This is a genomic window from Oceanobacillus halophilus, assembly GCF_003628505.1.
GTDB classification, from domain to species: domain Bacteria; phylum Bacillota; class Bacilli; order Bacillales; family Amphibacillaceae; genus Oceanobacillus; species Oceanobacillus halophilus.
This window is the reverse complement of the sequence record NZ_RBZP01000001.1, coordinates 461,371-519,041: the sequence shown is the minus strand read 5'-3', so window position 1 is coordinate 519,041 and position 57,671 is coordinate 461,371. Positions and strand designations below refer to the sequence as shown.

At 34.5% G+C, this 57,671-nt stretch carries 62 protein-coding genes and 1 pseudogene (1 of these 63 running past the window's edge); 60 read left to right on the top strand and 3 right to left on the bottom strand.

Annotation, left to right across the window (positions count from 1 at the left end; all coding sequences use genetic code 11):
- The 13 genes and pseudogenes from deoB to D8M06_RS02575 all read left to right on the top strand — a co-directional run.
- On the top strand, positions 1 to 1,036 hold the 3' portion of the coding sequence (gene deoB, locus D8M06_RS02640) for a phosphopentomutase (RefSeq protein WP_121202794.1). Its footprint begins 143 nt before the window's first position; only the last 1,036 of its 1,179 coding nucleotides appear in the window; the start codon falls outside the window, past its left edge; the stop codon is at positions 1,034 to 1,036.
- Between the two features lie 184 nt (positions 1,037 to 1,220).
- Positions 1,221 to 2,518 (top strand): annotated as a pseudogene (locus D8M06_RS02630) (pyrimidine-nucleoside phosphorylase).
- A gap of 323 nt (positions 2,519 to 2,841) precedes the next feature.
- Positions 2,842 to 4,017 (top strand): D-alanyl-D-alanine carboxypeptidase family protein, encoded by a 1,176-nt coding sequence (locus tag D8M06_RS02625; protein WP_121202793.1) that lies wholly within the window; start codon positions 2,842 to 2,844, stop codon positions 4,015 to 4,017.
- 108 nt (positions 4,018 to 4,125) lie between these two features.
- Positions 4,126 to 4,479, top strand: coding sequence for an anti-sigma F factor antagonist (spoIIAA, locus tag D8M06_RS02620; RefSeq protein ID WP_121202792.1), 354 nt, complete (start codon positions 4,126 to 4,128; stop codon positions 4,477 to 4,479).
- Complete coding sequence (gene spoIIAB / locus D8M06_RS02615; RefSeq protein WP_121202791.1) at positions 4,476 to 4,916, top strand: anti-sigma F factor; 441 nt, start codon at positions 4,476 to 4,478, stop codon at positions 4,914 to 4,916. The genes spoIIAA and spoIIAB overlap by 4 nt, the downstream gene beginning before the upstream one ends.
- Positions 4,917 to 4,927: 11 nt before the next feature.
- The gene (gene sigF, locus D8M06_RS02610) at positions 4,928 to 5,683 is read left to right on the top strand and encodes an RNA polymerase sporulation sigma factor SigF (RefSeq protein WP_121202790.1); all 756 of its coding nucleotides are present in this window, start codon (positions 4,928 to 4,930) and stop codon (positions 5,681 to 5,683) included.
- An 856-nt stretch (positions 5,684 to 6,539) separates the two neighbouring features.
- A complete protein-coding gene (locus tag D8M06_RS02605) occupies positions 6,540 to 7,163 on the top strand; it encodes a stage V sporulation protein AA (protein ID WP_121202789.1) in 624 nt (207 codons plus the stop codon).
- A complete protein-coding gene (locus tag D8M06_RS02600) occupies positions 7,141 to 7,572 on the top strand; it encodes a stage V sporulation protein AB (RefSeq protein WP_121202788.1) in 432 nt (143 codons plus the stop codon). Before D8M06_RS02605 ends, D8M06_RS02600 begins: the two co-directional genes overlap by 23 nt.
- An 81-nt stretch (positions 7,573 to 7,653) precedes the next feature.
- On the top strand, positions 7,654 to 9,078 hold the full coding sequence (locus D8M06_RS02595) for a spore germination protein (RefSeq protein WP_121203084.1): 1,425 nt from the start codon (positions 7,654 to 7,656) through the stop codon (positions 9,076 to 9,078).
- Positions 9,079 to 9,163: 85 nt separating this feature from the next.
- Entirely contained in the window at positions 9,164 to 10,471 is a 1,308-nt protein-coding gene (gene lysA, locus D8M06_RS02590) for a diaminopimelate decarboxylase (protein WP_121202787.1), read from the top strand.
- Between the two features lie 83 nt (positions 10,472 to 10,554).
- On the top strand, positions 10,555 to 10,992 hold the full coding sequence (locus D8M06_RS02585) for a peptidylprolyl isomerase (protein WP_121202786.1): 438 nt from the start codon (positions 10,555 to 10,557) through the stop codon (positions 10,990 to 10,992).
- Between the two features lie 9 nt (positions 10,993 to 11,001).
- Positions 11,002 to 11,454 (top strand): site-2 protease family protein, encoded by a 453-nt coding sequence (locus D8M06_RS02580; protein WP_121202785.1) that lies wholly within the window; start codon positions 11,002 to 11,004, stop codon positions 11,452 to 11,454.
- A 182-nt stretch (positions 11,455 to 11,636) separates the two neighbouring features.
- Positions 11,637 to 12,005, top strand: a complete 369-nt coding sequence (locus tag D8M06_RS02575) for a GNAT family N-acetyltransferase (protein ID WP_121202784.1) — start codon at positions 11,637 to 11,639, stop codon at positions 12,003 to 12,005.
- 76 nt (positions 12,006 to 12,081) lie between these two features.
- Here the strand turns inward: D8M06_RS02575 and D8M06_RS02570 are convergent, their stop codons facing one another.
- Positions 12,082 to 12,165, bottom strand: a complete 84-nt coding sequence (locus D8M06_RS02570; RefSeq protein ID WP_060668722.1) for a YjcZ family sporulation protein — start codon at positions 12,163 to 12,165, stop codon at positions 12,082 to 12,084.
- 146 nt (positions 12,166 to 12,311) lie between these two features.
- Between D8M06_RS02570 and D8M06_RS02565 the strand changes: the two genes are divergently transcribed.
- The 15 genes from D8M06_RS02565 (at position 12,312) to D8M06_RS02495 (ending at position 26,566) form a co-directional block, all read left to right on the top strand.
- Entirely contained in the window at positions 12,312 to 13,049 is a 738-nt protein-coding gene (locus tag D8M06_RS02565) for a segregation/condensation protein A (protein WP_121202783.1), read from the top strand.
- A 3-nt stretch (positions 13,050 to 13,052) separates the two neighbouring features.
- On the top strand, positions 13,053 to 13,646 hold the full coding sequence (gene scpB, locus D8M06_RS02560; protein WP_121202782.1) for an SMC-Scp complex subunit ScpB: 594 nt from the start codon (positions 13,053 to 13,055) through the stop codon (positions 13,644 to 13,646).
- A 135-nt stretch (positions 13,647 to 13,781) separates the two neighbouring features.
- The gene (locus D8M06_RS02555; protein WP_121202781.1) at positions 13,782 to 14,636 is read left to right on the top strand and encodes a superoxide dismutase; all 855 of its coding nucleotides are present in this window, start codon (positions 13,782 to 13,784) and stop codon (positions 14,634 to 14,636) included.
- A gap of 124 nt (positions 14,637 to 14,760) precedes the next feature.
- Positions 14,761 to 15,873 carry a D-alanyl-D-alanine carboxypeptidase family protein gene (locus D8M06_RS02550; RefSeq protein WP_121202780.1) on the top strand — a complete coding sequence of 371 codons (1,113 nt, stop codon included), beginning with the start codon at positions 14,761 to 14,763 and terminating at the stop codon, positions 15,871 to 15,873.
- A gap of 4 nt (positions 15,874 to 15,877) precedes the next feature.
- Positions 15,878 to 16,465, top strand: a complete 588-nt coding sequence (locus tag D8M06_RS02545) for a nucleoside recognition domain-containing protein (protein ID WP_121202779.1) — start codon at positions 15,878 to 15,880, stop codon at positions 16,463 to 16,465.
- The gene (locus D8M06_RS02540) at positions 16,466 to 16,996 is read left to right on the top strand and encodes a spore maturation protein (protein ID WP_121202778.1); all 531 of its coding nucleotides are present in this window, start codon (positions 16,466 to 16,468) and stop codon (positions 16,994 to 16,996) included.
- A gap of 166 nt (positions 16,997 to 17,162) precedes the next feature.
- A complete protein-coding gene (locus tag D8M06_RS02535; protein ID WP_194074611.1) occupies positions 17,163 to 17,894 on the top strand; it encodes a pseudouridine synthase in 732 nt (243 codons plus the stop codon).
- Positions 17,895 to 17,948: 54 nt separating this feature from the next.
- Positions 17,949 to 18,521: a thiol-disulfide oxidoreductase ResA gene (resA, locus tag D8M06_RS02530; protein ID WP_121202777.1), complete on the top strand. Its 573-nt coding sequence runs from the start codon at positions 17,949 to 17,951 to the stop codon at positions 18,519 to 18,521.
- Between the two features lie 34 nt (positions 18,522 to 18,555).
- Positions 18,556 to 20,199 (top strand): cytochrome c biogenesis protein ResB, encoded by a 1,644-nt coding sequence (gene resB, locus D8M06_RS02525; RefSeq protein ID WP_121202776.1) that lies wholly within the window; start codon positions 18,556 to 18,558, stop codon positions 20,197 to 20,199.
- 38 nt (positions 20,200 to 20,237) lie between these two features.
- Complete coding sequence (ccsB, locus tag D8M06_RS02520; RefSeq protein WP_121202775.1) at positions 20,238 to 21,425, top strand: c-type cytochrome biogenesis protein CcsB; 1,188 nt, start codon at positions 20,238 to 20,240, stop codon at positions 21,423 to 21,425.
- A 147-nt stretch (positions 21,426 to 21,572) separates the two neighbouring features.
- Positions 21,573 to 22,289, top strand: coding sequence for a response regulator transcription factor (locus D8M06_RS02515; RefSeq protein WP_121202774.1), 717 nt, complete (start codon positions 21,573 to 21,575; stop codon positions 22,287 to 22,289).
- Entirely contained in the window at positions 22,289 to 24,046 is a 1,758-nt protein-coding gene (locus tag D8M06_RS02510; RefSeq protein WP_121202773.1) for an ATP-binding protein, read from the top strand. The genes D8M06_RS02515 and D8M06_RS02510 overlap by 1 nt, the downstream gene beginning before the upstream one ends.
- Positions 24,047 to 24,206: 160 nt before the next feature.
- Positions 24,207 to 24,632 (top strand): DUF4430 domain-containing protein, encoded by a 426-nt coding sequence (locus D8M06_RS02505; RefSeq protein ID WP_121202772.1) that lies wholly within the window; start codon positions 24,207 to 24,209, stop codon positions 24,630 to 24,632.
- A 203-nt stretch (positions 24,633 to 24,835) separates the two neighbouring features.
- Positions 24,836 to 25,366 (top strand): RNA polymerase sigma factor SigX, encoded by a 531-nt coding sequence (gene sigX / locus D8M06_RS02500; protein ID WP_121202771.1) that lies wholly within the window; start codon positions 24,836 to 24,838, stop codon positions 25,364 to 25,366.
- A complete protein-coding gene (locus D8M06_RS02495) occupies positions 25,367 to 26,566 on the top strand; it encodes a hypothetical protein (RefSeq protein WP_121202770.1) in 1,200 nt (399 codons plus the stop codon).
- 108 nt (positions 26,567 to 26,674) lie between these two features.
- Here the strand turns inward: D8M06_RS02495 and D8M06_RS02490 are convergent, their stop codons facing one another.
- Positions 26,675 to 26,926, bottom strand: a complete 252-nt coding sequence (locus D8M06_RS02490) for a ferredoxin (protein ID WP_121202769.1) — start codon at positions 26,924 to 26,926, stop codon at positions 26,675 to 26,677.
- A 124-nt stretch (positions 26,927 to 27,050) separates the two neighbouring features.
- On the opposite strand from D8M06_RS02490, the gene D8M06_RS02485 reads away from it, so the two are divergent.
- The 9 genes from D8M06_RS02485 (at position 27,051) to D8M06_RS02445 (ending at position 35,892) form a co-directional block, all read left to right on the top strand.
- A complete protein-coding gene (locus tag D8M06_RS02485; RefSeq protein WP_121202768.1) occupies positions 27,051 to 28,115 on the top strand; it encodes a YpbB family protein in 1,065 nt (354 codons plus the stop codon).
- A gap of 1 nt (position 28,116) precedes the next feature.
- Complete coding sequence (locus D8M06_RS02480) at positions 28,117 to 29,664, top strand: RecQ family ATP-dependent DNA helicase (RefSeq protein WP_121202767.1); 1,548 nt, start codon at positions 28,117 to 28,119, stop codon at positions 29,662 to 29,664.
- Positions 29,651 to 30,217 (top strand): CPBP family intramembrane glutamic endopeptidase, encoded by a 567-nt coding sequence (locus tag D8M06_RS02475; protein WP_121202766.1) that lies wholly within the window; start codon positions 29,651 to 29,653, stop codon positions 30,215 to 30,217. The genes D8M06_RS02480 and D8M06_RS02475 overlap by 14 nt, the downstream gene beginning before the upstream one ends.
- A gap of 11 nt (positions 30,218 to 30,228) precedes the next feature.
- Positions 30,229 to 30,528: a hypothetical protein gene (locus D8M06_RS02470; protein WP_121202765.1), complete on the top strand. Its 300-nt coding sequence runs from the start codon at positions 30,229 to 30,231 to the stop codon at positions 30,526 to 30,528.
- Positions 30,529 to 30,583: 55 nt separating this feature from the next.
- Positions 30,584 to 31,360, top strand: a complete 777-nt coding sequence (locus tag D8M06_RS02465; RefSeq protein ID WP_121202764.1) for a metallophosphoesterase — start codon at positions 30,584 to 30,586, stop codon at positions 31,358 to 31,360.
- Positions 31,361 to 31,481: 121 nt separating this feature from the next.
- On the top strand, positions 31,482 to 32,066 hold the full coding sequence (locus D8M06_RS02460) for a genetic competence negative regulator (protein WP_121202763.1): 585 nt from the start codon (positions 31,482 to 31,484) through the stop codon (positions 32,064 to 32,066).
- A gap of 32 nt (positions 32,067 to 32,098) precedes the next feature.
- On the top strand, positions 32,099 to 33,028 hold the full coding sequence (locus D8M06_RS02455) for a D-alanine--D-alanine ligase (RefSeq protein ID WP_121202762.1): 930 nt from the start codon (positions 32,099 to 32,101) through the stop codon (positions 33,026 to 33,028).
- A gap of 479 nt (positions 33,029 to 33,507) precedes the next feature.
- Positions 33,508 to 34,788 carry a Glu/Leu/Phe/Val family dehydrogenase gene (locus D8M06_RS02450; protein WP_121202761.1) on the top strand — a complete coding sequence of 427 codons (1,281 nt, stop codon included), beginning with the start codon at positions 33,508 to 33,510 and terminating at the stop codon, positions 34,786 to 34,788.
- Between the two features lie 123 nt (positions 34,789 to 34,911).
- Positions 34,912 to 35,892, top strand: coding sequence for a YpdA family putative bacillithiol disulfide reductase (locus tag D8M06_RS02445; RefSeq protein WP_121202760.1), 981 nt, complete (start codon positions 34,912 to 34,914; stop codon positions 35,890 to 35,892).
- Positions 35,893 to 36,549: 657 nt separating this feature from the next.
- On the opposite strand, the gene D8M06_RS02440 is transcribed toward D8M06_RS02445, so the two are convergent.
- Positions 36,550 to 37,518 (bottom strand): asparaginase, encoded by a 969-nt coding sequence (locus D8M06_RS02440; RefSeq protein WP_121202759.1) that lies wholly within the window; start codon positions 37,516 to 37,518, stop codon positions 36,550 to 36,552.
- A gap of 93 nt (positions 37,519 to 37,611) precedes the next feature.
- Here D8M06_RS02440 and prsW point away from each other — a divergent pair, with 93 nt between their 5' ends.
- The 23 genes from prsW (at position 37,612) to D8M06_RS02325 (ending at position 57,602) form a co-directional block, all read left to right on the top strand.
- Complete coding sequence (prsW, locus tag D8M06_RS02435) at positions 37,612 to 38,262, top strand: glutamic-type intramembrane protease PrsW (RefSeq protein ID WP_121202758.1); 651 nt, start codon at positions 37,612 to 37,614, stop codon at positions 38,260 to 38,262.
- 409 nt (positions 38,263 to 38,671) lie between these two features.
- Positions 38,672 to 39,601, top strand: coding sequence for a spore cortex-lytic enzyme (gene sleB / locus D8M06_RS02430; protein WP_121203082.1), 930 nt, complete (start codon positions 38,672 to 38,674; stop codon positions 39,599 to 39,601).
- Positions 39,602 to 39,615: 14 nt separating this feature from the next.
- Positions 39,616 to 40,959, top strand: a complete 1,344-nt coding sequence (gene ypeB, locus D8M06_RS02425; protein ID WP_121202757.1) for a germination protein YpeB — start codon at positions 39,616 to 39,618, stop codon at positions 40,957 to 40,959.
- A gap of 143 nt (positions 40,960 to 41,102) precedes the next feature.
- A complete protein-coding gene (locus D8M06_RS02420) occupies positions 41,103 to 41,762 on the top strand; it encodes a flagellar brake protein (protein ID WP_147404941.1) in 660 nt (219 codons plus the stop codon).
- Between the two features lie 161 nt (positions 41,763 to 41,923).
- Complete coding sequence (gene cmk, locus D8M06_RS02415; RefSeq protein ID WP_170150257.1) at positions 41,924 to 42,619, top strand: (d)CMP kinase; 696 nt, start codon at positions 41,924 to 41,926, stop codon at positions 42,617 to 42,619.
- A 3-nt stretch (positions 42,620 to 42,622) separates the two neighbouring features.
- Positions 42,623 to 43,207, top strand: a complete 585-nt coding sequence (locus D8M06_RS02410; protein WP_121202754.1) for a lysophospholipid acyltransferase family protein — start codon at positions 42,623 to 42,625, stop codon at positions 43,205 to 43,207.
- Positions 43,208 to 43,327: 120 nt separating this feature from the next.
- Positions 43,328 to 44,461 (top strand): 30S ribosomal protein S1, encoded by a 1,134-nt coding sequence (rpsA, locus tag D8M06_RS02405; RefSeq protein WP_121202753.1) that lies wholly within the window; start codon positions 43,328 to 43,330, stop codon positions 44,459 to 44,461.
- A gap of 354 nt (positions 44,462 to 44,815) precedes the next feature.
- Positions 44,816 to 45,433, top strand: coding sequence for a YphA family membrane protein (locus D8M06_RS02400; RefSeq protein ID WP_421904063.1), 618 nt, complete (start codon positions 44,816 to 44,818; stop codon positions 45,431 to 45,433).
- The gene (locus tag D8M06_RS02395; protein ID WP_121202751.1) at positions 45,430 to 46,326 is read left to right on the top strand and encodes a YIEGIA family protein; all 897 of its coding nucleotides are present in this window, start codon (positions 45,430 to 45,432) and stop codon (positions 46,324 to 46,326) included. Before D8M06_RS02400 ends, D8M06_RS02395 begins: the two co-directional genes overlap by 4 nt.
- Entirely contained in the window at positions 46,323 to 46,508 is a 186-nt protein-coding gene (locus D8M06_RS02390; RefSeq protein WP_121202750.1) for a capping complex subunit for YIEGIA, read from the top strand. The genes D8M06_RS02395 and D8M06_RS02390 overlap by 4 nt, the downstream gene beginning before the upstream one ends.
- A 130-nt stretch (positions 46,509 to 46,638) precedes the next feature.
- Entirely contained in the window at positions 46,639 to 47,949 is a 1,311-nt protein-coding gene (gene der, locus D8M06_RS02385; protein ID WP_121202749.1) for a ribosome biogenesis GTPase Der, read from the top strand.
- A gap of 15 nt (positions 47,950 to 47,964) precedes the next feature.
- The gene (locus D8M06_RS02380; RefSeq protein ID WP_121202748.1) at positions 47,965 to 49,002 is read left to right on the top strand and encodes an NAD(P)H-dependent glycerol-3-phosphate dehydrogenase; all 1,038 of its coding nucleotides are present in this window, start codon (positions 47,965 to 47,967) and stop codon (positions 49,000 to 49,002) included.
- A 59-nt stretch (positions 49,003 to 49,061) separates the two neighbouring features.
- The gene (locus D8M06_RS02375) at positions 49,062 to 49,322 is read left to right on the top strand and encodes a stage VI sporulation protein F (protein WP_121202747.1); all 261 of its coding nucleotides are present in this window, start codon (positions 49,062 to 49,064) and stop codon (positions 49,320 to 49,322) included.
- A 279-nt stretch (positions 49,323 to 49,601) separates the two neighbouring features.
- The gene (locus D8M06_RS02370; protein ID WP_121202746.1) at positions 49,602 to 49,799 is read left to right on the top strand and encodes a DUF2768 domain-containing protein; all 198 of its coding nucleotides are present in this window, start codon (positions 49,602 to 49,604) and stop codon (positions 49,797 to 49,799) included.
- A gap of 21 nt (positions 49,800 to 49,820) precedes the next feature.
- Positions 49,821 to 50,540 carry a hypothetical protein gene (locus D8M06_RS02365; RefSeq protein ID WP_121202745.1) on the top strand — a complete coding sequence of 240 codons (720 nt, stop codon included), beginning with the start codon at positions 49,821 to 49,823 and terminating at the stop codon, positions 50,538 to 50,540.
- Positions 50,541 to 50,807: 267 nt separating this feature from the next.
- The gene (gene spoIVA / locus D8M06_RS02360; protein ID WP_121202744.1) at positions 50,808 to 52,286 is read left to right on the top strand and encodes a stage IV sporulation protein A; all 1,479 of its coding nucleotides are present in this window, start codon (positions 50,808 to 50,810) and stop codon (positions 52,284 to 52,286) included.
- Between the two features lie 536 nt (positions 52,287 to 52,822).
- The gene (locus D8M06_RS02355) at positions 52,823 to 53,095 is read left to right on the top strand and encodes an HU family DNA-binding protein (protein ID WP_085992027.1); all 273 of its coding nucleotides are present in this window, start codon (positions 52,823 to 52,825) and stop codon (positions 53,093 to 53,095) included.
- Positions 53,096 to 53,274: 179 nt separating this feature from the next.
- A complete protein-coding gene (mtrB, locus tag D8M06_RS02350) occupies positions 53,275 to 53,499 on the top strand; it encodes a trp RNA-binding attenuation protein MtrB (RefSeq protein ID WP_121202743.1) in 225 nt (74 codons plus the stop codon).
- Between the two features lie 103 nt (positions 53,500 to 53,602).
- Complete coding sequence (locus D8M06_RS02345; RefSeq protein WP_147404939.1) at positions 53,603 to 54,406, top strand: heptaprenyl diphosphate synthase component 1; 804 nt, start codon at positions 53,603 to 53,605, stop codon at positions 54,404 to 54,406.
- Positions 54,407 to 54,409: 3 nt separating this feature from the next.
- Complete coding sequence (locus D8M06_RS02340; protein WP_121202741.1) at positions 54,410 to 55,117, top strand: demethylmenaquinone methyltransferase; 708 nt, start codon at positions 54,410 to 54,412, stop codon at positions 55,115 to 55,117.
- A 65-nt stretch (positions 55,118 to 55,182) separates the two neighbouring features.
- The gene (gene hepT / locus D8M06_RS02335; RefSeq protein WP_121202740.1) at positions 55,183 to 56,154 is read left to right on the top strand and encodes a heptaprenyl diphosphate synthase component II; all 972 of its coding nucleotides are present in this window, start codon (positions 55,183 to 55,185) and stop codon (positions 56,152 to 56,154) included.
- A 171-nt stretch (positions 56,155 to 56,325) separates the two neighbouring features.
- Positions 56,326 to 56,772: a nucleoside-diphosphate kinase gene (gene ndk / locus D8M06_RS02330; RefSeq protein ID WP_121202739.1), complete on the top strand. Its 447-nt coding sequence runs from the start codon at positions 56,326 to 56,328 to the stop codon at positions 56,770 to 56,772.
- A gap of 56 nt (positions 56,773 to 56,828) precedes the next feature.
- A complete protein-coding gene (locus D8M06_RS02325) occupies positions 56,829 to 57,602 on the top strand; it encodes a CheR family methyltransferase (RefSeq protein WP_121202738.1) in 774 nt (257 codons plus the stop codon).
- The last annotated feature ends 69 nt before the right edge of the window (positions 57,603 to 57,671 follow it).

The window sequence follows — 57,671 nt, the reverse complement described above, 5'->3', positions numbered from 1 at the left end:
TATGGGAAACTTGGGTTTAAGTAATATCCGTGAAATTCAGGGTATTGATAAAGCAGAGAAACCAAAAGCGCATTATACCAAGATGCAAGAAGCTTCAAATGGGAAAGATACAATGACAGGACATTGGGAAATCATGGGTTTAAATATAGAGCAGCCGTTTCGAACATTTCCAGATGGCTTTCCTAAAGAGTTAATTGATAATCTAGAAGCAAAAACAGGGCGTAAAGTAATTGGAAATAAACCTGCTTCAGGTACAGCGATTATTGAAGAATTAGGTGAAGAACATATAAAAACTGGTGCTTTAATTGTATATACATCAGCAGATTCTGTATTACAAATTGCTGCTCATGAAGAGGTTATTCCAATAGAAGAACAATATGATATTTGTGAATACGCTCGTAAATTAACACTTGATGAAAAATATATGGTTGGTCGAGTTATTGCCCGTCCATTCATTGGGCAGGCTGGATCATTTGAGCGCACTTCTAATCGTCATGATTATGCTTTAAAACCTTTTGATAGAACAGTTATGAATGAATTGAAAGATAGTAATTTTGATGTAATTGCTTTAGGTAAAATATCGGATATTTATGATGGAGAGGGAGTTACAGAAGCAGTTAGAACTGTCAATAATGATGACGGAATGACCAAATTAATAGAATCAATGAAAAAGGAGTTCACAGGTCTTAGCTTCTTAAACTTAGTTGACTTTGATGCTAAATATGGACATCGTCGTGATCCAGTAGGTTATGGTAAAGCATTGGAAGAATATGATAGGCGATTACCAGAAGTTTTAGAGCTGCTTAAGGAAGATGATTTATTAATTATTACTGCAGATCACGGAAACGATCCTACACACCATGGTACCGATCATACAAGAGAATTTGTTCCACTCCTTGTATATCATAATCGTATAAAAGAAGGGAACCATCTACCGATTCGGAAAACTTTTGCAGATATAGGAGCAACAATAGCTGATAATTTTCAAACTAAAATGCCTGATTATGGCACAAGTTTCTTAAAGGACATTAAGTAGAGAGGTGGAGGAATATGGAAAAATCTTGGATTACAGAAGCAAGAAACTTTATAACGTATAAATAATCTCGTTCTTCAAAAATCGGTTTAAGATTAGGACCAGGCTTAGGCGTTCTTGCGGAAGAAATAGAAATCCCAATTATAATCCCATATGAACAGATTAAGAAATGAGGTGTGTGACAAGCATGAGAATGTATGACATTATTGAGAAAAAGCGAAACGGAGAAAACTTATCAGCAAAGGAAATAGAATTCTTTGTTAATGGATACACAAAAGGTGATATTCCGGATTATCAAGTCAGTGCATTATTAATGGCTATTTATTTTCAAGACATGACAGAAGAAGAACGTGCAAGTTTAACTCAAGCAATGGTTGAATCCGGAGATAAGATTGATCTCTCAGCAATCGAAGGTATTAAAGTGGATAAACATTCAACCGGTGGGGTGGGAGACACCACTACATTAATCCTTGCACCATTAGTAGCATCATGTGGAGTTCCAGTCGCCAAAATGAGTGGAAGAGGGCTAGGGCACACGGGTGGTACCATTGATAAGTTAGAATCAGTACCTGGATTTAAATTACAAGTGAAGAGTTTATTCGCCTAGTAAATAAAAATAAAGTTGCAGTGGTTGGTCAAACAGGAAATCTAACACCAGCTGATAAAAAACTTTATGGTCTTAGGGATGTTACTGCAACCGTAAATTCCATACCGTTGATTGCCAGTTCGATTATGAGTAAAAAAATTGCATCCGGAGCAGATGCAATTGTTCTAGATGTAAAAACAGGTTCAGGCGCGTTTATGAAAAAACAGGACGATTCTAGAGAGTTGGCAAAAGCTATGGTTGCTATTGGGGAACAAGTTGGGAGGAGAACGATAGCTATTATATCTGATATGAATCAACCACTGGGTTTTGCCATAGGGAATGCGCTAGAGGTGAAAGAAGCTATTGATACATTAAAAGGAGAAGGACCAGAAGATTTAACAGAACTATGCCTTACATTAGGTAGCCAAATGGTGGTGCTAGCAAATAAAGCCAAAAATGCTGCTGAGGCCAGATCATTATTAGAAGAAAATATTAGCAATGGTAGAGCACTGGAACAATTTAAAATATTTCTTGAGTCCCAAGGCGGGGATTCCAGTGTAGTGGACAATCCAAATATGCTTCCCACAACAACTCATGAAATAGAGTTACCTGCAAAATTTTCTGGGTTTATTTCGGAAATGGTAGCGGATGAAGTTGGTACAGCAGCGATGATGCTCGGTGCTGGAAGAGCTACGAAAGAATCTGAAATAGATTTAGCTGTAGGAATTGTTTTGAAAAAGAAAATTGGTGATCAAGTGCAAAAAGGTGAATCGCTTCTTACTGTATATTCAAACACTGAATCAATAAAAGATGTGGAAGAAAAACTATATAATAATATAATTATATCACCAGAAAAAGTAACCCAACCAACTCTAATTTATGACACTATCGGAGAATAATTGGTGGAAAGATACAGGAACATTTTTTGTCAAGATGATATCCGAACTGTTCGTACAACAGTTCGGATTATTTGCTGTACACCAAATAAATTTGTCTGAGCAGAAATTATAACTGTTCGCTTAATATATATTTTTAGAAGGCTCTTTTCTAATAGAGTGTTGCATTTCAACCTTAACCCTACATTTGTTCAAATATAATAACTCCAAGCTTTAGAAATGGTAAAAATATAGCTTTGTTTTAGCCTATTTTTGTTCTTTTCGAAAGTATATTTCAAACGTGATATGGGAAAACTAAAATTATATTGAGTGTTGGAGGTAAAACTATGAAAAAGTATATACTAATTGTTAGCATGATATTTTCACTATCAGTAGCTGCAGCTTTTCCTGTTTATGGTGAAGAGAATACAGAAGGGGAAGACTCTGTAAACTTAGCACCTGATGCTAAGTCAGCCATTTTAATTGAGCGGGATACAGGAAACATTCTCTATGATAAAAACGCAAATGAAAAACTTCCTCCTGCTAGCATGACTAAATTAATGACTTTGGTACTAATTATGGAGGCAATTGATCAAGGGGAGTTAAAAAAAGATGAAATGATCCGTATAAGTGAACGTGCTGCTTCTATGGGAGGTTCACAAATATTTCTGGAAGCAGGAGAAGAGATGTCTGTGGATGATTTACTGAAAGGTGTAGCAGTAGCTTCCGGTAATGATGCAAGTGTCGCTTTAGCAGAAAGAATTTCTGGCAGCGAAGAAGCCTTTGTAAAAAAAATGAATGATAAGGTTAAAGAACTTGGATTAAAAAATACGAAGTTTCAAAATACTACAGGTTTACCTGTAGATGATCATTACAGTACATCTTATGATATGGCAATGATTGCGAAAGAATTACTAAAGTATGAAGAGATAACAAATTATACATCTATATACGAAGATTATTTAAGAAAAGGTCAGGATAACGAATTCTGGTTAGTTAATACAAATAAATTAGTAAGGCATTATCCGGGAGTTGATGGCTTAAAAACTGGTTATACAAATGAAGCGAAATATTGTCTAACGGCAACTGCTGAAAAAAATGATATGCGCGTTGTAGCTGTAGTGATGGGAGCAGATACAACAAAAGAAAGAAATGCTACTATTTCCAATATGCTAGACTTTGCCTTTAATCAATACGAAACACACCAGCTGTTTGAAAAAGATGAGGTAGTGTCCAATTTAGAAATGATTAAAGCAGAAGATAAAAATATTGATGTCATTGTTCCAGAATCCGTAAGCACTTTACATAAAAAAGGGGAATCGACTGAAAATGTCTCAACTGAAATAAGTCTAAAAGAAGATTTAACACTCCCAATCAGTAAAGGGGAAGAAGTCGGTACACTTATCGTTAAGAATGACAAAGAAATTATTTCTAAAGTAGCTTTAACAGTAGAAAAGGATGTCAAGAATGCCAAGTATTTTACATTATTAAAGCGAACACTGCAAGAAATGGCGAAATATTAAGAACATCTTCTAATTTAGGCGAATAAGTACTTCTTTTGTCATAAAGCAGGAATTAGCCCTTTCTATAAAGAAAAAGAAATATACACAACAAAGTGAGGAGGAAATGAAATGGGGCTTCATTCAATGTTTGATGTAAAAGAAGATGTGTTAATTGTTAGACTTTCTGGTGAATTAGATCATCATGAAGCGGAGAGTTTACGAGATAAATGGAAGGATATGATATATACCAACCCAATTAAGCATGTTATTTTAAATCTAGAACATGTAACATTCATGGATAGTTCAGGTTTAGGAGTTATTTTGGGAAGGTATAAAGAAGTGCTGCAGTTAGGAGGAGAGATGGTTGTTTGCTCCATCTCCCCATCAATCAAACGTTTGTTTGAAATGTCTGGTCTGTTTAAAATCGTAAGACTAGCAGAAAGTGAAGCATTTGCATTAGAAACTTTGGGGGTGGCTTCATGAGAAATGAAATGGTAGTTGAATTTTCTAGTATTAGTGAGAATGAGGCATTTGCAAGGGTTACGGTAGGTGCTTTTATTACACAATTAGATCCTACTATGGATGAACTAACAGAGATTAAAACGGTAGTCTCAGAGGCAGTAACCAATGCGATTATCCATGGTTACAATAACGAGCCTGATCATAAGATTAAAATTAAATGTGTAATTGATAATGGTGAGATTGAACTAATCATTCAAGACACCGGAATAGGCATTGGTGATATCGAAAAAGCAAGACAACCACTTTATACATCCAAACCCGAATTGGAAAGATCTGGAATGGGTTTTACCATAATTGAAAACTTCATGGACTCTGTTAAGGTGACATCTTCGCCTACTGAAGGAACAAAGCTATGTATGAAAAAGCAACTTGTAAAATCAAAGACGGTATATAATTAGGAAGTATGCCGATGAATGTAAACGTAAAAAAGAGTAAAAGTGAAGAGACCTTAACAGATGAACAAGTAAAAGAATATATTTTTCAAAGTCAACAAGGTGATAAAGATGCGCGTGATATTTTAGTCGAGCGAAATATTCGACTTGTTTGGTCTGTTGTCCAACGTTTTATTAACAGAGGGTATGATCCAGATGATCTGTTTCAAATCGGGAGTATTGGGTTAATAAAATCCATTGATAAATTCGATCTCTCTTATGATGTAAGATTTTCTACCTATGCAGTTCCAATGATTATTGGAGAAATTCAACGTTTCATTAGAGATGATGGCAGTGTGAAGGTGAGTCGTTCATTAAAGGAAGTCGGAAATAAGATAAGGAAAAAGAAAGATGAATTAACGAAACAATTTGGTAGGTCTCCTACTGTAAATGAGATAGCTGAAGCGTTAGAAATTACACCCGAAGAAGTGGTTCATGCGCAAGAAGCATCGAAATCACCACATTCTATACACGAAACTGTATTTGAAAATGACGGAGATCCAATTACTTTGCTTGACCAGATTGCAGACCAAGATACGAAATGGTTTGAAAAACTAACTTTACAAGAGGCTATAAAAAATCTCAGCGAACGCGAGCGTTTAATTATATTCTTGAGGTATTATAAAGATCAAACTCAAACAGAAGTAGCTGAAAGGTTAGGTATTTCTCAAGTACAGGTATCCAGACTTGAGAAAAAGATATTAAAAGAGATGAAAATTAATATGGATCCATAAGACAATTTAATGAGTAAGTTAAATGACCACCTAACTCATACTAACAGTTAGGTGGTCATTTTATTTTTTGAGTAATAAGACTATATACTTAAGTATTGTTGCTATTAAATGTGTCGGAATTGATAGAAACTCCTGATTTATTTAATTCAGAATAGTTAGCTCTCGCTTACACTTATGAATGTTTTCTGCTGTCATTCGCTCCGGCAGAATACTCCGCTTTCCGCGGGCACGGCTTCAGCCTCCTCGCGGAAAAAGCGCCGCTGCGGGGTCTTCAGACTCGTGCTTTCCCGCAGGAGTCTCCGTATTCTGCCTCCGCTATATTACATGCACTAGATATTTTTAAAGCTAAACTTCATAATTTTACGTTTAGGATAGTTGGTCCTTCTAGAATACAGAATCTTTCTAGTAAAAATTAGGTAGAGCAGGAACTAAGCGGAAATACACGGTGACTCTTTGAAAAAAGAAGACCACTTTTTTCTGCGTGCGATGTTTCGCTGCCGAATCGTTCCTTGTCCTGCGGGAAGAAGAGCATCGGTGAGACTGCGTAGTGAGGGGACTACTTGAATATACTTCCTTGTTCCCTTGCACCGAGAAAGCCCGCTTCGAAGCACTACTGGAAGACGCAGGCGCACACGCTTTTCAGCACGAAGGAGGCTCACCAGCTCCCCGCGGAAAGCGTAGTGTATTTCCGTAGCGGAGACAAAGTAGTATTCTGAATTAAAGATATTAGAACTCTATATACTATGCGAAGTAAATTATAAAAGAAGTTTCAATCGTTATAAAGCAGGCACTCATAAAAAAGACATTCTTGGTTCATACTAAATACACAGTAACAATATTAAGGAAGGGATTGCCTGTGACTAATGTTGTGTATTTGAGAATGAAAAAGAATGTTAATCTCCATGAAATGAGAGAAATATATTTAAAGGATATTGCTTATGTTTCGACACCTGATTCTTCTTTAAAAAGTAAATTAGAGCGTACACCAATATATCGGATAACAAAGAAAGACAAAAATTTAGTTGTTATAGACAGCATTTTAATCATAGAGCACCTAACTAGATTGCACGAATCAGTAGAGATTCAACTAGTGGGGACAAATCAGACGATTATAAGGGTCATGCAACCTAAAAATTCTAAATCCTCTATATTAGTGATAACTTGTGTCTGGATTTTGTTATTTATCGGGACATCCATGACTATTATGAACTTTCATTACGATGTCAGTATGCAGGAAGTACATCAAAAGCTTCACTATTTATTGACAGGAGAAAAGAGTGAATTCCCTCTCTGGATACAAATACCATATTCTTTTGGTTTAGGACTGGGAACGTTATTATTTTTTAATCATTGGTTTAATAAAAGATTTAATGAGGAGCCAAGTCCGCTTGAAGTAGAAATATTTAATTACCAACAAGACCTCGATAATTACTTAAATCATAAAGAAAATAAGATGAATATTGGAAAACCTGCTGATTAATTTATTGCAACTCATAATTGGCTTCAGTGGAGGTCTTGCAGTGGGCGGTGGCTTTGTAGCATTTATTACGGTTCTAGGAATTATTCCTAGACTTATTCAACTCAGCAAGTCTTATAAGCTTATTAAAGTATATAGTGCTTGTGTCGTTATGGGGTTACTGTTTGGATCTTATCTTTCTTTTGCTGAAGTCAATCTAAAGCATCCGGTATTATTATTGATAATTTGGGGATTATTTCACGGGATTTTTAATGGTTTGTTAGCAGCTGCTCTTACCGAAGTTCTCAATGTTTTTCCAATCATAACAAGAAGAATTCGATTAGAAAAAAGTCTTCTTATTTTGCTGATGGCCATTATGTTTGGCAAGGTTATCGGTTCACTATTTCAATGGACCATATTTGTGAAGCTGTAAGGAAAGCGAGGGAGTCAAGTGAGTAAGAAAACAAATAATAAAGTTCCAGTATCTGCACATATAACCAAAAACCAAGAGTATATGGAAGAAAAATTAGGACTTGAAGTATCTTTCGATGTTGGTTTTCGTGAACTTATTGTTTTAAAAAAGAAAGTACAAATATATTATGTAACTGGTTTATGTGATACTTCAACTATACAGGAACTAATGAAGAAAATAATTGAAATCAATGATTTCGAAAGTAATAACCGGAAGCTACCTGAAATTATAAATAATCGTTTGGTTCACCAGCAAGTAGATCCAGTTGAAACAATGGATGAAGTGGTGGACCAAGTTCTCTCAGGTTTAGTAGCTGTATTCGTACAAGGAGAAGACCAGGCATTAATAGTAGATGTTAGAAGTTATCCAGGTAGAACTCCTCAAGAACCAGATACAGAAAAAGTAATTCGTGGCGCTAGAGATGGTTTTACTGAAAATATCATTGAGAATACAGCACTTACTCGAAGAAGAATACGAGATGAGAGATTGCGACACGAAATGTTGAAAATCGGTGAACGTTCTAAAACAGATGTTTGTATAAGTTATGTGCAGGATATCGCTGATGAAGGCTTAATAAATATAATAAAGGAAAAGATTGAAACAATTGATGTAGATGGTATTTCGATGGCTGACAAAACGGTTGATGAGTTTTTTATTGAAAGGAAATGGAATCATTATCCATTGGTTAGGTATACAGAAAGGCCAGATGTTGCTGCCAGTCATTTACTGGAGGGGCATGTATTGGTTATGGTAGATACATCACCAAGTGTAATTATCATCCCTACCACGTTTTTTCATCATATGCAACACGCGGAGGAGTATCGACAAACTCCATCCATTGGGACATTTATACGATTAATTCGATACCTTGGTGTATTTGCTTCCTTATATCTATTACCTGTTTGGTTATTATTTGTATTAGACCCAACCTTGTTGCCAAAGGAATTATCCTTTATAGGGCCAAACGAAGAAGGAAATATTCCTATTATGGTCCAGATTATTTTAGCTGAAATCGGAATTGAGTTTTTACGGATGGCTGCTATTCATACACCGACCCCCTTATCTACTTCCATGGGACTGATTGCAGCGGTATTAATTGGACAAATTGCCATTGATGTAGGCATGCTTAGTCCTGAAGTGATTCTGTATGTTTCCGTTAGTGCCATCGGGTCTTATGTAACTCCTAGTTATGAATTGAGTGTTGCAAATAAGTTAATGGGAATATTTTTGATTCTATCGGTCGGTTTCTTTGGTGTTCCAGGTTTTGCAATAGCTTTTGTTATTCATATGTTGTATCTAATTAATTTAAAATCATTAAAAACTCCATATTTATGGCCGTTCATTCCTTTTAATGCAAAAGCGATGGTTCATACTCTATTACGTATTCCAGTACCGTACGCTAATGAAAGACCTATTGTAGTACATCCAAAAAATAATTATAGACAGCCAACGAAAAAAAAGAGCTAACTGACATGGTTAGCACTTTTTTTTTCCGCTTCTATATGGTAAAGTGTTTTTATTCATTTTATTTGAACATTCGGGGGAATATTTTATGATTACAAATTATCATCCATTTCCCGTTAATGATAACGGGCACCTAGAGATAGGTGGAATTGATACGGTACAGTTAGCAGAAAAATATGGCACACCTTTATATGTATATGACGTTTCAATCATACGTCAAAATGCTCGTGACTTTGTAAATACGTTTCAAAATCTTGGAGTAAAAGCTAAAGTTGCTTATGCAAGTAAAGCATTTTCATCTATTGCAATGCTACAAGTTGCTAAACAGGAGAATTTATGTTTAGACGTTGTTTCAGAAGGAGAATTATACACAGCTTTACAAGCTGGATTTCCGAAAGAAAGAATTCACCTTCATGGAAATAATAAAAGCCAAGAAGAAATTGCAATGGCAATAGAAAATAAAATTGGCTGTATTGTGGTAGATAATTTTCACGATATTAAACTGATTGACGCCTTAACAAAACAAAACAAAGAAAAAATAGATGTGTTAATGCGAGTTACACCAGGGGTTGAATCACATACACATGAATATATTATGACAGGAAATGAAGATTCAAAATTTGGTTTTGACTTACAAAACGGACAAGCAGAAGAAGCCTTTAAACTTATACAAAATTATGATTCCATTCAGTTTAAAGGACTTCACTGTCATATTGGTTCGCAAATATTTGAAACAGAAGGTTTTGAAATAGCAGTCGATATGCTATTTCGTGAATTAGAAAAATGGAAGACAATTTACAACTATACGCCTGAAGTTGTAAATCTGGGTGGTGGATTTGGTATCAGGTATACGAAAGAGGATAAACCATTACCACACCATGTATATGTTGAAGGATTAGTTAAATCTGTTGAAAAACACACAAAAGCACTGGATATGCCAATGCCGGAAATCTGGATTGAACCAGGTAGAGCGATTGTAGGGAACGCAGGGATTTCGTTATATACCATTGGAGCAATGAAAGATATACCAGGAGTACGTCAATATATTTCAGTTGATGGAGGTATGACAGATAATATTAGACCGGCATTATATCAGGCGAAATATGAGGCAGTGGTTGCAAATAAAGCGAATGTTCCTGTTTCCAATAAAGTATCTGTAGCAGGAAAATGTTGTGAATCAGGTGATATGCTTATCTGGGATTTAGATGTCCCAGAGGTTGATCATGGAGATGTTTTGGCAGTATTTTCAACGGGAGCTTATGGCTATTCGATGGCTAGTCATTATAATCGTATTCCTAATGCAGCAGTTGTCTTTGTAGAAAATGGAGTAGATAAATTAGTTGTTAAGAGAGAAACGTATGAAGATGTTGTGAAAAATGACCTCTCGTATGAATAACTGAGTATAACATCCTTTTGAATTATTACTATTAAATGATAAAATAACTATGTTAATATAAATTTATTAAAGGAGATTATTACATGTCTAAAAAAGGATATATTTTAATGGAAAATGGAGAAAAGATTGAAATTGAATTTTTCCCAAATGAAGCACCAAATACAGTAGCAAACTTTGAAAAGTTAGCAAATAGTGGATTTTATAATGGAGTAACATTCCATAGAGTAATTCCTGGATTTGTTAGTCAAGGAGGAGATCCTACAGGAACTGGAATGGGGGGAAGTGGTACCACCATCAAATGTGAGACGGAAGGAAACCCACATAAGCATGAGGCTGGTAGCTTGTCCATGGCGCATGCTGGCAAAGATACTGGATCAAGTCAGTTTTTTATTGTGCATGAACCGCAACCGCATTTAGATGGAGTCCATACAGTTTTTGGAAAAGTAACTTCAGGTCTCGAAACAGCTAGAGCTATGAAAAATGGTGATATAATGACAGAAGTGAAGGTCTTTTCAGAATAATATTGATTGATGGTAATGATTAAGATTGTTGTATTTTTAATATTTTTTATTGCACCAATCAGTACATTGATACATGAATTAGGACATGCAGTTGCTGCACGATTGCTGAGAGCAGATTTCGTTTCATTATTTATTGGAAAAGGTAAGAGATTAGTAACCTTTAACATTTTTCAAATCCAATTTGTTGTCAATTCTTTCTTCATATTGGGCGGACATACTATGAGTTACAAGAGTCCGCCCTACAATATGTATGAGTCCGTGTATGTTACGTTATTTGGTCCGCTCTTAAATGGTATTGTTGCTTTTATTTTGTCTATTTTCTATAGTATACAAGCAAACATCTATATTGAAATTGCTATTTGGTTTAACTTATGGTTATTTTTTGTGAATTTGATACCAATAAGGTTGAATGAAAGACAAACAGATGGTTATATTGTATACAAAATGTTGAAAAAGTATTAATTTAATGGGTTAAAAGTATAAATTGGTTAATTTTGGTTTATACTAATACGTATACTAATAATTTTATGCAGTTATTGACAAACATCATAATTAGTGCAATAAATATTATATATACTTCTATAGACATAGCATGATTATTTTTTAACAAATCATCTAATAGTCTTATATTAAGAGGGGTCTTTATGTTAATTCGGTTTAAGAAGAATATGGAAAAAATAGCAATGGGACTATTGTCTTTTATGCCTGATGAGAAAAAAGATGTAAAAAAATTGCAGCAAACGATCAAGGAATATGAAACGAATGCAAACTGGCATTTATTCTTATGGAAAGAAGATGATGATGTCCTCGGAGCAATCGGTGTTAGGATTGAATTTGAAAACAATGTTATTGTGCAACATGTTTCGGTGAACCCATCCCATCGTAATATGGGGATTGGTAAAAAAATGATAAATGAACTAAATCGATATTATCAAGAAAAGTATACTGTTTTTGCAAGTGAGGAAGTCCAGGAATTTTATAAAAAATGTAAAATGGATAATGTCCAAAATTAAAACAAGAATTCTCAAACAGTAAGCCAGCCCTTATAATAAAGGGCTGGCTTTTAAGTGAAAAAGTGTTCCTATATTTTTAGAACCAAGCAGCACCAACGATAATTAAAAGAATGAACAATACGACGATTAACGCAAATCCTCCGCTATAACCATGACTCATAAAGAAACTCCTCCTTTTTCTTCTTTACATAAATGTTTTATGGTAACATTTATCTTACGTTAATAACTTATGTTGACTTACGTTTTGATGTATAGGCGCTTGTTACAATATTAAATAAATTGCGAGGAAAGAAAGGAAGAAAATCAGTGAATCAAGCATATCAGGTTAGATTAGATGCATTTGAAGGTCCGCTTGATTTATTACTGCATTTAATAAATAAATATGAAATAGATATTTATGATATCCCTATGGCTGAACTAACTAAGCAATATATGGACTACATTCATACCATGCAGCGCTTGGAATTAAATATAGCAAGTGAATATTTAGTAATGGCTTCCACTCTTGTAGCGATTAAGAGTCAAATGCTCCTTCCAAAGCAGGAAATGGAAGAAGAATCGGAAGAATACATGGAAGATCCTCGAGAAGAATTAATGGAGCGTCTGATTGAATACCGTAAATATAAAGAAGCGGCATCTAGATTAAAAGAAAAAGAGGAAGGGGCTAACCAGATATTTACCCGTGCTCCTTCTATATTTAAAGAATTAAAACAGGAAAAAAAGCCAGTTACTCCAGGAAATGTTTCGGTTTATGATATGTTAAATGCACTCGGAAAAATGTTTGAACGAAAAAAATGGAACACTCCGCTAGATACGAAAGTCAGTCGTTCCGAAATCCCAATTGAAGAACGTATGACCGATGTGCTGAAAATGGTGAAAAAATCGAAAAATGGAATCGCATTTGACCAGTTATTCCCATACCCTTCACGTACACACGTTGTTGTCACATTCATGGCATTATTGGAATTAATGAAGGCTCGTGAGGTTTACTGCAAACAAGAAAAACACTTTGAGGCATTATATGTATATTGTATGGAGGCATAACTTGTGGAAATATCAGAATTAAAAGCAGTTATTGAAGGACTTCTTTTTGCAAGTGGTGATGAAGGGATTACCATCCAACAATTAATAAAAATATTGGATATACCTGATGATACTATTCATCATTTAATTGAGGAGTTGAAATTTGAATACGAAAGAAGAGACCGTGGCATTATGATTATGGAATCTAATAATGTTCTTCATTTAACAACGAAGCCTGAACATAGTGAGTATTATAAAAAATTGCTAGAAGTTCCAGAATCAAGTCGAATGTCACAGGCAGCTCTTGAAACACTTGCAATCATTGCGTATCGCCAACCAATTACCAAAACAGAGATTGAAGAAATTAGAGGCGTGAAAAGTGACCGACCAGTACAAACGCTGGTTGCAAGAGCCTTAATTGAAGAGATTGGTAGAAAGGATAGTGTAGGAAGGCCAATCTTGTACGGTACAAGTAAAGAGTTTCTAACTTACTTTGGTTTGACCTCTTTAGAAGAACTTCCACCTTTACCTGATTCAAATGACTCTGATGACGTTAACCAAGAAGCGGATCTTTTCTTTGAAAGGTTCAATGAAGAATTAGAAAATAATAACGACTAACTAAAATCCTTACTAAGTGTAAGGATTTTTTCTGTTATTCCCGAGAATTTTCGAACTGGTGGCACTTAATCATCATAACCATATAGATTTGCACACAATGAATTATTGGGCATATGGTACATTGGGGGTGTTACGATGGAAAGTTATATAGATTATCTAAGAAGGCTCAAAGCTTGGGGAGAGGCATTGAAAGAAAATGTTCAGGCAGAAAGACTCTCACAGCTGATTGACGAAAAATGGCTGAAAAAACTTGATGATTTCTTGAACAAAATTGAGGAACATATTGCCAAACAGGAAGTATCATACGAAGAAGTACGATTATTACAAAATAAAGGAAAAACACTTTCAAATCTGATAAAAACAAGTAATACTGAAAAGGCTATTCCATACGGTAAACATAAACTACCGGCATTACCCTATGCTTATGACGCTCTTGAACCGTATATCAGTAAAGAGATTATGAAGCTTCATCATGAAAAACATCATCAATCGTATGTAGATGGGTTGAATAAGGCTGAAGAAGAATTATATGTAAAGAAAGCGGATAGTGATACAATGAAACATTGGTTAAGAGAACAAGCATTTCACGGTTCTGGCCATTATTTGCATAGTATATTTTGGAATAATATGACCCCGAATTCATCGAAACAACCAATAAAAGAGGTACAAAATAAAATAGATAATGATTTTGGTTCGTGGCAAAAATTCAAGAAATTATTTTCCGATGCAGCTAATTCTGTAGAAGGAGTTGGATGGGCAGTTTTATCCTGGAGTCCAATAAGTGGTAAATTAGCCATACAGACATTTGAGAAACACCAATTATTTCAAGTAGCAAACACTATACCGTTGTTGGTCCTTGACATGTGGGAACATGCCTATTATTTGCAGTATCAAACGAACAAGGGTAAGTATATAGATAATTGGTGGAATGTTGTCAATTGGGAGAATGTAAATAACAGATATTTAACAGCAATAAAAATTCATATGTAACAGGTCTTATAGGTAACACAATATTAGCTTCCTGAATTATGGTGTTCATATGTAAAATTGTTCATAACGGGGACGGTCTTGCATAAAATGTATGGACACCATATCTGTGGGAGGACAATCAAAAATGAAAATAAAATATGTAATGCTTATCGTTCTATTATTAATTGTTCAGCTGATTTACCCAACAAAAGGACAAGCAGCCCCAGGAGTATCTGCAAATAACGCTGTTTTAATTGAAAAATCTACTGGACGAGTACTATTTGAAAAAAACGCTCATAATCAACAATCCATTGCAAGTATAACCAAAATAATGACTGCGATTATTGCTATAGAATCAGGCAAAATGGATGAAAAAGCTACGGTAAGCAGAAACGCGATTTATACCGAGGGGTCATCTATCTATTTAGAACAAGGGGAAAAAATGACCATTCGTGATCTAGTATATGGGTTAATGCTTCGATCAGGGAATGATGCTGCTGTGGCGATTGCTGAACATGTTGGTGGTAGTGTTGAAGGGTTTGCATTTTTAATGAATGAAAAAGCAAATTGGTTAGGGATGAACAACACCCATTTTGACAACCCGCATGGTCTCGACTCGGACAGCCATTACTCAAGTGCATATGATATGGCGATGCTGATGAGATATGCTATGGAGAATGCGGAATTTAGAGAAATCACTGCAGCAAAATCTTATAAATCAGAAGACAGAACTTATAGCTGGCAAAATAAAAACAAATTACTTACACAATTCTATGAGTATTGTATTGGTGGTAAAACAGGGTATACAAAAGCCACAGGAAGAACTTTAGTGTCTGCGGCAAGTAAGGATGGAATGGAGTTAATAGCAGTTACGTTAGATGCTCCGAGTGACTGGAAAGACCATATGGGAATGTTTGATTGGGCTTTTGATAATTACGATATGGAATCTATCGTTGAAGAAGGCCCAGTCAAATTTAACCTAATCAACTTAGACGAGAGTGCTGCTGGTTATGTAAGGGAAACGCTGAACTATCCGCTTACAGATGAGGAGAAAAAAAATCTAACTTGGAAGAATTATATACTAAATAATCTAAACGATTTAGAAAAGCCTGATTCAACCATTATTGGAAAAACTGTATTTTACTTAGAAAATGAGAAAATTTTGGAAACCCCTATTCATAAGGACAATCCCGAACCAGAACGACCTAACTTTATTTCTAATCTAGTATCTTTTTATCAGAAAGTAACAGGGATGTAATACTATGGTTAACGTTATTTGGATGTTTATGGCAATAGTAGGAATAGTTTATGCTATGTTTAATGGAACTATGGAAGAAGTGAATAAAGCACTATTTGAAAGTGCAAATGAAGCTGTAAAGCTATCAATCGGTCTAATTAGTATTCTTGTATTTTGGTTAGGCATTATGAAAATTGCAGAAGAAGCTGGTATCCTAAAAGTACTAACCCGATTGTTACGCCCGGTTGTGGTTCGAATATTTCCTGAGATTCCTAAAGACCACCCTGCATTAGGATATATTTTATCTAATTTCACAGCAAATATATTTGGGTTGGGAAATGCTGCAACTCCTTTAGGGATAAAGGCAATGGAACAGATGAAAGAGTTAAGCGGGACAGATACAGCATCTAGATCCATGATTACATTTCTGGCTATTAATACAGCTGGCTTAACTATTATTCCGACAACCATTATTTCCATTCGAATGCAATATCATTCTGTTTCGCCAACAGAAATCGTAGGCACAACAATTATTGCCACCGGTATTTCATTAATTAGTGCTTTATTATTGGATCGATTTTTCTACTATCGCAGCACTAGGAGGAAGAAATAAATGGGGGTTATTACAGCAATCAGCACTTGGCTGATACCAAGTTTTTTATTAATTGTTCTTATCACAGCAACATGGAAAAAAATACCTGCGTATGAATTGTTTGTTGAAGGAGGGAAGGAAGGTGTCAAATTGGCATTCTCTTTACTTCCTTTTTTAGTAGGAATGCTTGTATCTATATCGATTCTCAGGAGTTCAGGGGCTTTAGAAGCATTAATAAATTTTATTTCACCACTACTAATGTTAATTGGTGTTCCACCAGATATTGTCCCGTTAGCTCTAGTTAGACCGATATCTGGGAACGCAGCTTTAGGCGTTACTTCAGAATTGATTGCAACGCATGGTCCGGACTCCTTTATAGGCAGACTTGCCTCGACTATGCAAGGGAGTACAGATACTACATTATATATATTAACTGTATACTTTGGAGCGGTAGGAATTAAAAAAATGAGATATGCCGTAAAAGTTGGACTATTAGCTGATTTAGTTGGTATAATTGTATCAATCATAATTGTTACCCTGATATTTGGGTAATGCTAATGAGTAGCGTTAACTGTGTGTTAACGCTATTATTGTGTAGAAAGGAATTAGTTAGAAATATCTCTTATTCGACTCAATTTTGAACTAGGATTTTCTCTATTAATTGTTGTTGATGGAAAGTCAAAATAAATTAAAGCATGGTGATAATATGACAAACAACTTGGAAAGATTGCAAAAAGTAATTGCCCAGAGCGGAGTAACTTCAAGAAGAAAAGCAGAAAATCTTATTCTTGAAGGAAAAGTGAAAGTCAATGGAAAAGTAATAACTACACTTGGAACAAAAGTTACGCCTGATGATAAAGTGGAAGTTAACGGGGTTCCGTTAGAAAAAGAAGAGCCAGTTTATTATTTAATGTATAAACCACGTGGCATTATATCAAGTGTGAAAGATGACAAAGGGAGAAAGGTTGTAACAGATTTATTAAGTGAAGAGATAGAAGAACGACTCTTTCCTATAGGAAGGTTGGATTATGATACATCAGGGATTTTACTTTTGACCAATGATGGGGAATTTGCAAATCTTCTTATGCATCCAAAACATAAAATTGATAAAGTTTATGTTGCTAAGATAAAAGGCCTTCCACCCAAATCTGATTTGACCAAGATTAAAAAGGGTGTTAAATCAGAACAAGATATTTTAAAAGCAGTAGGTTATAGAGTTCTATCATCTGACAAGAAAGCCGGAACTACCATACTTGAACTAACTCTTCATGAAGGGAAAAATAGACATGTTAGAAGAATGATGGAGGCACTTGGATTTCCTGTATTAAAACTAAAAAGGGAAAGGTATGGGTTATTAACATTGGATGGTTTAAAACCAGGGGAATATAGAAAACTTACGCCTAAAGAAGTTAAACAAATGCGAAATCTGGCTATAAAAATTGTTAAATAATTGTCAAATTTGTTAGATTTTAGCATGTTATAATGGGCTGAGGAGTGATTGGGATTGAGTTTAGAAAATGCTAAAAAGTCTAAAAGAAAGAAAAAAAGAAATCGATTAATCTTTAGGTCTGTTATATTAGCGGTATTGATAGGGGCAACCATTTTCACAATTGTTTCGAATTCAAAGGCAGATAACTCCATATATCGTGCAGGAGATATGGCGCCTGATTTTCAATTACAACAAGTAAATAATAATAATGAATTAGAAACAGTTAGACTTAGTGACTTAAAAGGGAAAGGTGTCATGCTTAATTTCTGGGGAACTTGGTGTAAACCATGTGAAGAAGAAATGCCATACATGCAATCCTTATACCCTGAATATAAAGAAAGAGGAATTGAAATTGTAGCAGTTAGCTTAGATAATACGGAAATCGTTATAGACCGTTTTATTGATAAATATGATTTAACATTTCCAGTTCCTCATGATAAAACGGAAGAGGTAATGGATTTATATAAAGTAGGTCCACTCCCAAGTACTTTTTTTATTAATCCAGATGGTGAAATAACAGAAGTTGTAAATGGTGCCCTTACATTAGACAGATTAGAGGAATCATTTCAAAGTATATTACCAGAATAACTTTAGCATTTAATACAACTGTGAGGGGTTAACTATGAGAAAAGTAAAATGTGAATGTGGACACGTGAACCCATTAGGTACGGTTTTGTGTGAATCCTGTGGGAAACCTATAGCAGGTAATCAACATATTGACGGTAATGATGGGAAAAAGTTATTGAATATGCGCTATGATGGGATGGCAAGACGGTCACAAACATATACCAAATCGTTTGTTGATCGAGTTTGGAGCTTTTTCTCCTCTGTAAAGGTGGGAGTATGGTTAATAGTGATAGCATTAGTTGCTTCTATGGTTGGTACCATATTCCCTCAAGAAATGTACATACCTCCGGATGCACCAAACCGTGCTCCTTCTGTCTATTATGAGGAACAATATGGTGTTTTTGGACTTATTTTTTATCAATTAGGACTTCATAATTTATATTCTTCTTGGTGGTATATGATACTAATTGCTTTAATTGGTGTTTCTCTTGTCATTTGCAGTTTAGACAGATTTGTCCCTCTGTTTAAAGCGTTAAGAAACCAAAAGCCAAAAAAGCATAAATCATTTTTAAGCAGGCAGCGACTATATAGTGAATCTTACGAAATTACGGACGAAGAAGTAGTAAAACTTAAGGAAAAGTTAAAGAAACGCCGATACAAACTAACGGAAGCAAATGGGCATATCTTAGCAGAAAAAGGTAGATTCTCCAGATGGGGTCCATATGTTAACCATATTGGATTAATCATTATATTATTGGCCGCCATACTGCGGTCAACACCCATATTTTATATGGATGAGTATGTATGGGTTAGAGAAGGTGAAACAACGGTTTTACCTGGATCAAACGGTGAATATTACGTTGAAAATAAAGATTTTATCTTAGAAACTCATGATGATGAACGATTTCGAGAGACGTTAGAAAAAGAAGGGATGGTTGCTAGTAATTATCAAACAGATGTAGTTGTTTATAAGGCGACTAGACCTATACCAGGGGCTGAACCAGAATTGGAGCCGATTGTTGAAGATTCTATTCAAATGAATCAACCATTAGAGTTTGATGGCTATGAATTGGTTCAGTCAGGCTATCAATTGAATGAATTCACAAACATGACATTTAAAATCCATGAAACAGATGATTCAAATGAAGAATCTTTAGGTACTTTTACAGTCAATTTAATGGAGCCAGAATCTGAGTTTGTTCTGGATAATGGTTTTAGGGTAGTTTTAGATCAATATTATCCTGATTATTATTTAGATGATGATGGTATTCCAGCTTCCGAAACTAACTTTCCGCGAAACCCTGCATTTGTATTTTTTGTATATCCTCCTGAAAGTGAAAATGCAGAAGTTAGTTTCCTGGGAATAGGAAAAAACATTGACGCAAGTGGAGAAAATGAATATAAATTAGGAATTGCTGATTTTGAAATGCATGACGTAAGTGGTTTATCATTTAAATATGACCGGTCCTTACCATTCTTTGGAATTGGTGCCGCCATATTTATGATTGGTGTTATTCAGGGTATGTACTGGCAACATCGAAGAATTTGGATAAACCGCACGAAAGATGGAGAACTTTTAATGGCTGCACATACGAATAAAAACTGGTTCGGTGTTAAGAAAGATATTGAAACAGTAATAGAAGATACGAATATTAAGATGGTGGATGATCAACAGGAACTAGATGAAAAAGAGAAGTGATACCTGTAGGTTTTGGATCAAACGAGGAGGATATTGTGATGGATTTAGTAAATTTAAGTAGTACGGCGCTTTATACAGCGTTTGTACTTTATTTGATAGCAACGTTTTTCTTTGGGGCAACGATTAGAGATAGAAGAACAGATGGCAAAAAAGGAAATGCTGGGAAAATTGCTATCATAATAACTGTTATTGGTTTTCTAGCACAACTTGTTTATTTTATAGCAAGATGGATAGCTAGTGGACACGCACCTGTGAGTAATATGTTTGAGTTTCTAACATTCTTGGGTATGGCCCTAGTCCTTGCCTTTATTATTATTTATGGGTACTATCAATTAAGCTTTTTAGGGTTATTCGCATTACCAATTGCCATGATAATCATTGCTTATGCTAGTATGTTTCCTACAGAATTAGCTCCATTAGTTCCTTCGCTGCAAAGTCACTGGTTATATATTCACGTAAGTACTGTTGCATTGGGACAAGGAATTTTGGGTGTTAGTTTTGTCGTAGGATTGATGTATCTTATCAAGCAAGTAGATCAATCCGTAAAAAGTAAAGGAAGAACATGGCTTGAATTTGTTCTATACTTATTATTTGTACTTATTGGTTTCGTCGTTATTACATCTGCATTTAATATAGCAAACTATAATGCTACATTTGAATACTCTGCAGGTAATCAGGTGATTGCGACAGAATATCACTTACCAGCAATTGCCGCACCAAACGATAGTTCATTAGTTACAGAAGGAGTGATGAAACCTTGGTTTGAGACACCAGGTTGGTTCCAAGGAGAGGATGCAGGACGGAAATTTAATACCGTTATTTGGTCTATCATTTCAGGAACGATTCTTTATCTTGTTGCTAGACTCCTGTTTAGAAAACGTATAGGAGCAACGATACAGCCGCTTCTTAAAAATGTAAAAGCAGATTTGCTAGATGAAATAGAATACCGATCAGTAACCATCGGATTTCCAGTATTTACTTTAGGTGGCCTAATTTTTGCTGCAATTTGGGCGGAAGTTGCCTGGGGTAGATTCTGGGGATGGGATCCAAAAGAAGTATGGGCGTTAATTACTTGGTTCTTCTATGCAGCATATTTGCATTTACGTTTATCACGAGGATGGCATGGTAAGAAGTCAGCATGGTTAGCGGTGATAGGCTTTGGTATCATAATGTTTAATTTGATTGTTGTTAACCTAGTCTTAGCTGGATTACATTCCTATGCATAAACGGTTCCTTAATTAATAATATATGTTGGGTTTATGAAAGTATGTTAAGATAAAGACGAGGTAAATAGAGGAATTACCTCGTTTTTTTATACATTTTATGAAGTTTGATTTATAATTGTATTAGATAGCTGAAGTAGGGGGATTCACATGGACCAAGAGACAAAAATATTAGTTGTTGATGATGAAGAAAGAATCAGAAGACTAATTCGTATGTATCTAGAAAGAGAAGAGTACATTGTAGAAGAAGCAGAAAATGGAAAAGATGCGTTGGAGTTAGCTCTAAATAATGATTATGATGTAATAATTCTTGATATAATGATGCCGGAAATGGATGGAATTGAAGTATGTCAGGAACTAAGAAAAGAGAAAACCACGCCTGTCATTATGCTTACGGCAAAAGGTGAGGAATCGAATCGTGTTCAAGGCTTTGAAGTTGGTGCTGATGATTACATAGTAAAACCATTTAGCCCTAGAGAAGCGGTTTTACGTGTGAAAGCATTGCTCAGAAGAGTAACCGCATCTTCGTTTAATGAACAAGAATTACCACCAAAAGATTTGCTGGTATTCCCACATATCACGATTGATTATGATGCTCACAGAGTAACGGCAGATGGTCAGGAGGTTAGCCTAACACCTAAGGAATACGAATTACTTTGTTTCCTGGCTAAATCTCCTGATAAAGTATTTAATCGAGAACTGTTGCTAAAAGAAGTATGGCAATATGAATTCTTCGGAGACCTTAGGACAGTTGATACGCATGTTAAGCGTTTACGCGAGAAATTGAGCAAAGTCTCTAAAGAAGCAGCAAAAATGATTGTAACTGTATGGGGTGTTGGTTACAAATTTGAGGTAGATGATAAGTAATGTTTTGGCGTAGTGTAGTTGGAAAACTAGCAATAACCATCTTATTGCTAGTTTGTTTTGTGTTGTTTATATTGTCGATTTTTTTATTGCAGTTTTTTGAGAATTTTCATGTTGATAAGGCGGAAGAAGAAATGCTGCAAACAGCCACAAAAATATCTTATCTGGTTGAACAACAAGAGGATAAACAGTTTATTCATGATACTGGAGATCTAATCAAAAATCCTTCCAGCCGCGTTGCTATTATCTACCCAAATGGGGAGTACTGGTTATCAAATACTACGGATGAATCATTACCCGAGTTAGAGAAAGAATGGATAAGTAATGATCAGGACTTAATGAAAGTTCTTACAAGTGATACAGAAATAAAACAGGAAAAGATTTTGACAAATAGGAATACGGAAGCCATTATTGTTGGAAAGCCTATTACAGAGAATAGTGGTATCTTCGTTTATCAATCAACGGAAGAAATTAGCCAAACGAAAGCGGAAACGAGAAAAATCATCTATCTTGCAGCTGGCGTAGCTATTATTTTAACTACCTTTTTTGCGGTTTTCCTATCTACTCGTATTACGTCCCCACTTATTAGAATGCGAGAAGCAGCACATGATTTAACTAGGGGGGAATTTAATACAAAGGTACCTATCTTAACTCATGATGAAATAGGAGATTTGGCCATTGAGTTCAATCGAATGGGAAGACAATTGAAATTTCATATTAATGCATTAAGGCAGGAGAAAGAACAATTTTCCAGTATTGTTTCATCGATGGCTGATGGAGTGGTAACACTAAATAGAAATGGAGATATGATTGTCACTAATCCTCCCGCTGAGAAATTTTTAGAGAATTGGTATTTTGAGAATAATAGCGATTCCCAAGAACTATCTAAAAGATTACCAACAGAGCTAAATCAAGTTCTGCAAGAAGTAATCGGAGGAGAGGAAAAAGTACTCAGAGAAATTGCTATTCAGGGTAGAAATTATGTGATGTTAATGACTCCCCTTTATGATGGTTCTCATGTAAGAGGAGCTGTAGCAGTAATACGCGATATGACGGAAGAGCGAAGATTGGACAAACTCCGAAAAGATTTCATCGCTAATGTATCCCACGAACTTAGAACACCTATTTCTATGATGCAAGGGTATAGTGAAGCAATTGTGGATGATATCGCTGAAAGTAAAGAGGAGAAAAATGAACTAGCAAAAATTATTCATGAGGAATCCCTAAGAATGGGCCGTCTAGTTAATGACTTATTAGATATAGCTCGAATGGAAGCTGGACATATTCAGCTAAATAAAGAAAAAATTGAAGTAGAAGGATATGTGGAACGAATTATAAAGAAATTCCAAGGTATCGCGAAAGAAAATCAAATTGAATTAACCTTATCAAAAGATATCGATTTTTCCACAGCCACATTTGATCCAGACCGAATCGAGCAAGTTTTTACTAACTTAGTTGATAATGCTATCCGTCATACGAATGAAAATGGATTTGTTCAAGTGTCGGTAAAAAATAACCAAGAAACTTTCGATGTATCTATTGAAGATAATGGTAGTGGTATTCCAGAAGAGGACTTGCCATTTGTGTTTGAACGTTTTTATAAAGCGGATAAATCTCGTACCAGAAATAAAAAGAAAAAGGGAACTGGTTTAGGATTAGCGATTGCAAAAAATATAGTCGATGCACATAAGGGAATAATTAGTGTGAACAGTAAAATCAATCAAGGTACAACATTTACTTTAAAGATTCCACACAAATAATGGAACAAGTTTCAAAAGCTTCGAGGGTGAGTATTTGACATTAGAATATGAATATTAAGTGGTAAATGATTGGTACTTTTTCGTTTATCATAAAAAGCTAACTCGTTAAGCGGGTTAGCTTTTTATGACAAAAATTAATGACGAAAGGATAGTAGAGAGAATGAAAAAAAGACATTTTATATTTATTGTTTTATTTTTAATTATTGGGGGATTGGCAGCTTGTTCTTCAAATAGTGATCAAACACAAAATAACGCTTCTACTAGTACTACGAATAGTTCTCAAACAGAAGAAGTAGCAGAAAATCATGTTCGTATTACTGTCTCAATCAATGATGGAGAAGAGTTTGTGACTGAAGATGAAGTACCTATTGAAGATGGGGACAACTTATTGGATAAGATGGAAGAACACTTTTTTATCGAGCAAGAATCGGGATTTATTACTTCGATAGAACGGGTGCAAGCTAGTGAAGAAGAAAAAACAGCATGGATTTATTCTGTGAACGGCGAAACACCAAATGTAGGTGCAGCAGATTATGAATTGGAATCTGGTGATAAAGTAGTATTTGACCTACAACCATGGGAATGATGTAAATAAATGTATTTTTTATCGTAATGATAGGTAGGTATTTTTAAACAAGATCATGAACCAACACTATCATCGTGTACCAACTAATTTTATAGTTGGTATTTTTTATTTTTTCCTCTATAGTAATAATTGAATCTTTCTACATAAAGAATGTAACTTTTTTGTAACAGAAAACGACAAAACATAAAGAACGGAGGAAATATATGAAAGCCGTTTTTGATAAGCTATATGATAGGTACCATCAGGATTTGTTTCAATTTGTTTTTTACATGGTTAAAGATAAACAATTAACAGAAGATATCGTTCAAGATGTTTATATTAAAGTGCTTAAATCATATAGTTCCTTTAAAGGGGATAGCAGTGAGAAAACATGGCTTTTTTCGATTGCAAAACATGTTACTTATGATTATTTCCGCAAAAAGAAAAGGACATCCCAAAGAATACTTGATTTCTTTGATTGGAGTGAAAAAGGAGAAAGCATACCTGATCAGCAGGCTCTGCCAGAGGAAATAGCCATTCAAAATGACGAATTAAAAAGGATCTACAGTTACTTAGATACGTGTACACTTGACCAAAAAAGTGTCATCATACTAAGATTTATCCATTCATTCTCCATAAAAGAAACAGCTGACATATTAAATTTCAGTGTTAGCAAAGTAAAAACCGTACAACATCGAGGATTGAAAACATTAAAGAAACATCTGGAAAAGGATCAGAAAGGAGGAGAGATATAAATGAAACATAATGAATGGAACGTAGAAGAAATAAAAGAACAGCTAAAGAGATTGCCCAATATCGAGGACAGCAGAGATAAAAACATATTATATCAAAGAATCTCCTCTGACTTAAAAAATGGAAATGATAATCATAATAGAAGAAAATTAAACAAATTACTTCCCATACTGGGTTCCGTTGTAGCGATCCTTCTTATAGGAATTATCCCGTTAACATTAAATAATACTTCGTTTACTAATAGTGAGCAAGACAGTATGTATCATACGCAATCTGCAGAGGATTCTACTTTAGATAAAGAATCAACGGCACAAGAAAAGAATGCACAAAAGTTCGATACAGAGGAAGAACAGGGTGAATCTAGCGCGCCTGTCCCAGAAGAGAATATAATACTACAAATGAATCATAATCAATTGATAAGGAATTCTTTGAAAGAAAATGAAAAGATCATTTATGGTGCCATATCTGATGAACAATTTCAATACGCTATTCCTGTCACCTTTATTATTCCTAAAGCAGAAAATTTAAGCGAACACTATAATAAACTTGAGGATTATTTAAGTGAAGAAGGGCTTATAACTGATTATTATATGCTAGAGGATGTATCTTACAATATTCTTACTTCCAATCAGGAAGTCGAAATAAATCTTCCAGATAACTTTTCTGTAAATAGTTCAGCTCAGGCATACATGTTTGAAAAACTCATTGAAGCGATGTTCGTGCCGATGGGATTAAAAAAAGCCACTTTCCATTCTGCCAATTCGGAAGGTGTTGAATTAGGTCCGTATGGTCAATTGAAAGAAATGTCATTGGATCATGAAAGTAAGGAGAGTTATAAATTATACAGCGATGATTTTCTGGTACCAATACCTCATGAAGAGGAATCAACTGTAAACGATGCTATTCTGGAAATGAAGAGAAGTCAAGAAGAATTTGATATTATTCAAACAATACCGAATGAAATTGATTTTGATATAAAATCCTCGGGTAATGAGCTTGAATTAATCTTTGATGGCGACATAAAAGAACCTGATAACCAGCAATTGATAATAATGATTGAAGCAATCTTAATGACTGCCAAAAGTTATGGATATAATCTAGTTCAGTTTCAAAATATGCCCTTAGACCAGGTAGGAAGTTATAATCTTAGCCAACCTTTAAAAGTACCAGAAGCTGTCAACCCCTATGAAATAGAACAATAAACAATTAATACTAACATATATGTACGAAAAGCCAAAAAGTGTTATTGATTTTCTAATCAATAACACTTTTTAAATGGGTATTGGTAAAGTATAATGAAATATAGTTAATTATTCTTCATCTTTTAAAGGATTTCCATTAAATGAAGTTTTGGATAGTTTTATGGAATCTGTTGGGCAACCTTCATAAGCATCCAGTACATCGTCTTCCATATTATCTGGAACGGCTTCTATACCTTGGTTTTTATCTAATTGACAAAAGGACAAACCTTCGTCGTCATAATCAAATATGTCTGGTGCTGATGCTCCACAAGCTCCACATGCGATGCAAGTTTCTTTATCTACGATTGTATATAAAGGCACTTTGTACCCTCCTAAAATAAATTAAACCAACCTAAATAAACTTTACTGTCTAATTGTAAAACTGATCTTAAAAATATTCAATACAAGGTTATGAAAGTTATAGATTAAGGTGGTGAAATGATCATTGATCTTGAAATGGATTTTACTTACATGTTACAAGCATTTAAATGGAGAACGCACTACTTCCAGTATATTTCATTTATTGAAAGGAAAACGATCCATACAAACTGTCCAAGATGCACACATATATAAGTTGGATCAATATTATGGTATACATAAGAGAATAAAGAAAGTAGATATTGATGCTGTAACACAAGAATTATTACGAGCAGGTTATATACAGCATCATGCAGTAAATGAATCTTCTTTTATTATAACGGGTCCCGGAATAGAATGGCTTGAAAAACATACCATTGATATATTTTTTAAAGGTTTAATGTATTATGAGAAATCGGACGTGTTTCTTGATAGATTGTTGTTATTAATACAAACCTTAACGAATAGTAAAGAAAATAATTTTTCTTTTATTCCAATTGTTGAAAATCCAAAAGTGGAGTTTTGGGTGAAACAAATTTATCGTAAAGTCAAAGGAAAGGAAGCTAGCTTTCTACGTAATCTTTATAATGAATTACATATTATACTGAATCAATTTCCAGATAAGGAGGCAGAAATTTTTGTTGACCGTTTAACAGCTTATAAAAATTTTGGATTAAGTTTGTTTCAATTAGCAGAGAAACATCAGATTACGGAAGATGATGCCCACCTTGTTCATACTAGCTCGATCCATCGAATCCTAGAAAAAGTAGAAAATGATTCAATAGAATTTCCGGTATTATCATTGTTCTTAAAGGGCCTATCGAATGAAATGATGTCACAAATAACTATTTCTGCGAAAGAAACATATCAATTGTTACAGAGTGGTTATACGATTGAGCAGATTGCCTTTACAAGAAGATTAAGAGAGAACACAATTAATGACCACATTGTGGAAATTGCTTTATATTTAGATGATTTCCCTATTTGGAATTATGTAAAAGAACAAGAGCAGACAGAGATACTTCAAGCAATTAATCAAGCAAAATCTCATAAATTAAAAGAAATAAAAAGTCGAGTTAGTGAACACATTAATTATTTTCAAATTAGGCTAGTACTTGCAATGCAAGCAAGATTACAAAAACAGGGTGATTAGAGTGGATAAGGAAATTGTACTCGAAAAAGAATTAGAAAAACATTTTCAATTTACTTCCTTTCGTGAAGGACAAAAAGAAATAATTCAAGATGTGCTAAATGGAAAGAATGTACTTGGTATATTGCCAACAGGATCAGGCAAATCGATTTGTTATCAATTACCGTCTGTGTTGCTAGAAGGGTTAACGATAGTCATATCCCCTTTAATATCATTAATGATTGATCAAGTTAAAAAGCTAAAAGCACATAATTTTAAAAAAGTCGCCAGCTTAAATAGTTTTATGAACCCAATGGAAAGAAGACGTGTTATTAATAACATGCATCAATATAATCTATTATTTGTTTCCCCTGAATTATTACAACAGGAACATATCATGAAATTATTGCAGAGATTGCAGATAAGTTTATTTGTCATTGATGAGGCGCATTGTATTTCTCAATGGGGGCATGAATTCCGTCCAGACTACTTAAGACTTAGTGGAATCATAGAAAAATTAGGTAATCCAACTATCTTAGCTTTGAGTGCCACAGCAACTCCTAGTGTTCAAGATGATATTATCTCTTCATTAAAAAAACCTAAGATGAGAAAACATGTTTATCCTATGGACAAGCCTAATATCTCTTTTTGCGTGGATAAATTAGAGAATGAACAAGAGAAAATCGAGAAAATAGTCGAATTACTATCTACCTATCGAGTGCCAACTCTTATTTATTTTTCCAGTCGAAATACGGCAGAGAACGTTGCGAAATTATTATCTGAAAAGCTAAAGGAAGTACAAGTTGCATTTTATCATGCAGGCATGGAACCTAGTGATCGAATGATCATTCAACAACAGTATATGAATGATCAGCTGGATGTTATATGCTGTACAAGTGCGTTCGGAATGGGGATTGATAAAGCTAATACTCGCTTAATCATCCATTATCATGTTCCATTGCAACTCGAATCTTTCATTCAAGAGATTGGAAGAGCTGGTAGAGATGGGAAATCCAGTGTGAGTCTACTTCTTTTTTCAAGACAGGATATCAATATGCCAAGTAATATGATAAAAAATGAGTTGCCGGGTCAATCTGTTTTATCAATTGTTTATCAATATTTACATCATCTGTATAATGAAGGAAAGGATTTACCTGATGAAGAAGTAGAAATAGAAAATATACTTCAGATAAATGAAATACAGTGGAGATTTTTACGTTATCAATTAGAAAAACATGGTATCATTAAAGAAAATAAGATAATTGCTACTCCCGAAACATGGAAAGATGTTTTCCAATCTATCTTTCATATTATTAAAAGTCGAAATAAACATAAAGAAAATAAATTAGCTGAAATGTTAAAATGGATTCATGATGATAATTGTTTAAGACAAAGTCTTTATAAAAGTTTTCAGCCTTTTAGTTCTCAAGCGACTTATCAATGTTGTAGTAACTGTGGATTTTCCTGGAATGAATGGGTACCAGAGCAAACAGTAACAGAAGTTAAAAGACAGTCAAATTGGCAAATACAGCTTAAAAGATTATTGATTGGTGACACTAATGAAACAAAGTGAGATTATCAAGCGATTATCTGACAAGGAGTTAAAGAAGCAAGTATTCCTATCACAAGGTCTTTTATTAATCGTTGGAGTAGGATTGAGTTTTATCTTTTTTGATACTTTTGCAGATTGGAATTCCATAATGGGATGGAAACCTAAGCAAATTCTTTTTTATGGTGTGATTCCTGGGTTAGGTATTGTCTTACTGGACATTTTTATAATGAGAATTTTTCCTGAAAAGCATTATGATGATGGGGGTATCAATAAGAGAATTTTTAAAAATCAATCGATAGGCTTTATATTTGTTCTTTCTTCTCTTGTTGCAATTTCTGAAGAATTACTTTTTAGAGGTGTTTTGCAATCTGTATTTGGATATCTAATTGCTAGCATTCTCTTTGCAGTAGTCCATTTTCGTTATTTTACGAAACCAGTGTTACTTCTTTCCATTTTTAGTATAAGTTTTTTAATCGGTTATTTATTTGAAGTGACAAATAATTTATATGTGACCATTGCTTTTCATTTTACGGTAGATTTTGTGTTGGGATTAATAATTCGCTTTAAATTGTGAGGTGTACATTTATGAATGTTAAGATAGAAGAAGATCAAGCGAATGAATTGCGAAGTCTTTTTGATGAAATAACAGAGGAAAAGCATGGAAGAGAAAAAGAGGTCTTTTCTGAAGAAAGAAGAAATGAAAAAAGAGAGATAGATATACTTGAACTCCCACCTCGAAAGGAAGTACATATAAGCAGGGGGAGGGCTCGTCTGAAAATTAGCAGGCCATTTATTCGCTTTATTTTGGTTGTCATTGTGCTTTTAGCAATAATATTTGGTGCATACTATTATTGGGGAGATGAAGTGTTTCAACTAATGAGTTAGTTACATTGTTTAAATTTTGGAAGAAAGTGGTTATGGTGAAGGAGTTCTTTTAAAATTGAAAAAAAATATCTTGTTTTTTGTGTTTGCTTTTCCAATTTTATTCTTCTATATGATTTATAAAGCACACCATGATAAAATAAAACATCACACCATATTAGATGAGAATATTCCCTCATCATTTGAGGGTTTTCGTATTTTCTTTATTTCAGATATTCATCGTAGGAGAATTAAAGAAACTACACTTCGGTCTATAACGAAGGATATTGATTGTGTCATTATTGGTGGAGATCTAACAGAAAAGAATGTCCCTCTAAAACGTATCAGAAGTAATCTGCAAGAATTAAATAAGTGGAATGTGCCAATTTACTTTGTTTGGGGAAACAATGACTACGAGACTAATTTCGAGGAACTATATACCTTACTTGATCAGGAGAATGTTATCGTATTAGCTAATTCAAGTAAGAATATTAAAAGAGATGATGCTGTGATAAGTTTCTTAGGTTTAGATTGTTCTACATATAAGGAAGCAAGACTTGATTTAGCTCTTAGGGATGCGAAAGGTGATTACTTTATTTTGTTGACTCACATGCCTTCTGGTTATTATGATCTGGAACAAAAAGAAAGAGATAAACTAAATGTTGTTTTAGCAGGCCATACCCATGGTGGACAAATTCGTATAGTTGGATTTGGACCTTATGAGCGGGGAACGTTCAAAAAAGTAGGAAAGACCTCAATATTAATTAGTGAAGGGTACGGTTATACTCTTCTTCCATTTCGTTTAGGTACGGATGCTGAGTGTCACGTTATTTCTTTAAGTAAAGACAGACTTTAAAAGTAAAGTTCAATTATAATTAAATGAGCATATAATGTATTAAGTATTTTTCCACAAGGTGAAAAATGTATTTTTTTATAATGATTGAATTTTAATAAGGCATGTTAAGGAGGATACTAGTATGCGCTTTGAACGTTTGTCTAATGACCAATTTACCATATTTTTACCTTTCGATGATTTAGTAGATCGTGGTTTTACGACTAAGGATATATGGGAAGATGCATCAAGTGTCCGAAATTTGTTTAGTGATATGATGCATGAGGCAAGCTCTGAATTAGGAGTGGAATTAGAAGGGATGTTGTTTGTTCAAGTTCACTTAATGCAAGCGCAAGGAATGCACGTAACAGTGACTCAGAAATTTGAAGATATAAATTGGGACGATGAATATGTCGAGATGAAAGTTACACTTGATGAAAGTAAAGAGATAATCTTTTCTTTTGAAGAGTTTGAACACATTATCCAAGTCGTTGCCTATTTATCATCTATAGGTCTTGTAGGTGGTAAAGTATACCACTTGGATGATCGTTACTATATGTTATTTAAGGAAGAGGATATTAAGAGCCAGTCGAGAGAAGATATTATAGCGGTATTGTCAGAGTTTGCATACCCAAGTATCATAACTTCACACAGGCTTAATGAATATGGTGTAAAGATTTATACTGATCAAGCAGTTACGCAGATTATGTCTGTGTTTTTGAAAAGTTAGTGCTGTAAGTAGATAGAGGAGTGCGTATAAAAATGAAAATTGCTGTTCTTTATGGAGGAATTTCAGGAGAGAGAGAAGTTTCTCTTTCTTCTGGTAAAGGAATTATAGATGCATTAAGGAAAAAAGGACACGAGGTGATTGGAATTGATTTTCACCCAGATCGCCTTTCTGAAATTATAAATTTAAAAGTTGATTTAGTATTTATTGGTCTTCATGGGAAGTATGGAGAAGATGGGAAAATTCAAAGTTTATTAGATATGATTGGTCTGCCGTATGTTGGTTCTGGAGTATTATCATCTGCATTAGCAATGGATAAAGCAAAAGCAAAACAAATATTCGAAATGAATCATATTCCCGTAGCGAAGAGTAAAACATATAAACAAACGGAATATACGGTGGAGCAAATTACAGAGTTAATTAAGGGAAATTTTGAACCTCCCTTTGTTATTAAGCCTAATCAAGAAGGTTCAACTTTAGGGTTAACAATTATTAAAAAAGTTGAAGATATAGCTCAAGCTGTACAGAAATCATTAAGGAGTGATGATACGCTCTTAGTTGAAGATTTTATTCAGGGTAAAGAGTTAACGGTTCCTATTATTGGATCTTCCAGTAGGGAAAAAGCATTACCAATTATTGAAATCATTCCCAAGAATTCATACTATGACTATGAATCTAAATATGCACAGGGTGGAAGCGAGCATATTGTCCCAGCTAAACTAGATGAAAAATTAACGGAACAAATCCAGAAATATGCAATCTTAGCACATCAGGTTCTTGGTTGTGAAACATACTCAAGGGTTGACTTTATTCTTACGGAAGATAACATACCTGTTATCTTAGAAGTAAACACATTGCCTGGTATGACACCAACTAGCCTCTTTCCAGATGCCGCAAAAGCAATTGGAATTTCGTATGAGGATATGATAGAAGAGTTTGTTAACTTGTCCTTGAGTGGCAGATAGAAAAGAATTGTTATTAGATAATGCTCTTTTCTAATAGCATGTAGCTTTTCATAGTTATGTTGCAGTTTTCCTTAAACTCTGACTTGCTTAAAAAGTGCTCTTTCACTTTTTAAATTTTACAGTTGATAGATACTCCAGACTGCTTAACATCCGCTGCGGAAAGCGAATCATTTTGCCGTAGTGAATGACCGCACAGATAATAAGTGTGAGCGAGAGCTACAGCATTCTGAATTGAATTGAAGATATCCAAAGACTGTACAAAATGTAAAGTAAAGTCATGGTAAAAAGCAACATTCTGTTAGACTAGAGCTAAAGCAATAAAACTTACGAAAAGATCCTTAAAACAAGTTAGTTAAAGGAAGGCAGAATCTATCGATAGGAAACCTTTCCTTTTCGTTGCATATTTATATCGAAAGTGTATACTAATCACTGATGGAGCGTTTCCAAATACATTTATGCATTTTGTAGGAGGTAAATTCATGGTAGCCGAACAAGCAGCAGATTCTACCAATACGAATGAAGAAAATATGGATGTACTAATCTCGACACGTGCTGTTATAAAAACTGCATTAGAAAAATTAGGTTACCCGGAAGAAGTCTATGCTTTGTTAAAAGACCCTATGAGAATGATGACTGTCAGGATTCCAGTTAGAATGGATGATGGTGCGATAAAAGTGTTTACAGGTTATCGAGCACAACATAACGATGCAGTCGGACCAACTAAGGGTGGAATCAGATTTCATCCAAAGGTAACGGAAAAAGAGATAAAAGCATTATCGATATGGATGAGTTTAAAAGCAGGAATTGTAGATTTGCCTTATGGTGGAGCTAAAGGTGGTATTATTTGTGACCCAAGAGAAATGTCATTCCGCGAATTAGAGGGATTAAGTCGTGGTTATGTGCGAGCAATCAGCCAAATAGTTGGTCCAACAAAGGATATACCTGCACCGGATGTTTTTACCAATTCACAAATTATGGCTTGGATGATGGATGAATATAGTCGAATTGATGAATTTAATAACCCTGGATTTATTACTGGAAAACCGATTGTACTTGGTGGATCACACGGTAGAGAGACTGCTACGGCAAAGGGCGTAACAATCGTCTTGAATGAAGCAGCAAAGAAAAAAGGAATAGATGTTAAAGGCGCTAGAGTTATTGTACAGGGATTTGGTAATGCTGGTAGTTATCTATCGAAGTTTCTTCATGATGCAGGAGCAAAAGTTGTAGGAATTTCTGACGCGTACGGTGCTCTATATGATGAGGAAGGATTGGATATTGATTACTTGCTGGATCGAAGAGATAGCTTTGGTACAGTAACAAAGTTGTTCAATAAAACCATTACTAACAAAGAGTTATTAGAACGGGAATGCGATATACTTGTTCCAGCAGCTGTAGAAAATCAAATAACAAAAGAAAATGCCCATAAAATCAAAGCCAGGATTGTTGTAGAAGCCGCCAATGGTCCGACTACGATGGAGGGGACAAAAATTCTCAGCGAACGTGGGATATTACTAGTTCCTGATGTATTGGCTTCAGCAGGTGGAGTGACTGTATCCTACTTCGAATGGGTTCAAAATAACCAAGGTTATTATTGGTCAGAGAAAGAAATCGAGGAAAAGCTTAATGAAATAATGGTTAAATCATTTAATACAATTTATAATACTTCAAAAACAAGAAGAGTAGATATGCGATTAGCTGCATATATGGTTGGAGTTAGAAAAATGGCAGAAGCATCCCGTTTCCGTGGATGGGTATAAATTTTTGTAGAGAGAAAGTAGCCTTTTTACTAGTAAACAAAAAGAAAGACGAAAAAACTCTTATCGTTTATAATTGGATAAGAGTTTTTTTGATTAGTTATGGATAGTAAGGAAGTGATTTATTTGTATCATGAGGATGTACTAATAATTGGTGGTGGTCCCTGTGGGATGTCTGCTGCTATCGAATTACAAAATGCTGGATATAAACCAATTATTATTGAGAAGGAAAATATTGTGAATACCATATATAATTTTCCAACACACCAGACATTCTTTAGTTCCAGCGATAAATTAGAAATTGGAGATGTTCCCTTTATTACAGAAAATAAAAAGCCAGTTAGGAATCAGGCATTAGTTTATTATCGCGAAGTAGCCTCAAGGGAAAATCTGCGCATAAAAACATTCGAAAAGGCGTTAAATGTTAAAAAGTTGCCAAATGAAAAATTCCAAGTGGATACATTAACAAAAAATTCACTAAAAAACACATATATTTCTAATAAAGTGATTATTGCAACTGGGTATTATGATCAGCCAAATTATATGAATGTTCCGGGAGAAAATCTAAATAAAGTTATGCATTATTTTAAAGAGGCTCATCCGTATTTTAATAAAGATATAGTTATAGTGGGCGGGAAAAATTCAGCAGTTGATGCTTCGCTAGAACTACATAAAGCAGGTGCTCGGTCTATTACCGTTTTATATCGAGGTTCAACATATTCTAAAAGTATTAAACCATGGATTTTGCCAGAATTTGATTCCTTAATTCGAAAAGGGGAAGTCCAAATGATTTTTAACGCACATGTTTCGGAGATAACGGATACATTCGTGCATTATACCGTCGATGGTCAACATCATAAAGTTAAGAATGATTTTGTTTTTGCTATGACCGGTTACCGCCCAAATATTGCATTTCTAGAGAATGCAGGTGTAATTGTTGATAAAGAAAGTGGAAGACCACAATATAATGAATCAACCTATGAGACGAATATTCCAGGGTTATATATTGCAGGAGTAGTCACGAGTGGTTTTAACAACAATGCTATTTTTATAGAAAATGGACGTTTCCACGGACAAGCTATTAAGGATGCAATAATGAACAAATAAAACGGCTCTTTTCGTATAGTTTGTTGTTTTTGAACTTATACAGTTGATAGAAATTCCTGATATATTTAATTAAGAATAAATAACTAAGAGCGATTCGTTAACACCGCTTCGGAAATACATTCCGCTATGCGTCTGCTCTACTTGTATAAAAAAGAAATATGCTGTTTTAAGGATTATAACGGTCTTAAAACGTCATTTCTAGAGATATAAGCTCAAAGTAATCTTGAGCACCTATTTAAGCGGAGAATGCGGAGACTCCTTGAAAATAAAGGGCAATTTTCTTCGTGCGATATAATGCTGACGTAGCCTTCCTTGTCCTGCGGGAAAAGCACGAGTCCAGACCTGAGCAGCGAGGGATCTACTTGATTAACCTTCTTCGGCCTTTGCGAAGAGGAAGCCTACTTCGAACTATCCTAGTAGACGCAGGCGCAGTAACGGTTTTTCCGCGAGGAGGCTGAGGCCGTGCTCGCGAACCGCAAGTATTCTGCTGGAGCTAATGAACGCACAAATCAAACATAAGTGTAAGCGAGAGCTACACTATTCTAAATTAAAGATATTAGGACTCTATATAAAATGTAAAATAGAGTAATCTTAAAAAGCGATATTTTTTCAGACAAAAGCCAATAATAAAAACATACTAAGATTAGTATGTTTTTATTATGAAGAAAATATATTTTTTAATGCTTCTATATTTTTTGTTTTTTCTAGTGCTATTAGTAATTTAATACGTGCTTTCTGACCAGATAAACCATCTGCGAAAATTAGACCTATGTTATTCAATTGTCTTCCGCCACCATCATAACCATATGTTGGTTGTACGTTACCTTTAAAACATCTGGAGACAAGTACTACAGGAATATTATCTTCAACTATATTTCTTAACGGTTGAACGGTTTCTTTTGGTAAATTCCCCTGCCCTAAAGCCTCAATGACTAATCCATCAGGTTTAGCTTGGTGTACAGCATTTAATAATGTTTCGTTCATTCCTGCATAAGCTTTTAATAGAAAAACGTTACCTGTAATATTTGCAACTTCCATAGTTCTTCTTGAAAGTCGTGTTCGATGAAAAATTATTTTTTCTTTTGTAACCATTCCTATTGGTCCATATTGCGGACTCTGGAAAGTAGCAATATTACTTGTGGATGTTTTCGTGACATTTTCTGCTGTATGTATTTCATCGTTCATAACTATTAAAACGCCTTTTTCTTTTGCTTCATCGTGGATAGCCACTCGAATTGAAGAAAGTAAATTATATAAAGCATCTGAGCCGATTTCATTGGAAGACCTCATGGCACCAGTCAGTATAATTGGTTTGTTTGTTTTTACGACTAAATCTAAGAAAAACGCCGTCTCCTCCAGAGTGTCTGTTCCATGAGTTATAATAACACTATCATAGTTAGGAATTTCTTTTTCAATTTCTTTTGCAATTAATAGCATATGTTGTGGTGTAATTTGTGGAGAAGGCAAATCTAATAGTATTCTTTCTTGGATTTCTGCTTGTATGTTAGAGTGTTCTGCAGAAATATTCGCTAATGGATGTTCTTTTGTGGAATTTACTTCTCCAGTCTTTTGATTTTCAAGCATTGAAATGGTTCCACCAGTATGTATTATTAATATCTTATTCAAGAAATATCACTCGCAATCCAAAATTTATATTTTCATACTTCCTACCTCATGATACGATAAGACTAGTGTTAGTGGAAAGAGGTTAAATATACGATGATTGCTGTTTTGTCTGCCGGTCTAGCACCTGCTTTTGCTTTATTGTCCTATTTTTATTTAAAAGATCGAGTTACGGAACCGTTATCCTTAATAGTTAAAACGTTTTTACTAGGTGCTTTATTAGTATTCCCGATAATGTTTATTCAATATGCTTTATCAACGGAAAATATAACGAACAATGAATTTATCCATTCATTCTTATATATCGCATTCTTAGAAGAATTCTTTAAATGGTTTATTTTTATGTTCTCTATTTATTACCATTCGGAATTCGACGATCATTATGATGGTATAGTGTACGCAGTATCCATTAGTTTGGGATTTGCTTCCGTCGAAAATATCCTGTATTTACTGACTAATGGGATAGAATACGCCTTTTTAAGAGGTTTTTTTCCTGTTTCATCTCATGCGTTGTTTGGTGTTATTATGGGATATTATTTTGGACGAGCAAAAATAACAGAGTATCATACAAATTGGAATAGAGCATATGCGTTATTTATTCCTTTGTTGCTTCATGGGACATATAACTATATATTAATCACTGTAAAAAGTAACTGGATTTATTATTTGATTCCTTTTATGATTTTTCTATGGTTTTTTGCATTGCATCGAATCAAGGCTGCAAACCAATCAAGTACCAATATATAATCATTAAGACCTCTATCTTTAGGGGTCTTTTTTTAATGCCACAAAGAGAATATTTGCTTCACGGGCATGGCTTCAGCCTCCTCGCGGAAAGGTCGTAATTGCGCTTAATTTGCTAGTAACGTTTTGAAGTAGGATTCTTCGGCACAAGGGCCAAAGAAGTTCTTTTTTACGATGTTTTCTTTTAAACAAAATCTGTCACTCAAATTATAAAAAATAGCATCTAAAAGAAAAGCAAGCATGGTATTCGAATAGTAGTTCATATTAAAAAATCAAGAACCAAATTATCATTGATAGTTATTAGCTTACCATAATCTATGCATAAAAAAGATACTTTATCGAAAAATAGATATTACAATACTTAGTGTATCAGGAGGAAAAAATCATGTTCAAACGTTCATACCTGTTATTTATGATAATTTGCACTATATTTCTTGCATTTGAAACGACGTATTCAACTAATCAAGCAAGTGCTTTTAGTTCTCAAGTTATTCAGCAAGGAGCTACTGGCGATGATGTAATTGAACTACAGGCTAGACTACAATATTTAGGTTTTTATAATGGAAAAATTGATGGAGTTTTTGGTTGGGGAACTTATTGGGCTTTAAGAAACTTCCAATATGAGTTTGGTATGAAGGTAGATGGATTAGCTGGACAGAAAACAAAAGATAAACTTGCAAAAGCTAGTAAATATGATAAAGCATTTGTAAAAGAGCAGATTTCGAAAGGAAATAAATTCACCCACTATGGGGGAGTGGATCAAGAGAAACAATCTGCACCAAACCCTCAAAAGAAACAAGAGGAGAACAAAAATCAAAAGCAACAAAAATCACAAGATCAAAAAGAAAGTCAGCCACAAGAAACCCAAGAGCAGAAGTCCGAACCAAGTGAAAATAAACAGGAAAGTGAACCTGCAAAAGAAAGTGAAGCAACAAAAGATAAAGATGACGGACCAAGTGCTACGGCTGTAAATGTGCCACAAGGCTTTTCTCAAAATGATATCCAATTAATGGCTAATGCTGTGTATGGCGAGGCTCGTGGGGAACCGTATGAAGGACAGGTAGCTGTTGCTGCTGTCATTCTTAATAGAGTGGATAGTCCATCATTCCCAAATACTGTGTCGGGTGTGATATTTGAACCAAGAGCATTCACGGCAGTAGCAGATGGTCAGATTTGGTTAACACCAAATGAAAGGGCTAAAGAAGCGGTATTAGATGCAATAAATGGTTGGGACCCTACTGGACATGCTATTTATTACTTTAATCCAGACACAGCTACATCTAGCTGGATTTGGTCTAGACCTCAAATTAAACGGATAGGTAAACATATATTCTGTAAATAGGAAGGTGAACAGGTATGCTAAGGTGGATTTTAATAGCAGTTTTAAGTCTGGGAATTGCCGGAACAGCTTTTTGGGGTTATCAGGAACATCAAGAGAAGAATTCAATATTAGTTCAGGCTGAGAATACGTACCAACGTGCTTTTCATGAACTTGCTTATCATATGGATTTATTACATGATGAAATAGGAACAGCTCTAGCAATGAATTCAGATCAAAGATTATCACCTCAGATGGTAGAAATATGGCGCTTAACTTCAGAAGCCTCTACTAATGTTGGCCAACTTCCATTAGGGTTATTACCTTTTAATAAAACCGAAGAATTTTTATCTGATATTGGTGATTTCACATACCGAACTGCTGTAAGGAATTTGGATGATGAACCGTTGAGCGAAGAAGAAACAGAAACACTTGAAAGTCTGTACGAACAATCAGCTGAAATCGAGAATGAGTTAAGAAAAGTACAGCATTTAGTGCTAGAAGACAATCTGAGATGGATGGATGTCCAGTTAACCTTAGCTAACGAGGATCAGCAAGTCGATAATACAATTATTGATGGTCTTAAAACAGTAGAAAAGACAGTGGAAGGTTTTTCTGAAACCAATGTGGATTCTCCTATTATTGGAACATCTTCAAAACAGCATCAATATCAATACTTAAAAGGTAAACAGGAAATTACAGAAAAACAGGCACTAACTTTAAGTAAAGATCTTTTTGAAGTTAATGATGCGTCTAAGATAAGAATTACTGAAACAGGGGATGGCGCCGATGTACCATTGTATAGTGCTACCTATACGGATGACAATCGTCATGCTTATATGGATATAACGAAACAAGGTGGTCAACCTGTCTCTTTATTAGTTGAAAGGCCGATGAAAGAGAAACAGATAAGTTTAAATGAAGGCATGGAAAAAGCAAAAGCTTATATCGAAGAGTTGGGTTATAAAGATATGGTAATGTTTCATAGCAGTGAATATGATAATACGGGTGCATACTCATTTTTATACTCTGAAAATGGGGTTAGAGTATACTCTGATGCACTTGAAGTGAAAGTAGCTTTGGATAATGGAGATATAATGGGTATTACTGCGCAAAATTACCTTATGAACCACAAAGAAAGAAACATACCCGAACCCGAAATATCTGTTGATGAAGCAAAAGAAATGGTTAATTCGAATGTAGATATTCAAGAAGAGTTTTTGGCAGTAATTGATAACGATATCGGGGAAGAAGTCTTAGCCCATGAATTTTTAGGTACGTATGGTGACGACACGTATCGAATATTTATTAATGCCAAAACAGGAATGGAAGAAAAAGTCGATAAATTAGGTGGTAGTGAAATTAATTATGCTATCAATTAGGGAGTGGTGAAAAGCCTTTCCCTTTTTTTATTTTTCTGTAATAATAGGTATATTGGATGATTTTTCATTAGAAAGCTTTTGTATTAATTATATTTAATGTTCTATGAATTGTAAATTAGGGCATAAAGGGAGTGCGCATAAGAGTGAAGATTGGCACTTTAATCCATATAGAATATGAAGACAATCAATCAAGTGAAGTTAGGAAATATCGTTGTAAAATTATTGAAAAAAACAACCAAGGCCTTATTATTGATTATCCAATTAATGTGAATACAAATAAAACATCCTTTTTACCTATAGGATCAACTATCTTGGTTACTTATGTCTCGAAAGATAAAGCTGTTTATCAATTTCGTAGTATTATTCTTGAAAGAGTTAATATGAAGATACCTGCACTATTGATTAAACTTCCTGAAAAGAAAAAGATAAAACGTATTCAGCGAAGAGAATTTGTTAGGGTAGAATCCGCTATTGATGTTGCTATTCATAGTCTTACAAAAAAATTTGTTCCTTTCACCACAGTAACAGAGGACATTAGTGGTGGTGGCTTATCGTTCATTATTCCAGAAAGGGATATACTTACTATTGGGGAATATATCCAGGTTTTTATAGTTCTGCCAATGAATAACATTGATTCATATTATATTTCTGTAGAGGCAAAAGTGGTTTTTATAAAATCCTTAAAAAGCAACATCAATATAACTTCCGTAAAATTTACAAAAATCACAAAGATAGATCAGCAATTAATTATTCGATATTGTTTTGAAAAGCAGCGACAAGCTAGACAAAAAGAGTTACAGTAATGTGGAATGATTTATTAATAAATTTAAATGATTTTTGAACAACCTCTAATAGACCATTAAATTCTATGTATGTTATTATTTAATATAGGTATGTTAAAGAGTAACATATATAGTAAATAAATAAGAACTTGGTATTATGAGAGGAATGAATTAGTTACATGATAGAAAGAAAGATAGCAATTGCTATTGATGGTCCTGCTGCAGCTGGAAAAAGCACCGTAGCAAAAATTGTCGCAGAAAAACTCTCCTATATCTATATTGATACAGGGGCAATGTATCGTGCAATAACTTTAAAGGCATTGACTCATGGTGTGGAACTGAATGATGAAAAAGCGATACTTGAATTATTATTACATACTGATATTGAGTTGAGTCAAAAGGAAAACAAACAAATTGTTCTTCTAGATGGAGAAGATGTTACAGAAGAAATTCGTACTCAAAAAGTTACAAACAATGTATCTTCTATTGCTAAACTGGCTAGTGTGCGTAAGGAAATGGTTATACGTCAACAAGCATTGGCAGAAAGCCGTGGAGTGGTAATGGACGGAAGAGATATAGGCACACATGTACTGCCTGACTCGGAAGTGAAAATTTTTCTTATAGCGAGTGTGGAAGAACGCGCAAAGCGCAGGTATGAAGAAAATATCCGACGAGGAATTGATTCAAACTTGGAAGAACTTAAAGAAGAGATTAAGACACGGGATGAAATAGACTCTAAACGTGAAGCCTCTCCTTTAATTAAAGCTGAGGACGCAATTGAAGTGGACACAACTTCCTTGTCGATAAATGAAGTTGTACAACAAATATTAAATGCAGTTTCTAACTTTTTGAAAAAGGATAAGGCGAGAAGGGGATAGAAAATGCTTTATAAATTCGCTAGATTTGTTGTATTAATTATCTTATATCCATTATATCGTATAAAAGTAATAGGGAAAGAAAACATACCTAATAAAGGACCAGTATTAATCTGCTCTAATCATATTTCAAATTTTGATCCACCTGTTGTAGGAATAACATCTCCGAGAGATATTTACTTTATGGCAAAAGGGGAATTGTTTGAAAAAAAATTCCTAGGCGGCCTATTAACAAGAATACATGCTTTCCCAGTTAAGCGGGGATTAGCAGACAGAAATGCATTAAGGAATGGCTTGAAAATACTCGAAGAAGGTAACACTCTTGGATTATTTCCTGAAGGCACCAGAAGTAAAACAGGAGAGATAGGAGAACCATTAGCTGGTGCTGGTTTCTTTGCATTACGGTCAGAGGCGGAGGTAATACCCTGTGCAATCATTGGCCCATATAAAAAGTTTAAACCACTTACCGTTATTTATGGAAAACCAATTAACATGGAAAAGTATCGGTCAAAAAAGACATCGGCAAAAGAGATGGCAGATGCAATCATGCAAGAAATTAAAAATTTGAAAGAAAATTATCAAAATCAATAAACATTACTTGACAAATAATTGTAATTATTAGAAGTTATAGAAAGAATAGGTTTTTCTTGTTTGTAATCAAACACGATAAACTGGACTTATTATCGTTACTGTATTTAGGAGGCTATGGATATGAGTGAAGAGAGCAAAGAATTAAAAGAGTTGAACGTTGATGATACGGTTACAGGAACCGTTGTAAAACTGGATGATAAGCAAGTATTAGTAGATATTGGTTACAAGACGGAAGGTATCCTGCCAATAAGCGAATTATCTAACTTACATGTTGAATCAACGAGTGATGTGGTTGAAGAAGGAGATACATTAACATTAAAAGTAAAGAAAATTGAAGATGATGAAGTAATCTTATCTAAAAAAGCAATTGATGCAGAAAAGGCTTGGAAAGAGCTAGAGGAAAAATATGAAAATAAGGAAGTTTTCGAAACTACAGTAAAAGAAGTAGTTAAAGGTGGCTTGGTTGTCGATATTGGGTTACGAGGATTTATCCCTGCATCTTTAGTAGAGACCTTTTTTGTTGAAGATTTTAGTGAATACCAAGGGAAAACCTTAACTGTGCAAATTGTCGACTTAGACAAGGAACAAAATCGAATTATCCTCTCCCATCGTGCCGTAGTTGAAGCGGAAGCTAATGAGAAGAAAAATGCGTTACTTCAATCGTTAGAACCTGGACAAGTGGTGGAAGGTACTGTACAACGTATTACTAACTTTGGTGCATTTGTTGATTTGGGTGGAATCGATGGCTTAGTGCACATTTCACAGTTGTCTCATGAACATGTAGAAAAAGCTTCTGATATAGTCTCAGAAGGTGATAAGATTAAAGTAGAAATATTGTCAGTAGATCGAGATAGTGAGCGAATCTCCCTTTCTCATAAAAATACTTTACCAGGACCTTGGGCAAATATTCAAGAGCGCATTTCCAGCGGAGATACGGTAGAAGGAACAGTAAAACGCCTTGTTAATTTTGGTGCATTTGTGGAAATCTTTCCTGGTGTAGAGGGATTAGTACATATTTCTCAAATTGCTAATCGTCATATTGGCACACCACAAGAAGTGTTGGAAATAGGACAAAAAATAAATGTGAAAGTATTAGATGTGAACGAACAGGAAGAGCGTATTTCCTTAAGCATCAAAGAACTCGAACAAGAGCAAGAAGAGAAAGATTATAAGCAATACGAAAAAGACGAAGAACAATCTGGTTTTCATTTGGGAGATTTAATTGGAGATAAACTGGATAAATATAAGAAATAAGAGACTCTAACAAATAAGTCCTTCCTATTGGGAGGGCTTATTTTTTTTGGAAGGCACTTTTTAAAAGGTCACTTCACTTTAATATGACTTTACCAACATTTTGTATAGAATGCGAATTACTTTAATTAAAGATAAATGTAGTGCCTTGTTGATTTCCGCTCCGGGCAGTTGCTTTCCGTAGCGAAGACTAAGCAGTATTCTTAATTAAATATATCAGGAGTTTCTATCAACTAAACAACTTCAGAAAGTAACAAACAATACGAAAAGAGCGTTCTGGAAAGATAGTATTAACTAACTTAGAATAGCTTCTCCATTAAGTATATATTTAGTCAATTTCTGCAATAATGACTAGTAATGGTGGTGATGGCATTGGGGGCTGGAATTTTCTTTTATTGGTTTAGTTGGATTTTTTGGATAATTATTACATTTTTGATGAATAAGAGCAAGTTTCGGACGGTGCTTGCTTACTGGATACTTCTCTCTATTATCGTATCTCCTTTTACGCTAATGATAGGAGGCTATTCGGTCGCAATGACAGTATTCCTTCTCCTATTTGGAACAATTCTATTGTTAGTGAGACAGCAGCAGATAATCTTTAACTTATTCAAATCATTTACCATCATGGTTGGTTACACAAGTCTTTTGTTTTGGGAAAAAATATCTCCTATATGGATAATTGCTCCAAGAATTATTCTCTTTTCGATTATTATTGGTAGTATAGTAACTTTGATATCAAGAGATTTTTATAGCAGAATAGGTATCTGTCTTCTTGGAATGTTAGTCGGTGAGGTCATCTATAGTTTTATATTAGCAAGTTATGGTCTTCATGAACATATTGGAGAAATGATTTTTCTAGACACATTATCATGGGCACTTTTATTATTAACAATTTTAGACATACTACATAAAGGGAAAAGAAAAATTTCTAAGTACAATACAAAACTACAGACAAAACTAGAGGTGGCAAAATGAACGAGTATACATATCCAATTATTTTTGGCGTAATCATTGGTACTTTATCCAGAGTATTGATGCTGAAAACAGATTATAGACAATATCCAACCTATTTACATGGTAAAATAATCCATGTATCATTAGGGTTTATCGCTTCCTCACTAGGTGCATTGATTATTCCTGCAATTATGGAGAAAAACTATACAGCTGTGACTATCCTGACAGTTGCAGCTACACAGTTTAGAGAAGTTAGAAATATGGAACGAAATACATTAAATGAAGTAGATGATTTCGAATTAGTATCCAGGGGAAAAACATACATCGAAGGAATTGCGATATCTTTTGAAAGCAGAAACTATTTAGTGATTATAACTGCATTCATCGGAACGTTAGTATATATTCTAACCAACCCTTATATAGCAGTTATTGCAGCAGTTATATGTGTCATTGTTTCTAGAGTATTGATGAGCGGAAGCACGTTGAAAGATATTGTGGATATCGAATATAAAGAATTATATTTTGAAGGTGCAGGTTTATATGTAGATAATATTTATATCATGAATATCGGTTTACCGGAAAGACAAGAAGAAATTAAGAAATATGGGATGGGGTTTGTACTTACACCTAAAAACATGAACACAATTAATACTGTGGCTAACCTCGGTCAACGGCAGGCAATACTTCATGATGTTTCAATAGCTTTAGGAGTTTTTCGAGATTCAGGTACACCAGCATTGACTCCACTAATCAAACGGGATTTGGATGATGGTCGTATTGGAGTATTTGTACTACCGCAAGTTAGAGACGTTGAAAAGGCCAGAGAAGTTATTGGTGCGGTTCCTGTACTTGAATCTGCTATTCGACTTCCTTCCCAGTCAAGGACTCACAACAAGGAGGTACATGACAAGTGAATCTTGAAAAAGCAATATTAGCAGTTATTACGATGAATCAAGAAAAAGTTGCTGGAGGTGCTCCAATTTTTGTTTGTGAATCAAAGAAGGAATTAGAACAAATTGCAGCAAATCTAGAAGCAATTATGGATGGGATTGCCCATGCCTTGAGTGAGGAACTATTTATAATCGTAAAACATTAAAAACGTATATATTTCTAATATCGGCGTAAGAATAATCATCACATATGGCTTATAATTGTTAATATTTTCTTCTTTTGCTAGAATATATTAAGTTAAAGAAAAGAATGCGAATGAGAAAGGAACCCTTTTTATGAGGAAATCAGTAGTAGCAATTGTAGGGAGACCTAATGTAGGAAAATCAACTATTTTTAATAGATTGGTTGGGGAAAGGATATCGATTGTAGAGGATATCCCAGGAGTTACAAGAGATCGTATATACGCACAAGCAGAATGGTTAAATCATACATTCAACTTAATTGATACAGGTGGGATAGAACTAGGTGATGAACCATTACTTGTTCAAATGCGTGAACAGGCTGAAGTAGCAATTAATGAAGCAGATGTCATTATCTTTTTAGTAAATGGCAAGGAAGGAATTACCGCTGCTGACGAAGAAGTTACAAAGCTTTTGTATAAATCAAATAAACCGATTGTTCTAGGAGTCAATAAGATTGATAATCCGGAAATGCGTGAGACGATCTACGAATATTATTCCCTAGGTTTTGGGGAGCCGTTTCCTATTTCTGGGTCCCATGGTCTTGGACTAGGTGATCTATTAGATAAAGTTGTGAGTTACTTTCCTGAAAGAAATGATGGGGAAAAAGATGAAGATACCATTTATTTCAGCTTAATCGGTAGGCCAAATGTTGGAAAATCTTCACTTGTCAATGCGTTTCTTAATGAAGAGCGTGTGATTGTTAGTGAAATTGAAGGTACGACAAGAGATGCTATAGACACTCATCTACATCGAGATGGCCAAGATTATGTTATTACGGATACAGCAGGAATGCGTAAGCGCGGGAAAGTTTATGAATCAACGGAAAAATACAGTGTTTTACGTGCATTGAAGGCTATTGAAAATTCAGATGTTGTGCTAGTTTTAATTGATGCAGAAACAGGTATTATAGAACAAGATAAAAAAATAGCAGGATATGCACATGAAGCAGGACGAGCAGTGGTTATTGTAGTTAATAAATGGGATACAGTGGAATCCAATGAGAAAGCCATGAAAGAATTTGAGACGAAAATTCGTGCGCACTTTCAGTTTCTTGACTATGCACCGATTGTATTCTTGTCAGCTAAAACCAAGAAACGATTACACACGTTAATACCAGCAATTAATTTAGCAAGTGAAAATCATGCAAAACGCGTTCCAACTAATGTGTTAAATGATGTAATTATGGACGCGCTAGCTATGAATCCAACCCCAACTGTAAAAGGGAAAAGGTTGAAAGTATTATATGTAACACAAGTAGCGGTTAAACCACCTAGTTTCGTTGTTTTTGTCAATGATCCAGAATTAATGCATTTTTCTTATCAGCGATTTTTGGAAAATAAAATTAGAGATGCATTTGGTTTTGAAGGAACTCCAATTAAGATATTTGCACGCAGACGTGGGTAAAGGGGGAGAATAATCATGGATAAGATAGCAGTCTTAGGAGCAGGAAGTTGGGGAACAGCTTTAAGTATCGTTTTAGCTGATAATGGTAATAAAGTACATCTGTGGACCCATAAACAAGCACAGGCTGAAGAAATTAATGAATTACATCGGAATGAAAGATACCTTGATGTGGATTTACCGGAAAATATTGTGGGATTTTCAGATTTGCCAAAAGCCATCACAAATGTGAAAGCAATTGTAATGGTCGTACCAACAAAAGCAATCCGAGAAGTATCGCAACAATTAAATAGTATTCTAGATTCTCGAATACCTATCATTCATGCCTCAAAGGGTATCGAACCCGGCACATTAAAAAGAGTCTCGCAAATGCTAGGAGAAGAACTGGAATTATATAATGCTGAAGATATTGTTGTATTATCTGGTCCAAGTCATGCGGAAGAAGTAGCATTAAGACATCCAACTACAGTAACTGTTGCCTCCTTGAATAAGGAAAATGCGAAGGTTGCTCAGGAGCTATTTATAAATGAGGCATTTCGTGTCTATACTAGCACCGATGTTTTAGGAATCGAGCTTGGTGGTGCCTTAAAAAACATTATTGCAATTGGTGCTGGTATCTCAGACGGTTTAGGATATGGTGATAATGCGAAAGCTGCTCTTATGACCAGAGGACTTGCGGAAATAGCGAGATTAGGAACAAAATTAGGTGCAGACCCACTAAGCTTTTTAGGTTTATCAGGAGTAGGAGATTTAATTGTTACGTGTACAAGTGTACACAGCAGAAATTGGCGTGCAGGAAATCTTCTAGGAAAAGGACATAATTTAGATGAAGTCCTGGAAGAAATGGGAATGGTAGTTGAAGGGGTTCGTACAGTAAAAGCAGCCTATCAATTTGCGGAAGAAGAAAATGTAGAAATGCCAATTACAACAGGAATTTACCAAGTTTTATTTGAACATCAAAAACCAAAAGATGTGGTAGAACAGTTAATGAGCCGTTCCAAAAGAGAAGAAATGGATGATATTGCTCATTTATTGTATGAGCGCTACACAAACTAACACGTAATCATACTCCTTGCATATACTATCTTGAACTCACAATGCAAGGAGGAAAAAGTGTGAATAATTTTCAAAAGGGAATGTTTGATAAAATACAAAAAAATTCCAATATAAATCCTGAAGAAATTTATAAAGTTGCAGATTCTGTAAAAAACGCAGACTTTTCCGACGAAAGAACCGTTCGAAGTTTGGTTCGTCATTTAGCGAAAATGGCTAATAAGCCTCTACCCAAGGAAAAAGAAGATTATATTGTTCAATCCATCGTAAACAACAAAATGCCAGGAGATGCGCAATCTTTAAATCAATTATTTAAAAAATAGCAATTCATGGGCAAGTGAGGATACATTAAGCTGTTTACACGCATAAGATAAATCGCACAAGCATTCAAATATAGAGTCTGCATGGATCTTATTTAGTCTAAACCGAGGTGAAGCTAGCCCCCTTCATCTCGGTTTTATTATGTTTAAAGATTTTGTTCTTTATTGTGCTCTTTACAAAACGCGAATTAAACTATAAAAGCAAGAAAGTACATTTTAATACGTCGAAAAATTATCGTGTGTTATAATACTGATTGCAAAGATAAAATAGGGGTGAGAGTTGTGTCGATTTCTATGCTTAAAATGTATATTTCCTTTGCTGGTATGATTTTCTTATTTCTAGCAATAGGTTTTATATACCTAGGGAGATATAAACTGAAGGGATGGTTTGGTAAAGTTATTTCATTCTTAGCTTACTTATTTTTAGTTCTTGGTGGTTTAATCATTCTTTATGTTGTTTTGAGTGGCCCAACAAGATAGTAATTTGAGGAGGGGCGAAAAGTGAATCATACATACTTAAAAAATGCTATAGTGTTTGTTACTGTTTTATTACTAAGTGGATGTCTATATCCAGACAGTGAATTATCCAAGAACCAAATAGCCTATGAAGATCAGTTAAAAACTGTACAAGCAGCTGTAGACGATTATCGTGATGAGACCAATGGACTGGTTCCAATTCGAACAAAGGAAAATGAAACACCAATCTTTGAAAAATATATCGTTGATTTTAATTCTTTGAAGGAACGTAATCTACTTTCAGAGGTTCCCGCTAATGCTTTCGAAAATGGTGGGGTATATCAATATGTATTAATAACACCAGACGATAATCCTAGAGTAAAACTGATTGATTTAAGACTTACTGAAAAAATTCGCAGTATAAATATTCGCTTGCAAGCATATCGTGATGAGTATCTGTATCCGCCATTCGGTGAAGTGATATCAGAAGGAATATATACAATTGATTATGAGAAAATAGATTTGGAATCCCCACCGACCGTAGAAAGCCCATATTCTAAAGAGGGACTGCCTATTATCATGGATACAGACGGAAACTTATATATAGATTATCGAATGGACTTGAATCGTGCATTAGAAGATTTCAGTCACTCTTTTGAAGAAGGAGATGACATTCGTTATCTATTAGCTGAAAATACTCCATTCGTTCCGGCTTACTCACTACCATATACAATAAAGGATGAAGAGCCAGTATTTTTACAATAGAAAAACTTAAAAAGACGATATAAAGAAGTCTATCCTACTTTATGAAAAGAATATTTATTAATTAAATATCATATTCCTTCCCTTGCAACATATATTGTTGCAAGGGTTTATTTGTATATTTATTTTTTAATTTCTTTCATATATCCAAATTTTACTCTTTTACCAGAAATTTAAGTCATATTTTGATAGGACAACATCATAGACTACTAATGTCAATTATTCGTAGTTTATCTGAAATCAAAGTACTCAAGATCGGGAGGGGATCTTTTGGAGAAGATTGATATTTTTAAAGATATTTCAAAGCGGACCAACGGAGATATTTATCTAGGTATTGTCGGTGCAGTCCGTACAGGTAAATCCACTTTCATAAAGAAATTTATGGAATTGGTTGTGTTACCTAACATAGGTGATGAAGGTGAACGTGACAGAGCGCAAGATGAATTACCGCAAAGTGCTGCCGGAAAAACCATTATGACTACAGAACCAAAATTTATTCCGAACCAAGCAGTTTCTGTTAATGTCGAGGAAGGGTTAGACGTAAACATCCGATTAGTAGATTGCGTCGGCTATGCAGTAGATGGGGCAAAGGGGTTTGAAGATGAAAATGGGCCAAGGATGATTAATACCCCTTGGTATGAAGATCCAATCCCTTTTCATGATGCTGCAGAGATTGGAACTAGAAAGGTGATTCAAGAACATTCTACTATTGGAGTAGTAGTTACAACAGATGGATCAATTGGAGAAATTCCACGTGGAGATTATATTGATGCCGAATCAAAAATTGTAGAAGAATTAAAAGAAGTTGGAAAACCATTTATCATGGTTGTGAATTCGACAAGGCCATCCAGTCAAGAAACAGAAATGCTTCGAAATGAGCTGTCAGAAGAATATGATATTCCTGTTTTGGCGATAAATATTGAGTCCATGTCAGAACACGATGTGAACAGTGTTTTACGCGAAGCACTTTATGAATTCCCGGTACTTGAAGTAAATGTAAACCTTCCAAGTTGGGTAATGGTACTTAAGGATAATCATTGGTTGAGGGAAAATTACCAGGAAGCGATTCAAACTACAGTAAAAGACATTAAAAGACTTAGAGATGTTGATCAAATTGTTGGTAATTTCGATGAATATGATTATATCGAAAAAGCAAATCTAGCAGGTATGGAAATGGGTGAAGGTGTTGCAGAAATTGATTTACACGCACCAGATTACTTATACGACGAAGTACTGAAGGAAATAGTGGGTGAAGAGATCAGAGGGAAAGATCATTTATTGGAATTGATGCAGGATTTCTCTCATGCGAAAAGGGAGTATGATCAAGTTGCAGGAGCACTGCAAATGGTTAAACAAACCGGATACGGCATAGCTGCACCAAGTTTGGAAGACATGATTTTAGATGAACCAGAGATAATTAGACAAGGATCCCGGTTCGGTGTTCGACTAAAAGCAGTTGCACCTTCCATTCACATGATAAAAGTGGAAGTGGAATCAGAATTCTCCCCAATTATTGGGACAGAGAAGCAAAGTGAAGAACTTGTAAGATACTTAATGCAAGACTTTGAAGAAGATCCTTTATCTATATGGGAATCGGATATCTTTGGAAGGTCACTAAGCTCCATTGTCAGAGAGGGCATACAAGGCAAGATTTCATTAATGCCTGAAAATGCCCGTTACAAATTAAAAGATACTTTGGAGAGAATTATTAACGAAGGAACCGGTAGCTTAATTGCAATTATTTTATAGCAGCTTTTAATAAAGCTGCTTTTTATTTTGGTCTCTACTTGAGGCTGGGACTTAAGTCTGAACAGCACAAATTAACGAAGGAAATACACCGAGCGTGTTTTCGTTCAAATAAAGCTCGCATTATTTTTGAGAGCAAATCAATGTTTAAGACTTTATAGAATTTAAGATAAATAGGTATTGTAAATGACTTTTTTAAAAAAAATGGCTTCACTGGAAGGAAATTACTTTACAGTGTCGTATTTATATATTAAAGTATAAAAGCTGGCTTATCAGCAGATATGCTTAATCAACATAAAGTTCAGAAGAATTTAATAAAAAGCTATGTACAATTAAAATTTGGCTTTTTTGGTAATAATTATCAAAGAATTGGACACTTATTGTTGAATTTTATAGCAATCTCAGTTATTATAAGCCTTGTCATCAAAATCATTTTAGGTGACATAACGTATAAAAGCAGGCAAAATAGTGAACAAATGATGTTAGATTAATTATTTTGTTCTGATTTCTATAGTACGTCTTGGGAGGAGGTGAATGTCATGAATAAAACAGACTTGATTAATGCAGTAGCTGAAAAAAGCGAACTTTCTAAGAAAGATGCTACAAAAGCTGTAGATGCAGTTTTTGAATCTGTCATGGATTCACTTAAAAATGGTGAAAAAGTACAATTAATTGGATTTGGTAACTTTGAAGTACGTGAACGTTCTGCACGTAAAGGTCGTAATCCACAAACTGGTGAAGAAATTGAGATCCCTGCAAGTAAGGTTCCAGCATTCAAACCAGGTAAAGCCCTTAAAGATGTAGTTAAATAATATACATAGGGCCAAAGGGTACGTTAATTAACGTGCCCTTTTTATTTCTATGTTTAAGAGAAATTGTTAAAAATAAGTAGAACTTAGGCTGTCGTGCAATGGTTTGGCGATAGCCTAAGTTTTCTATTAAATATATAATTATTAAAGTATACTTAAAATAAAAGTAGGTAGGTGTAAGTATGAGTGATTCAAAATATAATCCAGATTATTTTGTTATTAAAGCGTTGGAGGATGGTGTGAATGTTATTGGGTTAACCAGGGGGACGGACACACGTTTTCATCACTCTGAAAAGCTAGATAAGGGAGAAGTGATGATCGCTCAATTCACAGAACATACTTCAGCTATGAAAGTTAGAGGCAATGCTTTAATTCAAACAGGACATGGTGAAATTAAATCAGAGTGATTAAACCAAAATACATAGATTTAATCTATGTAAAAACAAACATTTGGTTCATGTCAGAAATATGCTATAATAACTAGAGCAGTTAAAGAGAGAAAGGCTTTAGGTGATTTATTTGATTACATCTGGCATGGATATTCAATATCTGATAAAACAAATAGAAGATAAAATAAACCATCAATACATAGAGCAAATTGTGGGGAAGCCACATATCGATGAGAGTAAATTAGTGATTTTAGCGAATCTTGTAGGACGCCATCCTTCTTTGTCGGAAATAGAGAAAGAAAAATTAGTCATTACAGCAATGTTGGTGCAGATAGCTTTAGATACACATGAACAAGTTCCAACTTGGTTTAAGCCAGATATAAGTAATAAAGAACAAGAAAGAAATCATCTACGTGTTCTTGCTGGAGATTATTATAGTGGGCTATATTATTTGATGCTATCCGAGATAGATGCATTTGACTTGATTCGTACATTAGCATCGGCAATAAAAGAAATAAATGAATACAAAATGAAATTATATTATCTCGATTATAACTTTAACGGTGAATATATTGACATAGTCAAGAAGATAGAAGCATTACTCATCTATTATGTCGCTGATTATGTAAATGACTCTTCCTTGAATGAGCTTGTTGGTGAATGGTTAATTATCAATAGACTTTACAACGAAAAGCAAAACATAGAGGATCATAAGGAGTCGACACTGTTAAATAAATGGCTGCATAATAACAGCAACTATACTTCTTTTATCAGCCACGCTAATTCTATCATCCAAACGAAAACCGATACATTAAATGAATTATTGGATGTATTACCGCAACAATATGGCAGTTTAAAAAACTATTTAAACGTTAAGTTAAATAAAGAAAATCAATCTAAAGCCTCGATTGTGGAAGAGGGATAAGTTATGCAAGAGCAATCAAAAGAAGAACGTGTACATCATGTATTTGAAAAAATATATAAAAACTATGATTCGATGAATTCCATCATTTCATTCCAAAGACATAAAGCTTGGCGCAAAGATGTTATGAAACGAGTGAAGGTAGAAAAAGGTACCAAAGCTCTTGATGTTTGTTGCGGAACTGGAGATTGGTCTATTTCACTTTCAGAAGCAGTTGGGGACAATGGAAAAGTGGTTGGACTGGATTTTAGTCAAAATATGTTATCTATCGCCAAAAAGAAAAAAGAAGAGCTTCAGTTGGAAAACCTTGAGTTAATTCATGGAAATGCAATGGAACTCCCTTTTGAGGATAATTCCTTTGATTACGTAACCATTGGCTTTGGATTGCGCAATGTTCCTGATTACATGACCGTGTTGAAAGAAATGTATCGAGTTGTTAAACCAGGCGGTAAAGTAGTATGCTTGGAGACGTCCCAACCAACAGCAATAGGATTTAAACAATTATATTTCTTCTATTTTCGCTTCATCATGCCTTTGTTTGGAAGAATATTCGCTAAAAGCTATCAAGAATATGCGTGGCTTAATGAATCAACCAGAACATTCCCAAACAAGAAAAAACTAAAGAAAATGTTTTTAGAAGCTGGTTTCTATCAAGTAGATGTTAAAAGTTATACTGGTGGAGTAGCAGCAATGCATATGGGTTTTAAAAAATAAGAAAATAACTGTACACTTTCTATACTTAAGACAGTGTAACTTCAAGCGATTTAAAGGTGAAACACATGAAACTTCCAAAAACATATGGTTACTTAAAAAAAGATTTAGATTTTATAGAAGCAGCATTACATCAAACGATACAAGCTGAACATCCTGTATTACGAAGTGCTTCAACAGAATTATTAGATGCTGGAGGGAAAAGAATTCGTCCTGTATTTGTTTTGCTTGCGGCTAGGTTAGGAGACTTTGACCTAGAGAAGGTGAAAAAAGTAGCCGTTTCCCTAGAATTAATTCACATGGCAACCCTAGTCCATGATGATGTGATTGATGAGGCGGAATTACGAAGAGGTAAGCCAACAACTATGAAACTTTATGGTAATAGAGTTGCTATGTATACAGGAGATTATATATTAGCACGTGCCCTTGAAGAAATAACCACTCTAAAAGATTCGGACGTTCATCATATATTAGCAAAGACAATTGTTGAAGTTTGTGTGGGTGAGATTGAACAGTTTAAAGATAAATTCAACTGGGATCAAAACCTTCGCAGCTACCTGCGTCGAATAAAGCGTAAAACTGCTTTACTTATTGCGACTAGTTGTCAGTTAGGCGCAGTTGCAGCTGGGTTGACAAAGGCAGAAGCAAAAAAACTATATAAATATGGGTATTATATCGGCATGTCCTACCAAATTATTGATGATATTCTGGATTTCACCTCTTCAGCTAAAGAACTGGGAAAACCTGCAGGAAATGATTTACTACAAGGAAATATTACACTTCCGGTTTTATACGCCATTCAAAATCAATCATTTCGAACACATCTAGAGAAATTATTTAAACATCCTGAATCCGTATCTGGTATAGAGATGAATAAAATAATTAATACCTTACAAGATACAGGATCAATTGAAATGTCTTATTCATTGAGCAACCAGTATTTGCAAAAAGCTTTAAGAACTTTAGATGAGTTACCTAATAGAAGGGCGAAAAGAACACTGCAAGATATAGCTAGATATATAGGAAAAAGAAGGTCATAAATGTACGACATAATCTGCGTTAACCAATTGAAATCTCAATCTATCTATTAGTACCCACTTTGTAATACATATATTTCTAATAATCTTCCTATAAATCTGTTGTTATTTTCTAATAAATTTGATAAGATTTAGTAGGTCATACTAGTATACATACAAAATGGGGTGTAATTAATGGAGAAAACGTTTTTAATGGTAAAACCAGATGGGGTACAACGAAATCTAGTTGGTAAAATTGTTAGTCGTTTTGAGTCGAAAGGATATAAACTAGCAGGGGCAAAACTAATGACAATATCAAAGGAAACGGCTGAACAACACTATGGTGAACATAAAGAAAAACCTTTTTTTGGGGAATTAGTAGATTTCATCACTTCTGGTCCTGTGTTTGCGATGGTTTGGGAAGGTGAAAACGTCATCAATACCGCAAGAAACTTGATGGGGAAAACGAATCCTTCTGAAGCAGCGCCTGGTACAATCAGAGGAGATTATGGTCTAACTGTAGGAAAAAATGTAATTCACGGCTCTGACTCTACTGAAAGTGCAGAACGTGAGATTAATCTGTTTTTCAACAAAGAAGATTTAATCTCTTATGAAAAACAAGATAGCGAATGGATATACTAGATAATAACCTCCGTTAATTTGACGGGGGTTTTTTGAACAGCAGGAGGATTACTATAGTGTTAGATGAATACCATCAATTTATTAGTAAAATACATAGTAAACTAGGCATAGATTTAAGCCTTTATAAAGAGACACAAATGAGACGACGAATTACAACTCTAAGAGCCAAACGTGGATTTACTAGTTTTGACAGTTATTATAATCAATTAGTACAAGATAAAGAATTAATAAATGAATTTCTTGATAGAATTACCATTAATGTTTCAGAATTTTATCGCAATCCCAAAAGGTGGGATGTCCTTAAAAACACCATTATACCTAAATTACATAATCAATCTAATCAGTTAACAATCTGGAGTGCTGCCTGTTCAACAGGAGAAGAACCATATAGTATTGCGATGATGTTTAAAGAGTATTTTCCCGATATAAGGGTACGAATTCTAGCAACTGATTTAGACGATAACGTCCTGTCTCAAGCAAAAAAGGGAATTTACCTGGAACAGTCATTAAAAGAATTGCCACAGGAAATGATTCGTAACTATTTCACGAAGGAAAACAAACTATACAAGATTGATGACTCAGTTAAAAGGTCCGTTCATTTTAAAAAACATAACCTTTTATCGGATTGTTACCCTAAAAATGTTGATTTAATCGTTTGCCGTAATGTTTTAATTTATTTTACGGATAAAGCGAAAGAACGGATATATCAAAACTTCAAAACGTCACTTAACCAGGGTGGAATCTTATTTGTAGGAAGTACAGAACAAATATTTAATCCAAACCTATATGATTTAACATTAATTGATACATTCTTCTATCAAAAGAATTAAAACTGTATCAAAAAACTAGGTTTATAAAAATAGGGGATAGGTCATTGTGTAGTAGTCAAAATATTTAAA

Excerpts from the sequence above, each read along its gene's own strand:
- D8M06_RS02625 (WP_121202793.1), top strand. The coding sequence starts at position 2,842 with ATGAAAAAGTATATACTAATTGTTAGCATGATATTTTCACTATCAGTA.
- spoIIAA (WP_121202792.1), top strand. The coding sequence starts at position 4,126 with ATGGGGCTTCATTCAATGTTTGATGTAAAAGAAGATGTGTTAATTGTT.
- spoIIAB (WP_121202791.1), top strand. The coding sequence starts at position 4,476 with ATGAGAAATGAAATGGTAGTTGAATTTTCTAGTATTAGTGAGAATGAG.
- sigF (WP_121202790.1), top strand. The coding sequence starts at position 4,928 with ATGAATGTAAACGTAAAAAAGAGTAAAAGTGAAGAGACCTTAACAGAT.
- D8M06_RS02595 (WP_121203084.1), top strand. The coding sequence starts at position 7,654 with ATGGAAGAAAAATTAGGACTTGAAGTATCTTTCGATGTTGGTTTTCGT.
- lysA (WP_121202787.1), top strand. The coding sequence starts at position 9,164 with ATGATTACAAATTATCATCCATTTCCCGTTAATGATAACGGGCACCTA.
- D8M06_RS02585 (WP_121202786.1), top strand. The coding sequence starts at position 10,555 with ATGTCTAAAAAAGGATATATTTTAATGGAAAATGGAGAAAAGATTGAA.
- D8M06_RS02580 (WP_121202785.1), top strand. The coding sequence starts at position 11,002 with ATGGTAATGATTAAGATTGTTGTATTTTTAATATTTTTTATTGCACCA.
- D8M06_RS02575 (WP_121202784.1), top strand. The coding sequence starts at position 11,637 with ATGTTAATTCGGTTTAAGAAGAATATGGAAAAAATAGCAATGGGACTA.
- D8M06_RS02570 (WP_060668722.1), bottom strand. The coding sequence starts at position 12,165 with ATGAGTCATGGTTATAGCGGAGGATTTGCGTTAATCGTCGTATTGTTC.
- D8M06_RS02555 (WP_121202781.1), top strand. The coding sequence starts at position 13,782 with ATGGAAAGTTATATAGATTATCTAAGAAGGCTCAAAGCTTGGGGAGAG.
- D8M06_RS02550 (WP_121202780.1), top strand. The coding sequence starts at position 14,761 with ATGAAAATAAAATATGTAATGCTTATCGTTCTATTATTAATTGTTCAG.
- D8M06_RS02545 (WP_121202779.1), top strand. The coding sequence starts at position 15,878 with ATGGTTAACGTTATTTGGATGTTTATGGCAATAGTAGGAATAGTTTAT.
- D8M06_RS02540 (WP_121202778.1), top strand. The coding sequence starts at position 16,466 with ATGGGGGTTATTACAGCAATCAGCACTTGGCTGATACCAAGTTTTTTA.
- resB (WP_121202776.1), top strand. The coding sequence starts at position 18,556 with ATGAGAAAAGTAAAATGTGAATGTGGACACGTGAACCCATTAGGTACG.
- ccsB (WP_121202775.1), top strand. The coding sequence starts at position 20,238 with ATGGATTTAGTAAATTTAAGTAGTACGGCGCTTTATACAGCGTTTGTA.
- D8M06_RS02515 (WP_121202774.1), top strand. The coding sequence starts at position 21,573 with ATGGACCAAGAGACAAAAATATTAGTTGTTGATGATGAAGAAAGAATC.
- D8M06_RS02510 (WP_121202773.1), top strand. The coding sequence starts at position 22,289 with ATGTTTTGGCGTAGTGTAGTTGGAAAACTAGCAATAACCATCTTATTG.
- D8M06_RS02505 (WP_121202772.1), top strand. The coding sequence starts at position 24,207 with ATGAAAAAAAGACATTTTATATTTATTGTTTTATTTTTAATTATTGGG.
- sigX (WP_121202771.1), top strand. The coding sequence starts at position 24,836 with ATGAAAGCCGTTTTTGATAAGCTATATGATAGGTACCATCAGGATTTG.
- D8M06_RS02495 (WP_121202770.1), top strand. The coding sequence starts at position 25,367 with ATGAAACATAATGAATGGAACGTAGAAGAAATAAAAGAACAGCTAAAG.
- D8M06_RS02475 (WP_121202766.1), top strand. The coding sequence starts at position 29,651 with ATGAAACAAAGTGAGATTATCAAGCGATTATCTGACAAGGAGTTAAAG.
- D8M06_RS02470 (WP_121202765.1), top strand. The coding sequence starts at position 30,229 with ATGAATGTTAAGATAGAAGAAGATCAAGCGAATGAATTGCGAAGTCTT.
- D8M06_RS02460 (WP_121202763.1), top strand. The coding sequence starts at position 31,482 with ATGCGCTTTGAACGTTTGTCTAATGACCAATTTACCATATTTTTACCT.
- D8M06_RS02455 (WP_121202762.1), top strand. The coding sequence starts at position 32,099 with ATGAAAATTGCTGTTCTTTATGGAGGAATTTCAGGAGAGAGAGAAGTT.
- D8M06_RS02450 (WP_121202761.1), top strand. The coding sequence starts at position 33,508 with ATGGTAGCCGAACAAGCAGCAGATTCTACCAATACGAATGAAGAAAAT.
- prsW (WP_121202758.1), top strand. The coding sequence starts at position 37,612 with ATGATTGCTGTTTTGTCTGCCGGTCTAGCACCTGCTTTTGCTTTATTG.
- sleB (WP_121203082.1), top strand. The coding sequence starts at position 38,672 with ATGATAATTTGCACTATATTTCTTGCATTTGAAACGACGTATTCAACT.
- ypeB (WP_121202757.1), top strand. The coding sequence starts at position 39,616 with ATGCTAAGGTGGATTTTAATAGCAGTTTTAAGTCTGGGAATTGCCGGA.
- D8M06_RS02410 (WP_121202754.1), top strand. The coding sequence starts at position 42,623 with ATGCTTTATAAATTCGCTAGATTTGTTGTATTAATTATCTTATATCCA.
- rpsA (WP_121202753.1), top strand. The coding sequence starts at position 43,328 with ATGAGTGAAGAGAGCAAAGAATTAAAAGAGTTGAACGTTGATGATACG.
- D8M06_RS02400 (WP_421904063.1), top strand. The coding sequence starts at position 44,816 with ATGGTGGTGATGGCATTGGGGGCTGGAATTTTCTTTTATTGGTTTAGT.
- D8M06_RS02395 (WP_121202751.1), top strand. The coding sequence starts at position 45,430 with ATGAACGAGTATACATATCCAATTATTTTTGGCGTAATCATTGGTACT.
- der (WP_121202749.1), top strand. The coding sequence starts at position 46,639 with ATGAGGAAATCAGTAGTAGCAATTGTAGGGAGACCTAATGTAGGAAAA.
- D8M06_RS02380 (WP_121202748.1), top strand. The coding sequence starts at position 47,965 with ATGGATAAGATAGCAGTCTTAGGAGCAGGAAGTTGGGGAACAGCTTTA.
- D8M06_RS02355 (WP_085992027.1), top strand. The coding sequence starts at position 52,823 with ATGAATAAAACAGACTTGATTAATGCAGTAGCTGAAAAAAGCGAACTT.
- mtrB (WP_121202743.1), top strand. The coding sequence starts at position 53,275 with ATGAGTGATTCAAAATATAATCCAGATTATTTTGTTATTAAAGCGTTG.
- D8M06_RS02340 (WP_121202741.1), top strand. The coding sequence starts at position 54,410 with ATGCAAGAGCAATCAAAAGAAGAACGTGTACATCATGTATTTGAAAAA.
- hepT (WP_121202740.1), top strand. The coding sequence starts at position 55,183 with ATGAAACTTCCAAAAACATATGGTTACTTAAAAAAAGATTTAGATTTT.
- ndk (WP_121202739.1), top strand. The coding sequence starts at position 56,326 with ATGGAGAAAACGTTTTTAATGGTAAAACCAGATGGGGTACAACGAAAT.